The 56,057-nt window shown below is 61.0% G+C and carries 56 protein-coding genes (2 of these 56 only partly in view); 31 read left to right on the top strand and 25 right to left on the bottom strand.

The genetic code is table 11. The features are described 5' to 3' along the window. From PspCFBP13509_RS07920 to PspCFBP13509_RS07840, 17 genes are all read left to right on the top strand, one after another. On the top strand, positions 1-415 hold the 3' end of the coding sequence (locus tag PspCFBP13509_RS07920; RefSeq protein WP_027608003.1) for an NAD(P)(+) transhydrogenase (Re/Si-specific) subunit beta. Its footprint begins 1,022 nt before the window's first position; the window shows 415 of its 1,437 coding nt (coding positions 1,023-1,437); its start codon lies beyond the left edge, outside the window; the stop codon is at positions 413-415. Between the two features lie 179 nt (positions 416-594). Continuing rightward, positions 595-2,088, top strand: a complete 1,494-nt coding sequence (locus tag PspCFBP13509_RS07915) for an acetyl-CoA hydrolase/transferase family protein (RefSeq protein ID WP_065926874.1) — start codon at positions 595-597, stop codon at positions 2,086-2,088. A 318-nt stretch (positions 2,089-2,406) separates the two neighbouring features. Beyond that, the gene (locus tag PspCFBP13509_RS07910; RefSeq protein WP_003187413.1) at positions 2,407-2,622 is read left to right on the top strand and encodes a DUF1127 domain-containing protein; all 216 of its coding nucleotides are present in this window, start codon (positions 2,407-2,409) and stop codon (positions 2,620-2,622) included. A 259-nt stretch (positions 2,623-2,881) separates the two neighbouring features. Next, positions 2,882-3,067 carry a DUF1127 domain-containing protein gene (locus PspCFBP13509_RS07905; protein WP_027608005.1) on the top strand — a complete coding sequence of 62 codons (186 nt, stop codon included), beginning with the start codon at positions 2,882-2,884 and terminating at the stop codon, positions 3,065-3,067. 136 nt (positions 3,068-3,203) lie between these two features. After that, entirely contained in the window at positions 3,204-3,524 is a 321-nt protein-coding gene (locus tag PspCFBP13509_RS07900) for a DUF2388 domain-containing protein (protein WP_137211772.1), read from the top strand. A 103-nt stretch (positions 3,525-3,627) separates the two neighbouring features. Next, positions 3,628-3,936, top strand: coding sequence for a DUF2388 domain-containing protein (locus PspCFBP13509_RS07895; protein WP_065926888.1), 309 nt, complete (start codon positions 3,628-3,630; stop codon positions 3,934-3,936). A 26-nt stretch (positions 3,937-3,962) separates the two neighbouring features. After that, complete coding sequence (locus PspCFBP13509_RS07890) at positions 3,963-4,283, top strand: DUF2388 domain-containing protein (RefSeq protein ID WP_027608008.1); 321 nt, start codon at positions 3,963-3,965, stop codon at positions 4,281-4,283. Continuing rightward, positions 4,280-6,241, top strand: coding sequence for a DUF7844 domain-containing protein (locus PspCFBP13509_RS07885; protein ID WP_065926873.1), 1,962 nt, complete (start codon positions 4,280-4,282; stop codon positions 6,239-6,241). Before PspCFBP13509_RS07890 ends, PspCFBP13509_RS07885 begins: the two co-directional genes overlap by 4 nt. Positions 6,242-6,554: 313 nt before the next feature. Further along, positions 6,555-7,862: a CitMHS family transporter gene (locus tag PspCFBP13509_RS07880; protein ID WP_003170826.1), complete on the top strand. Its 1,308-nt coding sequence runs from the start codon at positions 6,555-6,557 to the stop codon at positions 7,860-7,862. Between the two features lie 68 nt (positions 7,863-7,930). Then, positions 7,931-8,698 (top strand): TerC family protein, encoded by a 768-nt coding sequence (locus PspCFBP13509_RS07875; RefSeq protein ID WP_027608010.1) that lies wholly within the window; start codon positions 7,931-7,933, stop codon positions 8,696-8,698. A gap of 212 nt (positions 8,699-8,910) precedes the next feature. Further along, complete coding sequence (locus PspCFBP13509_RS07870; protein WP_137211771.1) at positions 8,911-10,569, top strand: Na/Pi cotransporter family protein; 1,659 nt, start codon at positions 8,911-8,913, stop codon at positions 10,567-10,569. Positions 10,570-10,626: 57 nt separating this feature from the next. After that, on the top strand, positions 10,627-12,009 hold the full coding sequence (locus PspCFBP13509_RS07865; protein WP_137211770.1) for a M16 family metallopeptidase: 1,383 nt from the start codon (positions 10,627-10,629) through the stop codon (positions 12,007-12,009). A gap of 72 nt (positions 12,010-12,081) precedes the next feature. Then, the gene (locus PspCFBP13509_RS07860; protein ID WP_065946472.1) at positions 12,082-13,113 is read left to right on the top strand and encodes a DUF5924 family protein; all 1,032 of its coding nucleotides are present in this window, start codon (positions 12,082-12,084) and stop codon (positions 13,111-13,113) included. Between the two features lie 54 nt (positions 13,114-13,167). Continuing rightward, positions 13,168-14,316, top strand: coding sequence for an ABC transporter permease (locus tag PspCFBP13509_RS07855; RefSeq protein ID WP_074848111.1), 1,149 nt, complete (start codon positions 13,168-13,170; stop codon positions 14,314-14,316). Continuing rightward, complete coding sequence (locus tag PspCFBP13509_RS07850; protein WP_065937854.1) at positions 14,313-15,116, top strand: ABC transporter ATP-binding protein; 804 nt, start codon at positions 14,313-14,315, stop codon at positions 15,114-15,116. The genes PspCFBP13509_RS07855 and PspCFBP13509_RS07850 overlap by 4 nt, the downstream gene beginning before the upstream one ends. 1 nt (position 15,117) lies before the next feature. After that, entirely contained in the window at positions 15,118-16,056 is a 939-nt protein-coding gene (locus tag PspCFBP13509_RS07845; protein WP_027608016.1) for an MlaD family protein, read from the top strand. Next, a complete protein-coding gene (locus PspCFBP13509_RS07840; protein WP_065926867.1) occupies positions 16,053-16,664 on the top strand; it encodes an ABC-type transport auxiliary lipoprotein family protein in 612 nt (203 codons plus the stop codon). The genes PspCFBP13509_RS07845 and PspCFBP13509_RS07840 overlap by 4 nt, the downstream gene beginning before the upstream one ends. Before the next feature lie 88 nt (positions 16,665-16,752). Here PspCFBP13509_RS07840 and PspCFBP13509_RS07835 read toward each other — a convergent pair whose 3' ends face one another. The 5 genes from PspCFBP13509_RS07835 to PspCFBP13509_RS07815 form a co-directional block, all read right to left on the bottom strand. Further along, positions 16,753-17,982, bottom strand: a complete 1,230-nt coding sequence (locus tag PspCFBP13509_RS07835; protein ID WP_027608018.1) for a nucleoside recognition domain-containing protein — start codon at positions 17,980-17,982, stop codon at positions 16,753-16,755. Between the two features lie 97 nt (positions 17,983-18,079). Continuing rightward, complete coding sequence (gene gltP, locus PspCFBP13509_RS07830) at positions 18,080-19,411, bottom strand: glutamate/aspartate:proton symporter GltP (protein ID WP_065926866.1); 1,332 nt, start codon at positions 19,409-19,411, stop codon at positions 18,080-18,082. A 727-nt stretch (positions 19,412-20,138) separates the two neighbouring features. After that, positions 20,139-20,606, bottom strand: coding sequence for an inhibitor of vertebrate lysozyme family protein (locus PspCFBP13509_RS07825; protein WP_065946470.1), 468 nt, complete (start codon positions 20,604-20,606; stop codon positions 20,139-20,141). Between the two features lie 2 nt (positions 20,607-20,608). Continuing rightward, entirely contained in the window at positions 20,609-20,773 is a 165-nt protein-coding gene (locus PspCFBP13509_RS07820) for a DUF1328 domain-containing protein (RefSeq protein ID WP_003170804.1), read from the bottom strand. 79 nt (positions 20,774-20,852) lie between these two features. After that, complete coding sequence (locus PspCFBP13509_RS07815) at positions 20,853-21,152, bottom strand: hypothetical protein (RefSeq protein ID WP_065926887.1); 300 nt, start codon at positions 21,150-21,152, stop codon at positions 20,853-20,855. Between the two features lie 389 nt (positions 21,153-21,541). On the opposite strand from PspCFBP13509_RS07815, the gene algB reads away from it, so the two are divergent. Beyond that, positions 21,542-22,888 carry a sigma-54-dependent response regulator transcription factor AlgB gene (algB, locus tag PspCFBP13509_RS07810; RefSeq protein WP_065926864.1) on the top strand — a complete coding sequence of 449 codons (1,347 nt, stop codon included), beginning with the start codon at positions 21,542-21,544 and terminating at the stop codon, positions 22,886-22,888. A 10-nt stretch (positions 22,889-22,898) separates the two neighbouring features. Further along, complete coding sequence (locus PspCFBP13509_RS07805; protein WP_137211769.1) at positions 22,899-24,686, top strand: KinB sensor domain-containing domain; 1,788 nt, start codon at positions 22,899-22,901, stop codon at positions 24,684-24,686. 8 nt (positions 24,687-24,694) lie between these two features. Here the strand turns inward: PspCFBP13509_RS07805 and PspCFBP13509_RS07800 are convergent, their stop codons facing one another. The 6 genes from PspCFBP13509_RS07800 to PspCFBP13509_RS07775 form a co-directional block, all read right to left on the bottom strand. Beyond that, positions 24,695-25,471: an N-acetylmuramoyl-L-alanine amidase gene (locus PspCFBP13509_RS07800; RefSeq protein WP_065926862.1), complete on the bottom strand. Its 777-nt coding sequence runs from the start codon at positions 25,469-25,471 to the stop codon at positions 24,695-24,697. Positions 25,472-25,559: 88 nt separating this feature from the next. Further along, on the bottom strand, positions 25,560-27,626 hold the full coding sequence (locus PspCFBP13509_RS07795) for a diguanylate cyclase (protein WP_065946469.1): 2,067 nt from the start codon (positions 27,624-27,626) through the stop codon (positions 25,560-25,562). Next, positions 27,623-28,501: an endonuclease/exonuclease/phosphatase family protein gene (locus PspCFBP13509_RS07790; RefSeq protein WP_065946468.1), complete on the bottom strand. Its 879-nt coding sequence runs from the start codon at positions 28,499-28,501 to the stop codon at positions 27,623-27,625. Before PspCFBP13509_RS07790 ends, PspCFBP13509_RS07795 begins: the two co-directional genes overlap by 4 nt. 10 nt (positions 28,502-28,511) lie before the next feature. After that, a complete protein-coding gene (gene dsbA, locus PspCFBP13509_RS07785; protein WP_027608027.1) occupies positions 28,512-29,147 on the bottom strand; it encodes a thiol:disulfide interchange protein DsbA in 636 nt (211 codons plus the stop codon). 168 nt (positions 29,148-29,315) lie between these two features. Then, positions 29,316-29,942: a c-type cytochrome gene (locus tag PspCFBP13509_RS07780; RefSeq protein WP_065926859.1), complete on the bottom strand. Its 627-nt coding sequence runs from the start codon at positions 29,940-29,942 to the stop codon at positions 29,316-29,318. Between the two features lie 33 nt (positions 29,943-29,975). Then, positions 29,976-30,278, bottom strand: a complete 303-nt coding sequence (locus tag PspCFBP13509_RS07775) for a c-type cytochrome (RefSeq protein WP_027608029.1) — start codon at positions 30,276-30,278, stop codon at positions 29,976-29,978. A gap of 192 nt (positions 30,279-30,470) precedes the next feature. Between PspCFBP13509_RS07775 and yihA the strand changes: the two genes are divergently transcribed. Further along, positions 30,471-31,112 carry a ribosome biogenesis GTP-binding protein YihA/YsxC gene (gene yihA / locus PspCFBP13509_RS07770; RefSeq protein ID WP_027608030.1) on the top strand — a complete coding sequence of 214 codons (642 nt, stop codon included), beginning with the start codon at positions 30,471-30,473 and terminating at the stop codon, positions 31,110-31,112. A 269-nt stretch (positions 31,113-31,381) separates the two neighbouring features. Here yihA and polA read toward each other — a convergent pair whose 3' ends face one another. Then, positions 31,382-34,165, bottom strand: a complete 2,784-nt coding sequence (polA, locus tag PspCFBP13509_RS07765) for a DNA polymerase I (protein WP_065926858.1) — start codon at positions 34,163-34,165, stop codon at positions 31,382-31,384. A gap of 74 nt (positions 34,166-34,239) precedes the next feature. Here polA and PspCFBP13509_RS07760 point away from each other — a divergent pair, with 74 nt between their 5' ends. After that, the gene (locus PspCFBP13509_RS07760) at positions 34,240-34,530 is read left to right on the top strand and encodes a DUF2782 domain-containing protein (RefSeq protein ID WP_060756492.1); all 291 of its coding nucleotides are present in this window, start codon (positions 34,240-34,242) and stop codon (positions 34,528-34,530) included. A 56-nt stretch (positions 34,531-34,586) separates the two neighbouring features. Beyond that, positions 34,587-35,540, top strand: a complete 954-nt coding sequence (locus PspCFBP13509_RS07755) for a homoserine kinase (RefSeq protein WP_074848104.1) — start codon at positions 34,587-34,589, stop codon at positions 35,538-35,540. Positions 35,541-35,669: 129 nt separating this feature from the next. On the opposite strand, the gene PspCFBP13509_RS07750 is transcribed toward PspCFBP13509_RS07755, so the two are convergent. Next, entirely contained in the window at positions 35,670-36,599 is a 930-nt protein-coding gene (locus tag PspCFBP13509_RS07750; protein ID WP_065926856.1) for a zinc ABC transporter substrate-binding protein, read from the bottom strand. A gap of 58 nt (positions 36,600-36,657) precedes the next feature. Here PspCFBP13509_RS07750 and zur point away from each other — a divergent pair, with 58 nt between their 5' ends. From zur to PspCFBP13509_RS07730, 4 genes are read left to right on the top strand one after another with little or no spacing between them, the layout of a single operon-like run. Further along, on the top strand, positions 36,658-37,140 hold the full coding sequence (zur, locus tag PspCFBP13509_RS07745; protein ID WP_026136513.1) for a zinc uptake transcriptional repressor Zur: 483 nt from the start codon (positions 36,658-36,660) through the stop codon (positions 37,138-37,140). Next, positions 37,140-37,925 (top strand): zinc ABC transporter ATP-binding protein ZnuC, encoded by a 786-nt coding sequence (gene znuC / locus PspCFBP13509_RS07740; RefSeq protein WP_065926855.1) that lies wholly within the window; start codon positions 37,140-37,142, stop codon positions 37,923-37,925. Before zur ends, znuC begins: the two co-directional genes overlap by 1 nt. Then, on the top strand, positions 37,918-38,706 hold the full coding sequence (gene znuB / locus PspCFBP13509_RS07735; RefSeq protein WP_027608036.1) for a zinc ABC transporter permease subunit ZnuB: 789 nt from the start codon (positions 37,918-37,920) through the stop codon (positions 38,704-38,706). The genes znuC and znuB overlap by 8 nt, the downstream gene beginning before the upstream one ends. A 37-nt stretch (positions 38,707-38,743) precedes the next feature. Further along, complete coding sequence (locus PspCFBP13509_RS07730; RefSeq protein WP_065926854.1) at positions 38,744-39,463, top strand: PA5502 family lipoprotein; 720 nt, start codon at positions 38,744-38,746, stop codon at positions 39,461-39,463. A gap of 67 nt (positions 39,464-39,530) precedes the next feature. Here PspCFBP13509_RS07730 and katE read toward each other — a convergent pair whose 3' ends face one another. Then, a complete protein-coding gene (gene katE, locus PspCFBP13509_RS07725; RefSeq protein ID WP_137211768.1) occupies positions 39,531-41,672 on the bottom strand; it encodes a catalase HPII in 2,142 nt (713 codons plus the stop codon). Between the two features lie 265 nt (positions 41,673-41,937). On the opposite strand from katE, the gene PspCFBP13509_RS07720 reads away from it, so the two are divergent. The 3 genes from PspCFBP13509_RS07720 to PspCFBP13509_RS07710 are packed head-to-tail and all read left to right on the top strand — an operon-like array spanning position 41,938 to position 44,444. Further along, a complete protein-coding gene (locus tag PspCFBP13509_RS07720; protein ID WP_065926852.1) occupies positions 41,938-42,945 on the top strand; it encodes a methionine ABC transporter ATP-binding protein in 1,008 nt (335 codons plus the stop codon). Continuing rightward, the gene (locus PspCFBP13509_RS07715) at positions 42,945-43,619 is read left to right on the top strand and encodes a methionine ABC transporter permease (RefSeq protein WP_065926851.1); all 675 of its coding nucleotides are present in this window, start codon (positions 42,945-42,947) and stop codon (positions 43,617-43,619) included. The genes PspCFBP13509_RS07720 and PspCFBP13509_RS07715 overlap by 1 nt, the downstream gene beginning before the upstream one ends. A gap of 51 nt (positions 43,620-43,670) precedes the next feature. After that, complete coding sequence (locus PspCFBP13509_RS07710) at positions 43,671-44,444, top strand: MetQ/NlpA family ABC transporter substrate-binding protein (protein ID WP_065926850.1); 774 nt, start codon at positions 43,671-43,673, stop codon at positions 44,442-44,444. Positions 44,445-44,527: 83 nt separating this feature from the next. Here the strand turns inward: PspCFBP13509_RS07710 and PspCFBP13509_RS07705 are convergent, their stop codons facing one another. Genes PspCFBP13509_RS07705 through PspCFBP13509_RS07685 form a run of 5 tightly spaced genes read right to left on the bottom strand, consistent with a single transcriptional unit; the run spans position 44,528 to position 48,451 of the window. Then, positions 44,528-45,163, bottom strand: a complete 636-nt coding sequence (locus tag PspCFBP13509_RS07705; protein WP_065926849.1) for an SCO family protein — start codon at positions 45,161-45,163, stop codon at positions 44,528-44,530. Further along, complete coding sequence (gene cyoE, locus PspCFBP13509_RS07700) at positions 45,160-46,059, bottom strand: heme o synthase (RefSeq protein ID WP_065926848.1); 900 nt, start codon at positions 46,057-46,059, stop codon at positions 45,160-45,162. Before cyoE ends, PspCFBP13509_RS07705 begins: the two co-directional genes overlap by 4 nt. Next, positions 46,047-47,126 carry a COX15/CtaA family protein gene (locus PspCFBP13509_RS07695; RefSeq protein ID WP_098480656.1) on the bottom strand — a complete coding sequence of 360 codons (1,080 nt, stop codon included), beginning with the start codon at positions 47,124-47,126 and terminating at the stop codon, positions 46,047-46,049. Before PspCFBP13509_RS07695 ends, cyoE begins: the two co-directional genes overlap by 13 nt. A gap of 10 nt (positions 47,127-47,136) precedes the next feature. Further along, positions 47,137-47,721 (bottom strand): hypothetical protein, encoded by a 585-nt coding sequence (locus tag PspCFBP13509_RS07690; RefSeq protein ID WP_065926846.1) that lies wholly within the window; start codon positions 47,719-47,721, stop codon positions 47,137-47,139. Next, a complete protein-coding gene (locus PspCFBP13509_RS07685) occupies positions 47,687-48,451 on the bottom strand; it encodes an SURF1 family protein (protein ID WP_137211767.1) in 765 nt (254 codons plus the stop codon). Before PspCFBP13509_RS07685 ends, PspCFBP13509_RS07690 begins: the two co-directional genes overlap by 35 nt. 45 nt (positions 48,452-48,496) lie before the next feature. On the opposite strand from PspCFBP13509_RS07685, the gene PspCFBP13509_RS07680 reads away from it, so the two are divergent. Then, complete coding sequence (locus PspCFBP13509_RS07680; protein ID WP_016978774.1) at positions 48,497-48,700, top strand: twin transmembrane helix small protein; 204 nt, start codon at positions 48,497-48,499, stop codon at positions 48,698-48,700. Positions 48,701-48,706: 6 nt separating this feature from the next. Here PspCFBP13509_RS07680 and PspCFBP13509_RS07675 read toward each other — a convergent pair whose 3' ends face one another. The 4 genes from PspCFBP13509_RS07675 to coxB are packed head-to-tail and all read right to left on the bottom strand — an operon-like array spanning position 48,707 to position 52,978. After that, complete coding sequence (locus PspCFBP13509_RS07675) at positions 48,707-49,594, bottom strand: cytochrome c oxidase subunit 3 (protein WP_027608047.1); 888 nt, start codon at positions 49,592-49,594, stop codon at positions 48,707-48,709. Positions 49,595-49,629: 35 nt separating this feature from the next. After that, on the bottom strand, positions 49,630-50,181 hold the full coding sequence (locus PspCFBP13509_RS07670) for a cytochrome c oxidase assembly protein (protein ID WP_065926844.1): 552 nt from the start codon (positions 50,179-50,181) through the stop codon (positions 49,630-49,632). Between the two features lie 21 nt (positions 50,182-50,202). After that, a complete protein-coding gene (ctaD, locus tag PspCFBP13509_RS07665) occupies positions 50,203-51,792 on the bottom strand; it encodes a cytochrome c oxidase subunit I (protein ID WP_024072609.1) in 1,590 nt (529 codons plus the stop codon). A 58-nt stretch (positions 51,793-51,850) separates the two neighbouring features. After that, a complete protein-coding gene (gene coxB, locus PspCFBP13509_RS07660) occupies positions 51,851-52,978 on the bottom strand; it encodes a cytochrome c oxidase subunit II (RefSeq protein WP_065926843.1) in 1,128 nt (375 codons plus the stop codon). 367 nt (positions 52,979-53,345) lie between these two features. On the opposite strand from coxB, the gene PspCFBP13509_RS07655 reads away from it, so the two are divergent. Further along, positions 53,346-53,993 carry a hypothetical protein gene (locus PspCFBP13509_RS07655; protein WP_065926842.1) on the top strand — a complete coding sequence of 216 codons (648 nt, stop codon included), beginning with the start codon at positions 53,346-53,348 and terminating at the stop codon, positions 53,991-53,993. A 68-nt stretch (positions 53,994-54,061) separates the two neighbouring features. Here the strand turns inward: PspCFBP13509_RS07655 and PspCFBP13509_RS07650 are convergent, their stop codons facing one another. Then, positions 54,062-55,609 (bottom strand): SulP family inorganic anion transporter, encoded by a 1,548-nt coding sequence (locus PspCFBP13509_RS07650; protein ID WP_065946461.1) that lies wholly within the window; start codon positions 55,607-55,609, stop codon positions 54,062-54,064. A gap of 84 nt (positions 55,610-55,693) precedes the next feature. After that, a protein-coding gene (locus PspCFBP13509_RS07645; RefSeq protein WP_027608119.1) for a carbonic anhydrase crosses the window boundary here: on the bottom strand, positions 55,694-56,057 show its 3' portion. 368 nt of this gene lie beyond the right edge of the window; only the last 364 of its 732 coding nucleotides appear in the window; the start codon falls outside the window, past its right edge; its stop codon occupies positions 55,694-55,696.

The following is a 56,057-nucleotide window of genomic DNA, read 5'->3' as shown; positions in this document are numbered from 1 at the left end:
GAAGGAACTGACCGAAAAGCTGACGCACCGTGGCGTGACCGTGAAATACGCGATCCACCCGGTGGCCGGCCGTATGCCTGGGCATATGAACGTCCTGCTGGCCGAGGCGGAAGTGCCTTACGACCAGGTGTTCGAGATGGAGGATATCAACTCCGAATTCGGCCAGGCTGACGTGGTGCTGGTGCTGGGCGCGAACGACGTGGTCAACCCGGCCGCCAAGAACGACCCCAACTCGCCGATTGCCGGCATGCCGATCCTGGAGGCGTTCAAGGCCAAGACCATCATCGTCAACAAGCGTTCGATGGCCAGTGGTTATGCCGGGCTGGATAACGAACTGTTCTACCTGGACAAGACCATGATGGTCTTCGGTGATGCCAAGAAGGTCATCGAAGATATGGTCAAGGCCGTCGAGTAACACTGCGCCAGAGCAATACCCGAAACCCTGGCCTCCAGTAGGCTGGGGTTTTTTATTACCCCATGAAACCCGACCAAAGGCTCTAAATCGCTGCCCCGCATTCGACCATGGTAGCGGGCCGAAACTTTTTGAAATCACTACACTGCCCACCTTGCTTCCGTAGCCTGAGATAACAATTCATGTACCGTGATCGTATCCGCTTGCCTTCGTTGTTGAACAAGGTCATGAGCGCGGCAGACGCCGCCGCACTGATCGAGGACGGCATGACCGTCGGCATGAGCGGCTTCACCCGTGCCGGTGAAGCCAAGGCCGTCCCCCACGCCCTGGCCGAACGCGCCAAGACGTCCCCGCTGAAAATCACCCTGATGACCGGCGCCAGCCTGGGTAACGACTTGGACAAGCAATTGACCGAAGCCGGCGTGCTGTCCCGACGCATGCCGTTCCAGGTCGATAGCACGTTGCGCAAGGCGATCAACGCCGGCGAAGTGATGTTTATCGATCAGCACCTGTCGGAAACCGTCGAGCAACTGCGCAACAACCAGCTCAAGCTGCCGGACATTGCCGTCATCGAGGCCGTTGCGATCACCGAACAAGGCCATATCGTGCCCACCACGTCCGTGGGTAACTCCGCAAGCTTCGCGATTTTCGCCAAGCAAGTGATCGTCGAGATCAACCTGGCACACAACCCGAATCTGGAAGGGCTGCACGACATCTATATCCCGACCTACCGGCCAACCCGTACGCCGATCCCGCTGGTAAAGGTCGACGACCGCATCGGCAGCACCGCGATCCCGATCCCGCCGGAGAAGATCGTCGCCATCGTGATCACCAATCAGGCCGACTCAGCCTCCACCGTGACACCACCCGACAGCGACACCCAGGGCATCGCCAACCACCTGATCAACTTCCTCAAGCAGGAAGTGGACGCCGGGCGCATGACCAACAAGCTTGGCCCGCTGCAGGCCGGGATCGGCAACATTGCCAACGCAGTGATGTGCGGCCTGATCGATTCGCCGTTCGAAGACCTGACCATGTATTCGGAAGTGTTGCAGGACTCGACGTTCGACCTGATCGACGCCGGCAAACTGAGCTTTGCCTCGGGCAGCTCGATCACCCTGTCGGAGCGGCGCAATGCCGACGTGTTCGGCAACCTGGAGCACTACAAAGACAAGCTGGTGCTGCGCCCGCAGGAAATTTCCAATCACCCTGAAGTAGTGCGGCGCCTGGGCATTATCGGCATCAACACGGCGCTGGAGTTCGACATCTACGGCAACGTCAACTCCACCCACATCTGCGGTACGCGGATGATGAACGGCATCGGCGGTTCCGGCGACTTTGCGCGCAACGCGCACCTGGCGATCTTCGTCACCAAGTCGATTGCCAAGGGCGGCGCGATTTCCAGCGTGGTGCCGATGGTCAGCCATGTGGACCACACTGAGCATGACGTCGATATCCTGGTCACCGAAATAGGCCTCGCCGACTTGCGGGGCCTGGCGCCGCGGGAGCGGGCCCGGGTGATCATCGACAACTGTGTGCATCCGGCATACCGCGATGCGCTGAACAGTTACTTCAACACAGCCTGCGCCATCGGCGGACACACGCCACACATCCTGCGCGAAGCACTGAGTTGGCACATTAACCTGGAAGAAACCGGGCATATGCTCAAGGCTTGATTGATACAGATTCGAGCTGACGCAAACACAGTTTCGTCAGCTCGATGCCACAACCCTCGATTCTTGAAAAAACTGTACTGCTGTACCGGTCATTTCCTACCGAAAATTCCCACACCCACATCATAAAATGCCTATTTCGCACTATTTCAGTGCGGACAGGTACAGTTGCCCCATTTCCGTACAGTACAGCGCCTATAAACAGTTAACTGGCCCCTCACAATACAGGTGAACTGTATCTAGAGAGTCTTGCGCCGGAAGAGGATCATTGGCATCAGTTAAACCACTACCTAATCCCGCCACAAGCGGAAGGATGTCATCATGGAACGTACACTCAGTTCCGAACTGTTCTTCGAAGAAAAAGCTGTAAACACCCAGGCTTCCCTGCCTTTGCGCGTTCTCGCCAACCTGATGTTGTGGCAGCGCCGCATCTCCAGCCGCCATCAACTGGCTCGTCTGGATTCGCGTCTGCTGGCTGATGCCGGTATCAGCGAAGCTCAACGCTACGAAGAGCTGAGCAAGCCGTTCTGGCGTTAATTGACGCCCGCTGGCCCTGACCCACCGGGTCCACAGCCAGCACTGATTTGTCAAAACAAAGCCCGCCCCGGGAGACCGGAGGCGGGCTTTGTTGTTTCGGGGCCAGCCTTGTTCCAGGCCAAACAGTAGCCATTCATCTCAACCAGTACAGTTCAAAAAATATAACAGTTAAGCAGTACAATTAAGCATTGGTGTATCTGTAACGGTCAACGCAACTCGCCCACCATGGTGTTCCAGGACCTCACGGAAGGCGCTCACCATGGACACCCAACCCTCTCTCTATAAACGGCTGTTACACAGGACAGCTTCCACGCTGGCCAAATGGCTCCGCCACGCCTACGAACGCCGCCAACTGGCGCAACTCGATCTTCGAGAACTCTCCGATGTCGGCATCAGCCCGGGAGACCGAATGGCCGAGCTGTCCAAGCCGTTCTGGCGAGACTAGGCAGTCAAGAAGCTTTCCGAACGGATAAACAGCGGCTTAATATCCATGCACAACGTGGCGAACCGTTTAGAACAGGCGTCTGATCCCCAATGGCTGCCCTGCGCCACCTTATTCGTTCACCTACAGGAGTCACCCCATGTCCCGTATTCGCCTGCTGAGTGCTGCTGCCCTGCTGGCCCTGGCCACCAACGCCAGCGCATCCAGCTTCATCGTGACCACCGACTCCATCGTCGGCGCACTGAAGGCTACTTCCGACGCCACCTCCGATGCCACTTCGTCACTGCGGGATAACAAGGTCGTGCGCGCCGCCCGTGACGACGCAGCCAGCTTCGTCGCAAGCGAAGGCGCCATTCGTGGTGTGAAGCTGGAAAGCGCCCTGGCCCAGATCCGCCAACACGCGCCGCAACTGAACACCGCGACTGACGCACAACTGGCCCAAGCCATCCTGGCTATTTGAGTGGGCTGACAAAGGGAGCGCCCGTCGCTCCCCGATGCCGACGCACTGGCTCTCGCTCGGGCATTACGCTAGCCTTGGCGCTCGCTTTCAGTTGTCGAGTCCCATGGCTTTTTCATACCGCCTGCTAATAGTCCCTGTGTGTTTGTGTGCCAGCTGGTCGCCATTGGCTTCGGCCTTTGACCTGACCATCCAAGGTACCGTCGCGAGTGCGTACGCCACCAGCAAGGTGAGCTCCGCGCCTTTCGACCGGAAAGTAGTCGTGGCGGCCCAGGCTGATGCCGCTGCGTTTATCGCCACTGACGGCCAATGGCGGGGTGCACGGCTGGAATCCGCGCTGGATTACCTGCGCCGTACCCAACCAAAACTTAACGCCAGCGACCTTGAACTGGCGCAGGCAATTCTCGTCCAATAATCATCTTTGTATTTCGGAGTCATTCCATGCGTAGCCCGCTGATCGCCGCCACCCTTGGCCTGCTGTTGTTGGCCGACGTTGCCCAGGCACATACCCTGGTGGCCACCAGTAACATCATTGTTCGCGCCTCTGGCCGCACCATTGATTTCACTTCGGACACCACCACCTCCATCCGCGACTCCAAAGTCGTGCGCGAAGCCCACGATGACGCGGCCAGTTTCGTCGCCACCAACGGCGAGATCCGCGGCGCACAGTTGGAAGCCGCCTTCGACACCCTGCGCACCCGCCTGCCGGAAGCGCGCGATGCCAGCGACCAGACCCTCGCCGAAGCTATCCTCGCTCTGTGAGGCGCCTTGTCGCCTGGCTCCTGGCCGGGACTGTGCTGCTGTGTGCCAGCGCAGCCCAGGCCAGCCTGCAACTGCGGCTCAAGACAGATGGCTTGAGCCCGACCGAACAGCAGGCCAGCCAGGCATTGCTCGACGAGGCGATGCGCTCGCTGCCACCGCGCTTCGTCGAGCAGTTGGACCGGCGCATCGATGTCGGCTGGACCGACAAGATGCCCGAAAATGCCTACGGCCAGGCCTCCCTGGTGTCCGAGTTGGACCTCAACCGCAACCTGCTCGACAGCCTGACCGACGGCAGCGCCGCCACGCAAAAAACCAATCGCCCCCACGGCACCGTGCGCCGGGAAATGCTCGCCACCGTGCTGCATGAACTGACCCACATCTATGACCGTGCGCGCCTGTGGCCCAAGGACGAACGCGCGCTGATCCAGCGTTGCAGCCGCCAGAACAACATCACCGGCCTGATCGGCCTGCCCGATCAATGCCGTGGCCAGAATGACCGACGCTTCACCCTCAGCGATGACCCGCGCCTGCTGGACCTGGCGGGCTGGCCGCAATATGTCGGCCGTCGCGGTGAGCGCGAACAACACAACCGTCAGGTCGCGCGCAGCCCGGATATCTACGAAACCACCAGCCCGCTGGAATTCGTAGCGGTCAATATGGAGTACTTCCTTCTCGACCCAAGCTATGCCTGCCGGCGCCCCGCGCTGTTCCGCTATTACAAGGAACACTTCGGCTGGGCCCCACCGGAACAAGACACCTGCGCCAAGACCTACGCGTTCCTCAACGCCGGCAACGATTTCGCCAAGACACCCCTGGGCCACGTCGACCCGGAGCGGGTCTACGAAATCGACTACCTGCTGGCCGAAGCCAACCAGAACCTGGTCAGCCGCTGGGGCCACAGTATGTTGCGCCTGGTGATCTGCGCGCCGGGCCGCCCCCGTGGGCCGGACTGCCGGCTCGACCTGGACCAGCACCTGGTGCTGTCCTACCGCGCCTTCGTCGGCGATGTACAGCTGTCCAGCTGGGACGGCCTGGTGGGCAAGTACCCGTCACGGCTGTTCGTGTTGCCGCTGGCCCAGGTGATCGACGAATACACCAAGACCGAACTGCGCGGCCTGGCGTCCGTGCCGCTGAAACTGTCGCGCCAGGAGATCAACGACACCGTCGAGCACGCCGCTGAAATGCACTGGAGCTATGACGGCAACTATTACTTCCTGTCCAACAATTGCGCGGTCGAAAGCCTGAAACTGCTGCGCAGCGGCAGCGCCAACCCCCAGCTGACCGGCCTGGACAACATCACGCCTAATGGCCTGCTGGAAGTGCTGCAAGCCCGTGGCCTGGCGGATACCAGCGTACTCAACGACAAACGCGAGGCCATGCGCCTGGGGTATCACTTCGACTCCTTCCGAGAACGCTACCAGGCCATGTTCGACGTGCTGCGCAAACACCTGCCGATCAAACAGACCCAGGTTGAAGACTGGCTGTCCCTCAGCGCCGAAGAGCGCCGCCAGTGGTTCGACCAGGCCGACCTGCGCACCAGCGCCGCACTGCTGCTGCTGGAACAGGCGAGCTTTCGCAAACAGCTGATGCTGGCCCAGGACGAAGTCAAGCAACGCTACCTCGGTGCACGCGAGCTGAAAAACGGCGGCATGGAGAAAGCCAACGCCACACTGCAGCAGATCCTCGCCAACAGTGGCTTCCTCAGCCGTCCCGCAGAACTGCTGGGCAGCGGTGGCTATGGCCTGCCGCAACCATCGGAAGCCAAGCGCCTGGAATCGGAAAGCGCCGAGCGCCAGAAGCAGCTGCAATCGCTCACCGGCGAGCTGGATAAAGAGGTGAGGGCGCTGCTGGATCCGTCCCGCGCGGCCGAAATTGCTGCGTGTGAAGCCAACCTCAAGCAGGTGGGTGAACACCTGCGCAAACTGCACAAAGCAGCGGGCGGCCTCGAGCTGCCCTGAAGTACACGGGATAAACACATTCCAATGTGGGAGCAAGCCCCCTCCCACATTTGAAATGTGTACACCTGAAGACCGTACATCTTCCCACCACCAACTGTTTTGCCAACGAAAGCTGGCTGAAAGCTAACGCGTCTAGGATCGCCCCCAACTGCCGGCAACAGACCGGCTGTACACAACAACAATGGTGATCCCCGATGTCCGTCCGTACCCGCCTGTTCGCCCCAACTCCACCCGTACGCCTCGTGCCCTTCGTTCTGCGCTGACCCCACCCCGGTTCGCCATTCCCTAGCCGCGCTACGCCTGGAGTATTCCTATGCTGACTTTCCTTGGCTTTGCCATGGTCATCACGTTCATGTTCCTGATCATGACCAAGCGCCTGTCTGCGCTGATCGCCCTGATCATCGTGCCTATCCTGTTCGCGCTGTTCGGCGGTTTCGCACCGAAGATCGGCCCGATGATGCTCGAAGGCATTACCAAGCTCGCGCCCACCGGCGTGATGCTGATGTTCGCCATCCTCTATTTTGCCCTGATGATCGACTCCGGCCTGTTCGACCCGGCTGTGCGCAAGATCCTCAAGATGGTCAAGGGCGACCCGCTGAAGGTGTCGGTCGGCACCGCCGTGCTGGCCCTGGTGGTGTCCCTCGACGGTGACGGCGCCACCACCTACATGATTTGCGTGGCCGCCATGCTGCCGCTGTACCAGCGCATCGGCATGAGCCCGCGGATCATGGCCGGCCTGATCATCCTCGCCGGTGGCGTGATGAACATGACCCCCTGGGGCGGCCCGACCGCCCGCGCCGCCAGTGCGCTGCACGTGGACCCCTCGGATATTTTCGTACCGATGATCCCGGCGATGGCCGCCGGTGTGGTGGCGATCCTGGTGATTGCCTACATGTACGGCAAGCGCGAACGGGCGCGCCTGGGTGAACTGCACCTGCAAGGCGACGAGATCGACCACAGCGAGATCAGCGTGTCGCAATACCCGGACGCCCGTCGTCCGAAGCTGATCTGGTTCAACGGTGCCCTGACCCTGGCCCTGATGTGCACCCTGATCGCCGGCCTGTTGCCGCTGCCGGTGCTGTTCATGGTGGCATTCAGTATCGCGATGATCGTCAACTACCCGTGCCTGCAACAGCAGAAAGACCGCGTCGCCGCCCACGCCGGCAGCGTATTGGCGGTGGTCGGGTTGATCTTCGCCGCAGGGATCTTCACCGGCATCCTGTCGGGCACCGGCATGGTCGATGCCATGTCCAAGAGCCTGCTGGCCGTCATTCCGGAAGCCATGGGCCCTTACCTGGCGGTGATCACCGCACTGGTGAGCATGCCGTTCACCTTCTTCATGTCCAACGATGCGTTCTACTATGGCGTACTGCCAGTACTCGCCGAAGCCGCCAGCCATTACGGCATCACCGCAGTGGAAATGGCCCGCGCCTCGATCGTTGGCCAGCCCGTGCACTTGCTCAGCCCGCTGGTACCGTCGACCTACCTGTTGGTGGCCCTGGCCGGTATCGAATTTGGCGATCACCAGCGCTTCACCCTGAAGTGGGCAGTACTGGTATGCCTGTGCATAATGTTCGCCGCATTGCTGATGGGGATTTTTCCGCTGTTCAGCACTCTATAATCGTACCGACTCACTCACCGCGCGGCGCTGCAGCTTGCGCGGTTTAACACTTGCTCAAAGGAATACACATGGAATGGCTGACCAATCCGGAAATCTGGATTGCCTTCTTCACCCTGACGGCCCTCGAGATCGTCCTGGGCATCGATAACATCATCATGATTTCGATCCTGGTCAGCCGCATGCCCAAGCATATGCAGGCACGCACCCGGATCTTCGGCCTGGCATTGGCCATGGTCACGCGAATCCTGTTGCTGCTGTCGATCACCTGGGTCATGCGCCTGACCGACGACCTGTTCGTGGTCTTCGGCCAAGGCATTTCCGGCCGCGACCTGATCCTGTTCTTCGGTGGCCTGTTCCTGCTGTGGAAAAGCTCCCAGGAGATGTACCACGCCCTGGAAGGTGAAGACGAAACCCACGACGAACCCAAGGGCGCCGGTGGCAAGTTCATCTACACCATCATCCAGATCGCGATCATCGACATCGTCTTCTCCCTGGACTCGGTGATCACCGCCGTGGGCATGGTCTCCCATGTGCCGGTCATGGTTGCCGCGATCATTGTTGCCGTATTGGTGATGATGCTGGCCGCCGGCACCATCAGCGACTTCATCGACAAGCACCCGTCGCTGAAGATGCTGGCGCTGTCGTTCCTGCTGGTGGTGGGTACCGTACTGATCGCCGAATCCTTCGACGTGCACGTGCCAAAAGGCTACGTCTACTTCGCCATGGCATTCTCGCTGGCGGTGGAAGCGGTGAACATCAAGATGCGCACCGCCATCGCGAAAAAGAAGAAACAGCAGGACCCTGTGAAACTGCGCAAGGATATTCCGGGTCAATAAACCCGAGCCAGACAAAAAAGGGGCTTTTATAAGCCCCTTTTTTTCATGCATAAAAAGCTGATTTCATGACAGTTTTGTTTCAATCCCCACTTTAGCTATGCGATGCTGGCGCCGAGCCCATTCGCCAACTACAGCTTAACTACAAGACGTAGAACGGCACGCGGCAATTCTCATTTGCGCCAAATGGCGCACACCCACACGGGGGGCCGAGCATGCTGACCTTGCTCAATCTGCTTTCCGCCGTGACCCTGCTTATCTGGGGCACGCACATCGTCCGTACCGGCATTCTGCGGGTCTACGGTTCCAACCTGCGTCAAGTCATCGGGCAGAACATGTCCAAGCGCTGGCTGGCATTTGTCGCCGGCATCCTGGTGACTGCCATGGTGCAGAGCAGCAACGCCACGGCAATGCTGGTGACCTCCTTTGTCGGCCAGGGCCTGATGGGGCTGGTGCCCGCCCTGGCGACCATGCTCGGCGCCGACGTCGGTACCGCGCTGATGGCGCGGGTGCTGACCTTCGACCTGTCCTGGCTGTCGCCGCTGCTGATCTTTCTCGGGGTGATTTTCTTCCTGTCGCGCAAACAGACGCGGGCCGGGCAGTTGGGCCGGGTCGGGATCGGCCTCGGGCTGATCATCCTCGCGCTGCAGTTAATCGTCGAAGCCGCCGGGCCGATTACCCACGCCCAGGGCGTGAAAGTGCTGTTCGCCTCGCTGACCGGCGATATTTTGCTCGATGCCCTGGTCGGCGCCCTGTTCGCGATGATTTCCTACTCCAGCCTCGCCGCTGTCCTGCTGACCGCCACCCTGGCCGGCGCCGGGGTGATCGGCTTGCACGTGGCCATCGGCCTGGTAATCGGCGCCAACATCGGCAGTGGCGTGCTGGCCTTTCTCAGCACCAGCATGCAGAACGCCGCCGGTCGCCAGGTCGCCTTGGGCAGCCTGCTGTACAAACTGATCGGCCTGCTGCTGATTATCCCGGTGCTCGACCCGCTGGTGCTGTGGATGGACGGCCTGGACTACAGCGCCCAAGGCATGGTCATCACCTTCCACCTGCTCTACAACGTCAGCCGTTGCCTGATCCTGCTGCCCACTATCGGCCCCATGGCCAGGCTGTGCGCCTGGTTGCTGCCGGAGCGGGACGAGGTCAACGGCAAGGCCAAACCGCGCCACCTGGACCCCACGGCCCTGACCACACCGAGCCTGGCCCTGGCCAACGCCGCGCGCGAAACCCTGCGCCTGGGTGATCTGATCGACAACATGCTCACCGCCATGCAGGAAGTGCTGCGCGGCAAACAGACAGCCATTACCCAGGAAATACGCAGCCTCAGCGATGATGTCGAGGCACTCTACAGCGCGATCAAACTCTACCTGGCGCAAATGCCCCGCGAAGACCTCAGCGAGCAAGACAGTCGGCGCTGGGCCGAAATCATCGAGCTGTCGATCAACCTGAAACTGGCCGGCGACCTGATCGAACGCATGCTGCGTAAAGTCCAGCAGCAGAAAACCTCCCAACGCCGCCAGTTTTCCGAAGTGGGCCTGGAAGAACTCACCGTCCTGCACAGCCAATTGATCGCCAACCTGCGCCTGGGCTTGTCGGTGTTCCTCAGTGCCGACCCGGAAAGCGCCCGCCAACTGCTGCGCGAAAAGCGCCGCTTTCGCGCCCAGGAACGCCGCCTGGCCCACGCCCACGTCAGTCGCCTGCAACGCAAGATCGTGCAGAGCCTGGAGACCAGTTCCCTGCACCTGGAGCTGATTGCCGACATGAAACGCTTGAACTCGTTGTTTTGCAGCAGTGCTTATGTAGTCTTGGAAACGTCCGACACCGGCGCACTCTCCGCCGAAGATATTGCCGACATCACACATTCGCCCTGAACGTACGATGGCCCGTGAAGTCAGTTAAAGCTGACCTCACTCGCCAGGAAGCTTGTTATGCGTCGCCTGTTGTTCGCTTGCCTGCTCATGGGTTCTGCCCACGTCCTTGCCTTTGACCGCTTGCAGGTTGAGGGCTACACCTTGCCCAACGGCCTGCAATTGCTGCTTAAACCGGGCACCGAGCGCGGCCATGTGGCGATTCGCCTGGTGGTCGGCGTCGGCCTGGACGACTTCGGTTGCGAGGACAAGGAACTGCCGCACCTGCTCGAGCACTTGCTGTTCAGCGGTATCGACGGCGGCGGCGAAGGCGAGCTGGAAGACCGCATGCAAGCCCTGGGTGGCGAGTGGAACGCCTACACCAGCAACGCCGATACGACCTTTGTGATCGAGGCACCCGCGCAAAACCAGCGCAAGGTGCTCGACCTGCTGCTGGCGATCATCACCCGCACCCAGTTGACCGACGCCAATATCAACGCGGCCAAACAGGTCGTCGAGCGCGAAGACGGCGGTCATTACTCCCACCTGCAACGCCTGCTCGACCGCCAGGACCTGGGCCACACCGCCAGCAATCAACTGGCCATCGAGCTGGGGCTCAAATGCGCCGAGCGCGCCGAGGTCGATCACCTGACCCGCGATCAACTGGAGACGCTGCGCAAAAATTGGTACGCCCCCAACAACATGACCCTGATCATCGTCGGCGACCTCGACAAACTGCTGCCGGCCTACCTGGAACGCACCTACGGTCAACTCGACCCGATCGAACCCAGCGAGCACCCGGCGCTGCCGCAGATCCAGCACGCCGCCGCCAGCCACCGCGACCTGATCCACGGCTGGGTGGGCGACAGTGCCAAACTGCACTGGCTGTTCCCCGAGCCGGTACTGGACGACCAGCATGATGAAACCTACGACCTGCTCAAGGATTACCTGGACTGGGCGCTGTACCGCCAACTACGCCTCAAGCATGGGTTGTCCTACGGGCCCTGGAGCGAGCGCGAAGTGCTCGGCGGCGTTGGCTTCCTCAGCCTGAATGCCGACCTCGAGCGGGACCACCTCCCCGAAGCCGAGCAGGTGCTGCAAGACCTCAAGACGCAACTGCTCAAGGACGGCCTTGACCCAACGGTATTTGCCCGCCTCAAACAGGCCGCCATCGCCCGCCAGGCCTGGGCCGTGCAGGGCAACAGCGCGCTGGCCGACTATTATTGGAGCGCCTCGGGCGATTACGACAACGGCCACTTCAGCGACCCGGTCAAACGCATCAAGGCCGTGAGCCTGGAGCAGACCAGCCAGGCCATGCGCGAGTTGCTCAAGCAACCGGGTTACTGGCGCATCGAGAAACCACTGCTGAGCTACGACATGCTCAACTGGATCGGCGCCGGCGTCCTCGGGCTGATCGCCATTGCGTTGATCGGCGTGCGCCGTTATCGCAAACGGATCGCGTAATGAGGCACCGAACCCTGGCCTAAGACGTTATTCTGTCTGGGATTTTTTCCTACAAAGACTGCGAACCGCCGAATGCAAAACCTGACCCGCTTAATCACCCGCGTCCTCGAACTGATGAAGCGCTACCCAGGGGTGATTGCACTCGGCGGTTTTATCTCGGGTGTATGCAGCTTCATCCTGGTGGATCGCCAGCAGGGCATGGCCAGTTGGATCGCGGTGATCATGCTGGTGAGCTGGCTGTGGCTGATGCTGGAAAACAGCTTTACCCAGCTGTTCACCAAAGTCTTCAAGCGCGAAATACCCGAACCCCTGCTGCGCTACGCGACCCAGATGATTCACCAGGAAAGTCTGTTCTTCGTGCTGCCGTTCTTTTTCGTCACCACCGCCTGGAACAGCGGCCAATCGGTGTTCACCGGCCTGCTCGGCGCGGCCGCGCTGGTGTCGATCGTCGACCCGCTGTACTACAAATGGCTGGCGCCCAAGCGTTCGTTGTTCCTCGCGTTGCACACCCTGACCCTGTTCGCCGCGCTGCTCACTGCGCTGCCGATCATCCTGCACCTGACCACCGCCGAAAGTTACAAACTCGCCCTCGGCGTCGCCATGGCCTTGTCGATTCCAAGCCTGGCGGTGAGCCTGCCGCTGCGCAGCCTCAAGGGCTGGGCGATGCTGCTGGGGGTAACGGCCGCCATTGGTTGCGCGGGCTGGTTCCTGCGCAGTTGGGTACCGCCGGCCACCTTGTGGATGACCGAAGTGGCGATCAGCACCCAACTGCAAGACCGCACGCCGGGTGACGACCTCAAGGAAGTCAGCGCCGCCCAACTGCGCAGCGGCGGGCTCTATGCCTACACCGCAATCAACGCGCCGCGCGGGCTGGATGAGCGCATCTACCACGTGTGGAAATTCAACGGCAAAGAGGTCGACCGCATCGCCCTGGACATCCACGGCGGACGCAAGGAGGGCTACCGCGCCTGGACCCACAAGCAGAACTTCCCGCCCGAAGCGGTAGGGCGCTGGCAAGTCCAAGTGTTGACGGAGGACGGCCAGGTGATCGGCGTGCTGCGTTTTAAAGTGACGGACACAGCACAAACCGACAACCCAAAGTAGGCAGGATCGTGCTATTACGTAGGAATTGTGGATAGCCAGACAAGCTCGGAGCTTATGACCAGTAGTACTACGGCCGGCGCAGCCCACCTCGATACGTCCACCGCTCCCCCGTTACTGCGGATTACAGGGGACTGGACGCTTGCCCACTACGCAAACCTGAAGAAGCTGTCGGACAAGCTCGACGGCCAATACGACGCCGGAGCGCGCATCGATCTCAATGGCCTCGGCGCCCTGGATACCGCCGGCGCCTCGCTGCTGGTGGAGCTGCTGGGGCCCACCCGTATCGAACAATCCGCCGAGCAGACCGACTGCAGCCTGTCCGCAGCCGACCGCGCGCTGCTCAAGACCGTCTACCGCTCCCTCAACGATTTTTGCGTGCCGGACAAAGCGCCGGAAGAAGCCACTGGCATTCAGGTGCTGGCGCGTATCGGCGCGGCCGTGGACAAGGTCTGGCAAGACAGCAAGCAACTGCTGGGCTTTATCGGCCTGATCCTCGAAACCTTTGCCCGGGGCATTTTCCGGCCCAAGCGCTGGCGCCTGACGCCGATGGTCGCCCATCTTGAACAGGTCGGCCTCGACGCCGCGCCCATCGTCGCGTTGCTGACCTTTCTGGTCGGTGCCGTCGTGGCGTTCCTCGGCGCTACAGTGCTCAAGAGCTTTGGCGCAACGATCTTTACCGTGGACCTGGTGGCGTTCTCTTTCCTACGGGAATTCGGCGTATTGCTCACCGCCATCCTGATTGCCGGTCGCACCGCCAGCGCCTTTACCGCGCAAATCGGCTCGATGAAGGCCAATGAAGAAATCGACGCCATCCGCACCCTGGGCCTGGACCCGATGGAGTTGCTGGTATTGCCGCGCGTGCTGGCGTTGCTGGTGGCACTGCCGATGCTGACGTTCATGGCGATGCTGGCGGGGATCGTCGGCGGCGGCGTGGTCTGCGCCGTGGCCCTGGACATCTCGCCGGCGATGTTCCTCTCGCTGCTGCAATCGGACATTGGCGTGCAGCACTTCCTGGTGGGCATGGTAAAAGCCCCGTTCTTCGCCTTCCTGATCGCCGCCATCGGCTGCCTGGAAGGCTTCAAGGTCAGCGGCAGCGCCGAATCGGTCGGCGCCCACACCACCTCCAGCGTGGTGCAATCGATCTTTGTGGTGATCGTGCTGGATGCGGTGGCCGCGTTGTTCTTCATGGAGATGGGCTGGTGAGTCGTCTGCACCGTGCGCCCACCGAGGCGGTGATTGAAGTGCGTGGCCTGTGCAATCGCTTTGGCAGCCAACGCGTGCACGAGCATCTCGACCTGGATCTGTACAAGGGCGAAATCCTTGCGGTGGTCGGCGGATCCGGCAGCGGTAAATCAGTGCTGCTACGCAGCATCGTCGGCCTGCGCCGGCCCAGTGAAGGCGAAGTGCGGGTGTTCGGTAAGAACCTGCCGAGCCTGCCGGAACATGAACGCTCGCTGGTGGAACGGCGCTTTGGCGTACTGTTCCAGAAGGGCGCGCTGTTCTCCTCGCTGACGGTGACCGAGAACGTCGCGCTGCCGCTGATCGAACATGCCGGGCTCAGCCGCCGTGATGCCGAGCACCTGGCTGCGGTCAAGCTGGCCTTGGCCGGACTGCCGCTGTCGGCGGCCGACAAATACCCCGCTTCGCTGTCCGGCGGCATGATCAAGCGCGCGGCCCTGGCACGCGCCCTGGCACTGGACCCGGACATCCTGTTCCTCGACGAACCCACCGCCGGCCTCGACCCGATTGGTGCGGCGCAATTCGACCAACTGATCCTGACCCTGCGTGATGCGCTGGGCCTGAGCGTGTTCCTGGTCACCCATGACCTGGACACGCTCTACACCATCACCGACCGTGTGGCGGTGCTGGCGCAGAAGAAGGTGCTGGTGGCCGATGCCATCGATATCGTCTCGGAAACGGACGACGCCTGGATTCACGAATATTTCCACGGCCCCCGTGGCCGCGCGGCATTGGATGCCGCTCAACCGCTCAACGAGGTATGACATGGAAACCCGAGCCCATCATGTGATGATCGGTCTGTTCAGCGTGATCGTGGTGGTCGGCGCGATGCTGTTTGGCCTGTGGCTGGCCAAATCCAGCGTCGACAGCGCCTTCCAGGATTACGAAGTGATCTTCAACGAAGCGGTCAGCGGCCTGTCCCAGGGCAGCTCGGTGCAATACAGCGGGATCAAGGTGGGCGATGTCATCAGCCTGCGCCTGGATCCCAAGGACCCGCGCCGCGTACTCGCGCGCATTCGCCTGGCCGGCCAGACGCCGATCAAGGAAGACACCCAGGCCAAACTCGCGCTGACCGGCATCACCGGCACCTCGATCATCCAACTCAGCGGCGGCACGCCGCAAAGCCCGGAGCTCAAGGGCAAGGACGGCAACCTGCCGGAGATCATCGCCTCGCCATCGCCGATCGCGCGATTACTCAATAACAGCAACGACCTGATGACCAGCATCAACCTGCTGCTGCACAACGCCAACGACATGTTCTCCGCGCAGAATGTCGAGCGCCTCAGCAACACCCTGGACCATCTGGAACAAACCACCGGCGCGATTGCCGACCAGCGTGGGGATATCAAGGTGGTGATGCAGCAATTGATGCAGGTAAGCAAGCAGGCCGGGGCCGCCCTGGAGCAAACCACGGCGCTGATGCGCAACGCCAATGGCCTGCTCAGTGATCAAGGCAAGCAGGTCTTCGGCAGCGCCGAACAGGCGATGAAATCCCTTGAGCAAAGCACCGCCACCATCAATACCTTGCTGACCAACAACAAGGACTCGGTGAACAGCGGCATGCAGGGCCTCAACGAACTGGCGCCGGCCGTGCGCGAACTGCGCGAAACCCTCGGTTCACTGCGCGCCATCTCTCGCCGCCTGGAAGCCAACCCCAGCGGCTACCTGCTGGGCAGCGACAAGAACAAGGAGTTCACGCCATGAAGCGTGCTTACCAAATGATCGCCCCTGTGGCCTTGGCGCTGATCAGCGCGTGTTCGATCCTGCCCAAGGCGGATCCGTCGGACGTCTACCGACTGCCTACGGCCCAGGGCACGACCCAGGGCGCGCCAGTCAATTGGTCGCTGCGCCTGGCCAAGCCGCAGACCAGTGAGTTCCTCGACAGCCCACGCATCGCCGTGGTGCCCAATGGCGATTTGATCAGCAGCTATGCGAACTCACGCTGGAGCGACCCAGTGCCGGTGCTGCTGCGCAATCGCCTGATGGACGGGTTCCAGCGCGATGGACGCGTAACGCTGTTGAGCACCGACGACACCAACCTGCAGGCCGATTATGAATTGGGCGGGCAGTTGCAGGCGTTTCAGAGCGAGTACCGGGGCAGTGCGGTAGCGGTGGTGATCCGCCTCGACGCACGCCTGGTGCGTGGAAGTGATCAGCGGATTATTGCCAGCCGGCGGTTTGAAGTGCAGCAGGCGGTGACTGACACCAAAGTGCCGGCGGTGGTGACCGGGTTTGGCTTGGCGGGAGATCAGTTGAACAGGCAGGTGGTGGAGTGGGTTGTTCAGCAGGGCAATGGTGCGGTGAAACGCTGAGGGCCTCATCGGGGCCCCCTCCCACATTTGGATCTGTGAACACATTCAGAATGTGGGAGGGGGCTTGCTCCCGATAGCTATTTAAGCCTCAGCCAAAGAACCAGTAGCACACCGCGATCGCTGCGACCACACCAGCAAACTCAGCCAGCAACGCGCACCCTACGGCATGCCGCGCCCGCTGGATGCCCACCGAACCGAAGTACACCGCCAACACATAAAAGGTGGTCTCCGTACTGCCCTGAATCGTCGCCGCCACCAACGCCGGGAAGCTGTCCACCCCCTGGGTCTGCATGGTCTCGATCAACATCGCCCGGGCCGCGCTGCCGGAGAAGGGCTTGACCATTGCGGTCGGCAAGGCGTCGACAAAGCGCGTGTCCATGCCCGTCCAGGCCACCACATGGCGAATGCCTTCGAGGCCCAGGTCCAACGCGCCGGAGGCACGCAACACGCCCACCGCACACAGCATCGCCACCAGGTACGGCAGCAGGTTCTTGGCGACGTCGAAGCCTTCCTTGGCGCCTTCGACAAATGCTTCGTAGACCTTAACCTTGCGCAGCGCGCCGATCAGCAGGAACAGCATGATCAGGCCGAACAACGTGAGGTTGCCGAGGATTGACGACAACCCGGCCAATGCGGTGGCCGAGAGGGTCGCCAGCAGGGCCATGAACCCACCCAGTACCAATGCGCCTGGAACCAGGTAGGCCAGCACCACCGGGTCCCACAGCCGCAGGCGCTGCATCACCGCCACCGACAGCAGGCCCACCAATGTGGATGCGCTGGTGGCCAGCAGGATCGGCAGGAATACCAGGGTCGGATCGGGCGCACCTTGCTGGGCGCGATACATGAAGATCGTCACCGGCAACAGGGTCAGGGAGGATGCATTGAGCACCAGGAACAGGATTTGTGCGTTAGTCGCCGTGTTAGGGATGGGATTGAGCTCTTGCAGCGCCTTCATGGCCTTCAGGCCGATAGGTGTTGCTGCGTTATCCAGGCCCAAGCCGTTGGCGGCAAAGTTGAGGGTGATCAGGCCAATGGCCGGGTGACCGGCCGGCACTTCCGGCATCAGGCGCAGGAACAGCGGGCCCAGGGCCTTGGCCAGCCATTCGACAATCCCGGCTTTTTCGGCGATACGCAAGAAGCCCAGCCATAACGTCAGGGTGCCGAACAACAGCACCATCACTTCCACGGACAATTTGGCCATGGCGAAAATGCTTTCGACCATCGCCGCGAAAATCCCGGCGTTACCGCCCACCAGCCATTGCGCCAGTGCTGACACCATTGCCACGACAAAGAAGCCAAGCCACAGGCCATTGAGCATCAGTTGAATCCCCCGAAAGATGGGGCGAATGATAGCGGGGCTGACAGAAACGACAAACCCCGGATTTACCGGGGTTTGTCTTACAGCCGTCGGGCTATCAGCCGCGAGTGGCTTGGGCAGTCGGCAGGGCTTGCTTGGTGCGCCAGTGCGGCAGGGAGTTCCAGTAGCGCTCGCCCTTGGCGTCGTCGTACATGCCTTCCCAGCGCGAGATGACCAGCACGGCCAGGGCGTTGCCGATCACGTTCAGCGCGGTACGGGCCATGTCCATGATGCGGTCGACACCGGCGATGAAGGCCAGGCCTTCCAGCGGGATACCCACGCTGCCCAGGGTGGCCAGCAGCACCACGAAGGACACGCCCGGCACACCAGCGATGCCTTTGGAGGTGACCATCAGGGTCAATACCAGCATCAGTTGCTGGCCGATCGATAGGTCGATGCCATACAGCTGGGCGATAAAGATCGCCGCGATGCTCTGGTACAGGGTCGAACCGTCGAGATTGAACGAGTAGCCGGTCGGCACCACGAAGCTGCAGATGGCCTTGGGCGCGCCGTAGGCTTCCATCTTCTCGATCACACGCGGCAGCACAGTTTCGGAACTGGCGGTGGAGTAGGCCAGCACCAACTCGTCCTTGAAGATGCGCATCAGCTTGAGGATCGAGAAGCCGAACAGGCGAGCGATCAGGCCCAGCACCGCAAAGGCGAAGAACAGGATGGCGACGTAAACCAGGATCACCAGCTTGGCCAGCGGCAGCAGCGAGGCAAAGCCGAAGTTGGCCACGGTCACCGCGATCAGCGCGAATACGCCGATGGGGGCGTACTTCATGATCATGTGGGTGACTTTGAACATGCTCTCGGACACGCCCTGGAACATGGTCACCAGCGGCTCGCGCAGCTCCGGCTTGAGGCTCGACAAGCCCAGGCCGAACAGCACGGAGAAGAAGATGATCGGCAGCATCTCGCCACGGGCTACAGCGGCGAAGATGTTAGACGGGATCAGGTTGAGGATGGTCTGGATGAACGCATGCTCATGCTGCACCTCGGCGGCGGTCGCCTGGTACTTGGAAATATCGACGGTACCCAGGGTACTCATGTCGATGCCTGCGCCCGGGTGGAAAAGGTTGGCAAGCAGCAGGCCGACCACGATGGCGATGGTGGTGACCACTTCGAAGTAAAGGATGGTTTTGACGCCGATGCGCCCGAGTTTTTTCGCGTCACCGACACCGGCAATGCCGACGATCAACGAGGAAATCACAATCGGGATCACGATCATCTTGATCAGGCGGATAAAGATATCGCCCGCTGGCTGCAACACATTGCTGATCCACCAGGCCTTTTCAGCACTGAAATGGTTGAGCACTGCGCCGATTGCGATCCCCAATACCAAACCGATGAGGATCTGCCAGGCGAGGCTTAGCTTTGCCTTCTTCATGTCATTACCCTTACTTCAAGTGGACTTAAGGCAAATGCGCCAGCTGCAACGCTCGAGAGCGAAAAAGTGTGCGCATCTGCCTCCATGGAAGGTCACCGCAGCATGGCCGAAATGGCTTACTGGCAGGCGAAAAAAGGCGCAACTATTCCCATGCAAGGGGACGACGTCTAATGCCGTAAACGCCTACCCCATGCCAAATCGGCATGACTTTTTTCCATAATAACTGTCCGAACGGTCAGTTCAAATGTGACATTTTGTCCGGTGAATATGCCGTGAACCTGCCAATTCAGGCTCGCGCAGAGATTTTGCAGGTCTTGGAGAGGTTGGCAGAAATGCCGGGGAACTCTGCCGTCGAGCGTCGGAAACGTCCTATGGCACGAGCAAAACTTTCTCGATAGATGGTCGCCCCGACACACCCAGTAATGGTTGGTCGAAAGCAAAATCAGGATTTGTGGCTATGGGCGGCATAGGAGGCGGGAATAAGAGTCACAAGCCCGCCGCAAGTTCAGCAAGCCGTGGGCTTGTGAACCTGCGTCGCAGCTTTTCACCTGACCTGGCCCTTGCGCAGGCACTCCCTGTGCCCGTAGGTCACGCCGATCTCAATTGATCAGAACAACCCGGCCCCCTGGTCATGCATCCCCCTTGGCGGGGGATGCAGACAGAAAGAAGCGAGAGGCTTCTTTCTATGGACGCTGATCGCGCAGACGACAGACCCGTCAGACGCAACCTAGTACCAATTCGGATCTTTCTTCAGCTGCTCCATCAGCAGCTTCTGCATGCCTTCGTCCGGCTTACCGATAAACCGGTAATCGGCATGCCGCGTCGGAGACTTGTCCGCCGGCAAACCGGCAGGGACTTCCACCAACATGGCGTAGGCATCTTCCTTGTCGAGGCTGAAGGCGACGATCAGGCGCTTGTTAAGGCACGTATCCGCAGTTTCGCAGAGCGGCCCCACCAAGTACTTATCGCCATCTTCTTCCACGGCATTCATCTGCTCGGCCGTGCCCGACAGGTTCAAGACCCATTCCGGCAGGCGCTCTTCTTTCTTCACCACGCCTTGCCAGGTCTCGCGGTACTGCGGATCCGCGCTGAGCAGTTCGTTGGCCCGCGACTGACCGTCATTGGCGGCCATCGCGAAGCCGCTGCCGCCCAAGAGCACAGCGGCAGCAATCGCTTTGAGGGACAAAGTGGTCATTTTCAGCCTCGGCCGCGACGACCAAAGAAGAACGAAGCAATGAACATCACCAGGAAGACCACAAACAGAATCTTGGCGATACCCGTGGCGGTGCCCGCGATACCACCGAAGCCCAGGACTGCGGCCACAATGGCGATGATCAGAAATGTGATTGCCCAACTCAACATGGTGATTCTCCTTACGCTTATAAAAGGTAACAGCGGTGATGCCGTTCAGGCGCTCAACACAAGCGTCCGACGTTTTTGCCTAGAACACCCAACGCTCTTGGGTTGGCAGCTCGCCCAGGGTGGAGTCCTGATCGGCCACTCTCAATTGCTTGGCGGTCACATCGGCAGAAACGCTCCCGACGGCACGGCTCTCAATGGAACTGAAATGGGTCTGGGTCATTACCGGACGTTCGAATTGCGGGGCTTGGGGCTGACTCTGCTGCCAATGTTGCATCTGCTGGCCTGCAATCAGCGTGACCATCAGGGCCAGGCTGGCAAACAGCCCCTGTTGCATACGCAGTGGCGATACACGCAGTTGGCTGAGGTGTTGGCGAGTCATGCTGCTTTTCTCCCGCATTCTGATTATTCGTTCATGACGCTCTTGAGAGAGGTATTGCAGAGCGCATGCCAGCTTTTTTGCAAAATAAAAACCATTAAAATCAACAGCTTATAAATTAAGGCTCAACTGGCGGCGCAGCATCCTGCACGATCCACCGCTACAGGCCGTGCGAAATGCACGATGGCCAGCGGTCGGGTCAAAGGATCGAATGCGCGGGTTGAGTTGCCGAAGTGGCAAGACGGCATGAAAACGCCATCAGACGGGGCTTTGTAGGAAGACTTGCAGATAGCTGCACGACGTTGCTTTTTATCGATCAGAATAAACCATGCAACTTGCCCGATTATTCCGGGACTAAACACCATCATTCATAGTTAAGGAGCGCGGGACAGATGGAATCAGCCAAGGAACTTCAAGGCCGCATTCTTTTAGTGGATGACGAGTCCGCGATCCTCCGCACCTTCCGTTATTGCCTGGAAGATGAAGGCTACACCGTCGCCACCGCCAACAGCGCCGCCCAGGCCGATGCCCTGATGCAACGCCAGGTGTTCGATCTGTGCTTCCTGGACCTGCGCCTGGGTGAAGACAATGGCCTGGATGTGTTGGCCCAGATGCGGATCCAGGCGCCGTGGATGCGTGTGGTGATCGTCACCGCCCATTCCGCCGTCGATACCGCCGTGGACGCGATCCAGGCGGGTGCCGCCGACTACCTGGTCAAGCCTTGCAGCCCCGACCAACTTCGCCTGGCCACCGCCAAACAGCTGGAGGTGCGCCAACTTTCCGCGCGCCTGGAAGCATTGGAAGGCGCCGTACGCCAGCAGAAAGACGGCCTCGACTCCCACAGCCCGTCAATGATGGTTGTGCTTGAAACCGCACGCCAGGTGGCGGGCACCGATGCCAACATCCTGATCCTCGGCGAGTCCGGCACGGGTAAAGGCGAACTGGCCCGGGCCATTCACGGCTGGAGCAAGCGCTCGAAGAAATCCTGCGTGACCATCAACTGTCCGTCGCTGACGGCAGAACTGATGGAAAGCGAGCTGTTCGGCCATAGCCGTGGTGCCTTTACCGGTGCCAGTGAGAGCACGTTGGGCCGGGTCAACCAGGCGGACGGCGGTACACTGTTTCTCGACGAAATCGGCGACTTTCCCCTCACTCTGCAACCCAAGTTGCTGCGATTTATCCAGGACAAGGAGTATGAGCGCGTGGGCGACCCGGTCACCCGTCGCGCCGATGTGCGTATCCTGGCCGCCACCAACCTGAACCTGGAAGACATGGTGCGCGACGGTCGCTTCCGTGAAGACTTGCTGTATCGCCTCAACGTCATCACCTTGCACCTGCCCCCGCTGCGCGAGCGCAGTGAAGACATCCTCACCCTGGCAGACCGCTTCCTGGCGCGCTTCGTCAAGGAATACGCCCGCCCGGCGCGGGGCTTCAGTGATCAAGCGCGCGAAGCCCTGCTCAACTATCGCTGGCCAGGCAATATCCGCGAACTACGCAACGTGGTGGAACGCGCCAGCATCATCTGCCCACAGGAAAAGGTCGAAATCATCCACCTCGGCATGGCCGAACAACCGACCAATAACGCCCCGCGCATTGGCGCGGCGTTGAGCCTGGACGAGCTGGAGAAAGCCCATATCGGCGCCGTATTGGCCACCAGCGATACCCTGGACCAGGCCGCCCGCACCCTCGGCATCGACGCGTCGACCCTGTACCGCAAACGCAAACAGTACAACCTGTGAGCTGCACCCTATGAAGCTAGCGATGACACTGCGCACTCGATTGTTCCTGAGTATCTCAGCGCTGATCACCGTCGCCCTGCTGGGTCTGATCCTGGGTCTGGTCAGCGTCATGCAAATGGCCAAGACCCAGGAGTCCCTGATTCGCAGCAACTTCGTCACGCTGGACCTGGGGCTCAAACTGCGCCAAAGCCTGGGCGACCAATTGATCATGATGCTGGAACATCGCCCCGATCCGCAGGCATTGCAAAGCTCCAAGCAGCATTACTTCGACCTGCTGGACCAAGGCATCGCCCATGAGCAACGCGACGGCCATAACCACGGTTTCAGCCAGGCGCGAGCCCAATACCAGGACCTGCTGGACGCCTTCGAGCAATCCCAGCAGGCGTCGCCACCACCGGGCAGCAAGGAAAAACTCACCGAAACCTTCAATGTGCTGCGCAACGGGCTGATTGCCGAACATAAACAAGCCCTGGAAAACATCAGCGCCAGCGAGCATAAATCCCGCGGGCGCGCCTTGCTGATCGCCGGTTTGCTGGGGTTGGTGGGCCTTGCAGTGCTGATTATCGGATTTGTCACGGCCCATGGCATCGCCCGGCGATTTGGCGGCCCGATCGAAGCGCTGGCAAAAGCAGCCGACAAGATCGGCCAGGGCGATTTTGAAGTGACCCTACCGCTCTCTTCGGCAGCGGAAATGAACCTGTTGACCCGTCGCTTCGGCCTTATGGCCGAGGCGGTGCGCCAGCATCAGGCGACTAATGTTGACGAGTTGCTGGCCGGCCAGCAGCGCCTGCAAGCCGTGCTCGACAGCATCGACGACGGCCTGCTGATGATTGACCGCCAAGGCCGCCTGGAGCATCTCAACCCCGTTGCGCAACGCCAATTGGGCTGGGACGAGGAACGCCTGGGCCAAGGCCTTGGCGAAGCCCTGGTGCGCCCGGAGCTGGATGAACAACTGCAACTGGTGCTGCGCGGCGGCACTCTGGAGCGCGCGCCGGAGGACCTGGAAGTCGAAGTCGAAGGCGAACTGCGCCTGCTGACCTACAGCCTCACTCCCGTCAGCCATACCCAGGGACATATCCTTGGGGCGGTGATGGTGCTGCACGACGTCACCGAACAGCGCGCCTTCGAGCGGGTACGCAGCGAATTCGTCTTGCGCGCGTCCCATGAACTGCGCACGCCGGTGACCGGCATGCATATGGCGTTCGGCCTGTTCCGTGAACGCGCGAAGTTCCCGCCGGAATCCCGTGAAGCGGACCTGCTGGATACGGTCAATGAAGAAATGCAGCGCCTGATGCAGTTGATCAACGACCTGCTCAATTTCTCGCGCTACCAGAATGGCCTGCAGAAACTCACCTTGGGCCCCTGCGACGTGACCGATCTGCTCGAACACGCCCGCGAGCGCTTTGCGGAGCCCGCCAATGCGCAACACATAGAACTGCTGGTAGAAGTGCAATCCGATCTGCCACGGCTGTATGCCGACCAGGCGCAATTGGAACGGGTGCTCGACAACCTGCTGGGCAATGCCCTGCGTCATACCGCCGACGGTGGGCAAATTCGCCTGCAGGCGCGACGTCATGGCGAGCGGGTGATTATCAGCGTCGAAGACAACGGCGAAGGTATCGCTTATGGCCAGCAAGGGCGCATCTTCGAACCCTTCGTCCAGGTTGGCCGCAAGAAAGGCGGCGCCGGCCTGGGGCTGGCGCTGTGCAAGGAGATCGTGCAATTGCACGGCGGCCGCATGGGGGTGTATTCGCGGCCGGGGCAGGGCACCCAGTTCTATATGGCGCTGCCCTTGTAGGCGCCAGCTTAGCGCCGGTTCAGGGCACGCAGGATGGCAGCACTTTCGGCATCCGGCACGCCATCGAACCGGGATGGCCGGAAGCGCATCTGGAACGCCGCGATCACATGGCGCGTGGCGACATCCAACTCACCCGTCTGGGGTGTCGGGTAACCGAGGAGCGCCAATTCTTCCTGGAACCAGGTGATGCTCGGCAATTCAGCGGCGTACTGCACCTGGAAACGGGCGACGGCCTGGGCATCCGGCCACACACTCAGGCCTTCATCGGCCAGGCGCTTCCAGGGGAACAGCGGCCCCGGATCGAGCTTGCGCAGGGGTGCGATATCGCTATGGCCGATGATGTTCCTGGGATCGATGCCATTGCGCTTGCTGATATCCTTGAGCAACACCACCAGCGACTTCACTTGGGCCTCGGAGTACGGGTACCACAGGCGGCCTGTAGGGGTGTCCTTGTAGCCAGGGTTTACGATTTCGATACCGATGGAGCTGGAGTTGAGCCAGGTACGCCCCATCCACTCGCTTTCTCCCGCATGCCACGCACGTTGGCTCTCATCCACCAGCTTGTAGATAGTGGCGCCGGCGTCGTCACCGATCAGGTAATGAGCGCTGACCTGGCCGTGGGTCAACAGGGCGAGGGAACGCTCAAGATTGGTAGAGGTGTAGTGGACGACCACGAACTGCACGCGGTTGTCGTGGTTTAGCGAGGGGTGGCGGGTGTCCAGGCGCGGGCCAGTGGCGCAGCCGGCGAGCAGGAGAAATACACAGGCGAAGTACAAGGATTTCATGGCGGAAGACAGTACGCTGAAGACGATAATGCAACAGTGTAACGTACCGTTTGTGGCCCGGCGGTCAAATTACACAATGGAACATCTTTTACGCCGCCTGCACCTGGTTACGCCCAGCGGCCTTGGCCCGATACAACGCTTCGTCCGCTCGCTTGAGCGCCAGCTCACTGCGCTCACCGGGCAGGAACTGCGCCACGCCCATGGACACGGTAATCGTCACCGGCTCGCCCTTGAAGTGGAATGGGCAGGCGGCAATCGCAGCACGTAGCACCTCACCCACCGCCAACGCATCCGAGAGGGATGAGTGGGGCATCAGCAACACAAACTCCTCACCGCCAAACCGCGCGATAAAGTCGCTGGTGCGCAGGCGCTTGCGCAGGACGTTGGCGATGATTTTCAGCACCTTGTCACCCGCCAGATGGCCGTAGCCATCGTTGATGCGCTTGAAGTGATCCAGGTCCAGCATCGCGAGCGACAGGCTATTGCCACGCTGGTGCCAGGCATTGACCTCATGATCCAGGCGCTCGCTCCAGGCCGCGCGGTTAGGCAAGCCGGTGAGCGGATCGATCAAGGCCTTCTGGCGTTGCACCTCCAGGTGCTCACGGTAGCCTTGGGCTTCCTGCTCCATATTGGCGACCCGCTCGGCCAGGCCTTTCAAGCGCGCTGCCACTTCCTGCTCGCGCTGGTCACGCTGTTGCTGGTGCTCGTCCATGGTGCCGAGTAAACCTTCCAGATGGCTTTCGAGCACCTGCTTGAGGCTGTCCAGGTCCGCGGCTTCCTGGACACTGCTTTGCAGGCCGTCGACCTGTTCGCGAATCTGCGTGTCCAACTCCCTCGCAGCGGAGCGGCTGTCGGCATGGCCGTCGCTGGCCACTTGCAAATGGCCCTGAAAGGCTTCGAGGCGCTCGTTGAGCTGTTTGAGGTATGCCTCGAACTCGTGCTGCCCGCTGTCGGTGATCGCCAGCATCAGCACCGCCAAGTCATCGAGGATCGGCAGCAATTCGTACCAATTCAACCCGTGGGCCAAGCGCTCACGCATGGCTTCGGCCTGGGGCCGATGGCGCTCGGGCAAGGCCAACTCCTCCAACAGGCCGATCAGGGTGTCTTCGATGTGCTTGGCCACGGAGCTGTACGACGGCTCCGGTGAATCCGGCAAGGAGTAGAGGCCATCCGATTGAAGTTCGTCGGGGTCCGGCTCTTCGGCCTCAAGCACTGGAGGGAGCGAGAGGCTGCCGATCACCGTCTCCTGCGGTGCCTCGACCACAGCCTGTGGCGGTTCGATAAAGGCGGCGAGGGCGCTTTCGGTGCTGGTTTCTTCCACCTGTGGCTCAGGCTTGCCGGGCACGACAGGTGCTGGAGAAACGTCGACAGGCGCAGCCAAGGCGCCGCTTTGAGCAGGCGCCTCGTACACAAACTTTTCACTGCTGGCATCAACCGCCTTGGCCGGCGCTGCGGGTTCAGGCTGCGCGGCAACCGGTTCCTGAGGCTGCGGCGCAAAGGCCCGCAAGGCTTGCGCCAGTTCCTCGGACTGTTCGGGCGCCTGGGGCTCGGCGACGGGCTTGGCGGCAACCGGCGCCGGTGACGGGCTGGAGACGGGCTCACTGGCCGCTGCCTCGCTCGACACGTCCTTGGCACCAAACAGGCGCTGCAATAAACCCGGCCCAGGGCGCACGGTTTCACCGTCCGGCTCCAGGTTATCCAGCGCCTGCCCTTGCAGACTGCTCAATTCGCTGAGTAACAGGGGAATCTCACGTGCCTGGCTGACGCGGCCATCCAACTGCTTGGCAAAGGTTTTCAGCGGACGGGCGACCTCACGGGGCAGCGGCAGCTTTTGCAACTGCGTGACCAGGGAGGTCAGTGCGGTGCTCATCTGGTCGATCCGGGTTTCGCGGCGCTGCTCCGAATCCAGTACCGCCTTCTCCAGGCGCGGCAGCAAGGCGGCGAGGGCAGCGTCCATGTCGTCGGTACGCACGACGTCGCGCATTTCCTTCATGCATTGGTCAACCGCGCGGTCGGTGCCTTCCGCCGCCAGTGTGCTGCGCACCAGCCCACGACGCAGCAGGTCGAGGCGGGCAGCCCAACGGCGTTCGAGCTTTTCTTGTTGCTCGATGCTTAACAGGTATTTTTCTTTCCAGCGCTGGGCGTCGTCGCTCATGCAAGGGGTCCGCGAGGGCCGGGGCTCAACGCGGGCAATGCATCAGCCGTGAGCGAACCCGGCAGACGAATCTCTACCGCGACTGGCAGGTGATCGGAGATGGGCTGCGCCAGTACCTGCACACTCTCAAGTGTGAGGCTCGGGCTGAGCAGGATATGGTCAAGACAGCGTTGCGGGCGCCAGCTGGGGAACGTGGCTTCGACTTGCGGCGCCAGTAGCCCGAGGTCACGCAACGGGGAATTCAGCAGGAGGTCGTTCGCATGGGTGTTCATGTCACCCATCAACACCTGATGCTTGTAGTTGCCAATCAGGTCGCGCACGTAGGCCAATTGCAGGTTGCGCGTACGCCCCCCGAGCGCCAGGTGCATCATCACCACCACCAAGGCCTCAGGCCCTTCGCCAAAACGCACGAGAATCGCCCCGCGCCCCTTGGGGCCCGGCAATGGGTGATCTTCGATGGAGGTGGGCTTCAAACGGCTGAGCACACCATTACTGTGCTGCGCCAGGCGCCCGAGGTTGCGATTGAGCTGCTGGTACCAGTAGGGGAAGGCCCCGAGGTGCGCCAGGTGTTCGACCTGATTGATATAGCCGGAACGCATGCTGCCGCCGTCGGCTTCCTGCAGGGCGACCAGGTCGAAATCATTCAACAGGTCCCCGATCTTCTGCAGGTTACCGGCCCGGCCGTTGTGGGGCAGCAAATGCTGCCAGCCACGGGTGAGGTAGTGCCGGTACTTCTCGGTGCTGTTGCCCACCTGGATATTGAAGCTGAGCAGGCGCAGGCGGTTGTCTGCCGGCAAACCTGTGGACTCCAGGTGATGTGCGTTGACCTGCGGTTCACGCAGGCCAACCACACGTTCAGTACCCCAGCGGCGCATGAGGAGCCCCTTACTTGGCTGCGCGTTCTTTGGCGATCAACTGGTCGGCAACGTTGAGGGTCGCTTCAGGACCACCGGTAGTGCCCAGGTCGAAACGATACTTGCCGTTGACAATCATGGTCGGTACGCCTTGCACGCCGTACTTCTGCGCCAGCTCCTTGGCCTGTTTGATCTGGCCCTGGATGGCGAAGGAGTTGAAGGTGGCCAGGAACTTGTCCTTGTCGACGCCTTGGGTGGCAATGAAGTCAGCCATTTCGTCCGGCTTGGTCAGGCGCTTGCCTTGTTTCTGGATGGCGTCGAATACCGCGTTGTGGACCTTGTGCTCCACCCCCATGGCTTCCAGGGTCAGGAACAGTTGGCCGTGGGCATCCCATGGGCCGCCGAACATGGCGGGGATGCGCTTGAAGTTCACGTCCTTGGGCAGCTTCTCGACCCAAGGGTTGATGACCGGCTCAAAAGCGTAGCAATGCGGGCAGCCGTACCAGAACAGCTCTACCACTTCGATCTTGCCCGGTACCGAAACCGGCACTGGGTTGGCCAATTCAACGTAGGTTTTACCGGCTTCAAGCGGCACGTCGGCAGCTTGTGCGGTCATGCCGAAGAGGCTGGCAGTGACGAGAGCGGCGCTGAGGATCAGATTACGCATGCTTTACTCCTGGACAAATAAAGTCGCCTCACGCGACCTTTGTTGTGACAGGTCTACGCGGGCATGAGTTCGTTAGTGTAACGGCAGCGGCCACAAAAAAGGGCGGCCTAAGCCACCCTTTTTATGCTTGCATCGATGGATTAATCGAGCGTTAACGTTGCGTGCACCTTAGTGCAGGCCCTGGATGTAGCTGGAGACCGCCGCAATGTCTTCATCACTCAGCTTGCGAGCGATGGTGCGCATGATTGCCGCGTCGCCATCATTGGCTCGCCCGGCCTCTTCCTTACGGAAATCGGTCAGCTGCTTGGCAATGTAGGTAGCGTGCTGGCCGCTCAGGTGCGGGAAGCCGGCGGCGGCTATGCCCGCGCCATTGGGCGAGTGGCAACCGGTGCAGGCAGGCAGGCCTTTATCCAGGTCACCGCCGCGGAACAGTTTCTCACCACGGGCCACCAGTTTCGGATCAGCAGCTCCCACACTGCCTTTCTGGCTGGCAAAATAAGCCGCGAGGTCTGCCAGGTCCTGGTCACTGAGGTTGGTCAGCAGGCCGGTCATTTCCAGGACCGTGCGCTTGCCATCCTTGATGTCGTGCATCTGCTTGGTCAGGTAACGCTCACCCTGGCCGGCCAATTTGGGGAAGTTCGGCGCCGGGCTGTTACCATCCGGCCCATGGCAGGCACCACATACGGCGGCTTTCGCTTGACCGGCAGTGGCATCACCTTTAAGGGGGCCCTCTGCGGCGACGGCAACACCGGTGATGCCCAAGGTCAACAGCAGACTCACGATCAGTTTGTTCATCAGCTAATCCAACTACGGCTAAGGGTTTAAGAGTTATCTACCGGGTTTACTCACCATCAACTCAATGATGGCCTGGTAATCCTCGGTACTGCAGTCCATGCACAAACCACGCGGCGGCATTGCCTTGAAACCCTGGGTCACGTGTTGCACCAGCGTGTCCATGCCCTGCGCCAGTCTTGGCGCCCAGGCTGCCTGGTCACCCCGTTTCGGGGCGTTCGGCAGTTGGCCGGCATGGCAAGCCACGCAAACTCGGTTGTACACCGCTTCCGGATCCTGTGTAGCCTGAGCGCCATACAGCGGAACCAGGGCACCGAAAGCGAGCAACCATCGGGTCATACATCGACCTTTTCAGGGTTTGAGAGCGTTTTGCGTTCTAATGCGCAATAAAGGTCTATCGCTCCCGTGAACTTCATCCTTCGCTGGGACAAAGCACACACAAAATCTGCGGCATTATATACTGGCGCTACTGAAACGGAAACGACACCGCTTGCCGCACCCTTTTTCGGCACCGCCCACATCGGAAATCTCATGCAACTCAAGAACCCCATCCTCGGCCTGTGCCAACAGTCCACCTTCATGCTCAGCGCCGCCAAAGTTGACCAATGCCCCGATGACGAAGGCTTTGAAGTCGCCTTTGCCGGTCGCTCCAACGCCGGTAAATCCAGCGCACTGAACACCCTGACCCACGCCAGCCTCGCACGCACCTCGAAAACCCCGGGCCGCACGCAGTTACTCAACTTCTTCAAGCTAGACGATGATCGGCGTCTGGTCGACCTGCCGGGCTACGGTTATGCAAAAGTACCTATCCCGCTGAAGCTGCACTGGCAGCGTCACCTGGAGGCTTACCTGGGTGGCCGGGAGAGTTTGAAGGGGTTGATCCTGATGATGGATATCCGTCATCCAATGACCGACTTCGACCTGCTGATGCTGGATTGGGCGGTCGCCAGCGGCATGCCGATGCATATCCTGCTGACCAAGGCCGACAAGCTCACCTACGGCGCCGCCAAGAACACCCTGCTTAAAGTGCAGTCCGAAATCCGCAAGGGTTGGGGTGACACAATCACCATCCAGCTGTTCTCGGCACCCAAGCGCATGGGCCTGGAAGACGCCTATACCGTGTTGGCCGGCTGGATGGAGTTGGCTGATAAAGGTGCGGAACTCGCCGAGTAACTTTTCTGCGGGCAAAAAAAACCCCGGACTTCGTATGGGGAGGGGAAGTTCGGGGTTCAAGTACCGGACCGCTAGGGCGGGGTCCGGATATCTGCCAACACTTAACACAACATAGGAGCATTGAAGGGCTTCACCACCCATTCAGTAACTCTGAGTAGCAGTTCACAGGTTAAGTTCCGGCAGGGTCAAAAAACTATTGGAAATAACTGCAGCGGATTTCCGATCTAAAGCATTCCGCCACCACGCTCGGTGGTGGCGGCGCCGCGAAATCAGTGCGCTTCGTCCCAGTTGTCGCCTACGCCAACGTCCACCACCAACGGCACATCCAACTGCGCGGCCGCGCTCATGTGCTCGCGAATCTTCTCGCTGACCTCGGCCACCAGATCCTCCCGCACTTCGAGCACCAGTTCATCGTGTACCTGCAGGATCACCTTGGCATCCAGGCCCGACGCGGTCAGCCAGTTATCCACCAGCACCATGGCCTTCTTGATGATATCCGCCGCCGTGCCCTGCATCGGCGCGTTGATCGCCGTGCGTTCTGCGGCCGCGCGCTCCTGGGGCTTGTTGGAGTTGATATCCGGCAAATACAGCCGACGTCCGAAGAAGGTTTCCACGTAGCCTTGATCGGCAGCCTGGGCGCGGGTGCGCTCCATGTACTCGCGAACGCCTGGGTAGCGGGCGAAGTACACATCGATGTAAGCCTTTGCGGTCTTGGTATCGACACCGATGTCCTTGCCGAGCTTCTGTGCCCCCATGCCGTAGATCAGGCCAAAGTTGATCGCCTTGGCACTGCGACGCTGATTGGAGGTGACCTCAGCCAATTCGACCTTGAACACCTCGGCCGCCGTGGCGGTATGCACATCCAGGTCGTTACGGAACGCATTCATCAGCCCCTCGTCCTTGGACAGGTGCGCCATGATCCGCAGTTCGATCTGCGAATAGTCCGCCGCCAGCAGTTTGTAGCCCTTGGGCGCGACAAACGCCTGGCGGATGCGCCGCCCTTCGGCGGTGCGCACCGGGATGTTCTGCAGGTTCGGGTCGCTGGAAGACAGCCGCCCGGTCGCCGCCACCGCCTGATGGTAAGAGGTGTGAACACGCCCGGTCCGCGGGTTGATCTGCTCCGGCAAGCGGTCGGTGTAAGTGCTTTTCAGCTTGCTCATGCTGCGGTACTGCATCAGTACCTTGGGCAGCGGATAGTCATCTTCGGCCAGCTTGGCCAGCACTTCCTCTGCCGTGGATGCCTGGCCCTTGCCCGTTTTTTTCAGCACCGGCAGGCCGAGTTTCTCGTAGAGAATCGCGCCGAGCTGCTTGGGCGACCCCAGGTTGAATGCTTCGCCGGCGATCTCGAACGCCTGGCGCTCCAGTTCGACCATCTTGTTGCCCAGCTCGATGCTCTGGACACCGAGCAGCTGCGCATCCACCAGCGCGCCCTGGCGTTCGATACGCGCAAGTACCGGCACCAGGGGTATTTCGATGTCCGTCAACACACTCGCCAGGCTCGGTATGGCGGTGAGCTGTGCGTGCAGTGCCTGATGCAGGCGCAGCGTCACGTCCGCATCCTCGGCGGCATAAGGACCAGCCTGTTCGAGTGGGATCTGGTCGAACGTGAGCTGCTTGGCGCCTTTGCCGGCGATGTCCTGGAAACTGACGGTGTCGTAGTCCAGGTACTTCTTGGCCAGGCTGTCCATATCATGGCGGGTCGCAGTGGAATTCAACACGTAGGATTCAAGCATGGTGTCGAACGCGATACCGCGCACGCTGATGCCATTCGCCGGGTCGCCGCCGATGGCACAGTTGGCCAGGATATTCATATCGAACTTGGCGTGCTGGCCGACCTTGAGCTTGCTCGGGTCTTGCAATAATGGCTTCAAGGCCAGCAACACAGTGTCGCGATCCAGCTGCTGCGGCGCACCGATGTAGGAATGGGTCAGCGGGATGTAGGCGGCTTCATGGGGCTGCACGGCGAAGGAAACCCCCACCAGTTGCGCCTGCTGAGCGTCGATCCCGGTGGTTTCGGTGTCGAAAGCGAACAACTTCGCGTCGTTGAGCTTCTTCAGCCAGGCATCGAATGTGGCTTGGTCGAGGATCGTGGTGTAGGTCGTTTCTGCGGGTGCCGCGGGCGCGGCCTCAACAATGTCCTCGGCAACAGGCGCGGCCTTGAGCTCCACTCGCTTGGCATCGCGCTGAATCTCATCGAACCAGCTCTTGAACTCCAGCAGGGTGTAAAGCTCCAGCAACTTTTCGCGATCCGGTTCAATCAGGTGCAAATCGTCCAGACCCACGTCCAGCGGCACATCGATCTTGATCGTCGCCAACTGATAGGAGAGGAATGCCATCTCCTTATGCTCTTCCAGCTTCGCCGGCAGCGTCTTGGCACCGCGGATCGGCAGGGTCGGCACAATGTCCAACTGCTCATAAAGCTCTTTGAGGCCGCCGTTCACGCCCACCAGCAAGCCGGAAGCGGTCTTCGGACCAATGCCCGGAACGCCCGGGATGTTGTCGGACGAATCGCCCATCAACGCCAGATAGTCGATGATCTGCTCCGGAGCGACGCCAAATTTCTCCTTTACGCCTTCGATGTCCATCGAGCTACCGGTCATGGTGTTGACCAGAGTAATGTGCCCGTCGACCAACTGCGCCATGTCCTTATCGCCGGTGGAGATCACCACCGGACGGTCAGCGGCCGCACTGCTGCGGGCCAGGGTACCGATCACGTCATCGGCCTCGACGCCTTCGACGCACAGCAAAGGGAAGCCCAGGGCGATCACGCTCTGGTGCAGGGGCTCGATTTGCACGCGCATGTCATCGGGCATGCTTGGGCGGTTGGCCTTGTATTCGGCGTACATGTCATCGCGAAACGTCCCACCCTTGGCGTCGAACACTACCGCGAACGGGCTGTCCGGGTACTGCTTGCGCAGGCTTTTGAGCATGTTCAACACGCCCTTGACCGCACCGGTCGGCAGGCCTTTGGAAGTGGTCAGCGGTGGCAGCGCGTGGAACGCGCGGTACAGGTAAGACGAACCGTCCACCAGGACGAGGGGGGCTTGGCTCATGAGCAGGATCAACCTTTTCGGCGGGTCAGGCGCTAGAATAGCCGGACCAATGAAAACAAAGGGACAAGGTTATCATGCGTACATTCAATCGCCTGCTGTTGACCGGCCTGATTGCACTCGCTCCGATGGCTGCCATGGCGGCAGACAGCGCGCCTTCGGGTGATCCGGAAGTGACCATTCGCACGGAAGGCGACCGGACTATCCAGGAGTACCGTCAAAACGGTTTCCTGTATGCAATCAAGGTGACCGTAAAAGGCGCGCCTCCGTATTTCCTGGTACGCGCGGATGGAACCGACGCGAACTTCATCCGCTCTGACCAGCCGGATATGCTGATCCCGTCATGGAAGATCTTCGAATGGAAATGATTTCTTAACTTCAATTGGCGCCGCCCACTGCGGCGCCCGTACTGGCAGTTTTAACCATGTCTGTGTTCACCCCCCTGGCTCGGCCCGAGCTGGAAACCTTTCTCGCCCCCTACGGGCTCGGCCGCCTGCTTGACTTCCAGGGGATTGCCGCTGGTAGCGAAAACACCAATTTCTTTATCAGCCTGGAACAGGGCGAATTCGTCCTGACCCTGGTTGAGCGCGGCCCTGTCGCAGAAATGCCGTTCTTCATCGAACTGCTCGATGTGCTCCACGATGCCGACCTGCCGGTACCCTACGCCCTGCGCACCACGGACGGCGTCGCATTGCGCGAACTGAAAGGCAAACCGGCGCTGCTGCAACCGCGCCTGGCCGGCAAGCACATCAAGGACGCCAACTCACAGCATTGCGCCCAGGTCGGCGACCTGCTCGGCCATCTGCACCTGGCGACGCAAGGCGAGAAGGTGCTGGAGCGCAGGACCGATCGCGGCCTGGACTGGATGCTCAGCGAGGGTGCGCAGCTGATTTCGCACCTGGACGATGCACAGCAAAGCCTGCTGCAAGCAGTATTGACTGAAATCGAGGCCCATAAGGCCGAGATCCTCGCCCTGCCACGCGCCAACGTGCACGCCGACCTGTTCCGCGACAACGCGATGTTCGAAGGCACACACCTGACCGGCCTGATCGACTTCTACAACGCCTGCTCGGGCCCGATGCTGTACGACGTGGCAATCGCCCTGAATGACTGGTGTTCGGACGCCGATGGCGTAATTGATGGCCCGCGCGCCCGAGCGTTGCTGGGTGCCTACGCAGGCCTGCGGCCGTTCACGGCCAAGGAGGCCGAGCTATGGCCGACCATGCTGCGGGTGGCGTGCGTGCGGTTCTGGCTGTCGCGCCTGATCGCCGCTGAGTCCTTTGCCGGGCAGAATGTTCTCATTCACGATCCCGCCGAGTTCGAGCATCGGCTGGCGCAACGCCAAGACGTCACTGTCCACCTGCCGTTCGCCCTTTAACGGTTCAGGCGGGCAAAAAAATGTGGGAGGGGGCTTGCTCCCGATAGCGGTAGATCAGTCAACTTATGCACTGACTGGCACTCTGCTATCGGGAGCAAGCCCCCTCCCACATTTGATCTGCGCTGCGGCTTATAACGACTCCAGGCACCCTGCCAAGTCGTTCCCCAACTTCTCCAGCACCTGTTCGTAACCCTGGGCTGTGGCCGGGGTGTAGCCGCCCAGCGCATCCAATTCCGCCAGCTTCACCGGCAAACCTGCCACCAGGGTTTCGGCCAAACGTGGACGCAGCGGCGGTTCACTGAACACACAGGTCTTGCCCACTTCCTGCAAACGCGTACGCATCGCCGCCACATGCTGGGCGCCAGGCTGCACTTCGGCGGCAACGCTGAACACGCCGGTGTGCTTGAGCCCGTAGGCGTCTTCAAAGTAATCAAAGGCTTCGTGGAACACGAAGTAAGGTTTGTCACCGATGCTCGCCAGGCGTTTTTTCAGGCGCGCATCCAGTGCATCCAGGCGCTCGTCGAAAGCCTTGGCATTGCTCTGATAACGCGCGGCGTTCACGGGGTCCGCTGCACTGAGGTCAGCGGCCATACGCGCTGCGATCACCCGAGCGTTCACCGTGGACAGCCACAGGTGCGCATCCAGGCTCCCCGGGCGGTGATCATGGTCATGTTCGTCGGCATCGTCGGCGTGGGAATGGCTATCTTCGGCGAACCGACGCAATTTCATCCCCGGCAGGTCTTGAACTGCTACGGTCAGCGCGGTACGCCCCTTGAGCACGCGAGGCAGGAAGCCCTCCATGTCCGGCCCGATCCAATACAGCAGATCGACCGACTGCACGCGCCGTACGTCGGATGGGCGCAAGGCGAAGTTATGGGGCGATGCACCCGGCGGCAGCAATACCTCCGGAACCGCCACACCGTCCTGCACGGCAGCGGCAATCAACTGCAATGGCTTGATGCTCGTGAGCACCTTGACCTCGGCCTGAGCGGCGCCAGCGAGGAACAAACTGGTGACAAATACGACAAAAACGGGAAAAAGTCGGGACACGATGACCACTCAATGACGTAGGAACGGGTAACATAATAACGTCTCTATCAAATATCTGTCGCCGCTCATGCCTAAAACACCGCTTGCCAGCCGTCCACACGACCACTCTCACTGCGTGCATACCGCGCTGTCGGAGGCCGACACCCTGTGTGCACAGAAAGGCTTGCGCCTGACCGCCCTGCGTCGCCGGGTGCTGGAACTCGTCTGGCAGAGCCACAAGCCCCTGGGTGCCTACGACATCCTGGGTGTGCTCAGCGAGCAGGACGGCCGCCGGGCCGCGCCGCCGACCGTGTACCGCGCGCTGGATTTCCTGCTGGAAAACGGCCTGGTGCACCGCATTGCCTCGCTCAACGCCTTTGTCGGCTGCAACCACCCGGAGCACGCGCATCAGGGCCAGTTCCTGATCTGCCGCGAGTGCCACGCCGCCATCGAGCTTGAACAAAAAAGCATCAGCGATGCCATCATCAAGAGCTCCGCCGACGTAGGCTTCCGGGTCGAAGGGCAGACGGTCGAAGTGGTCGGCCTGTGCTCGGGCTGCCAGGGGGCTTGATGAGCAACGCGTTAATCCGCCTGGAGCAGGTCGGCGTCACGTTTGCCGGGCAGAACGTGCTGGATAACATCGCCTTGAGCGTCGAGCCGGGGCAGATCGTCACCCTGATCGGCCCCAATGGCGCCGGCAAGACCACCCTGGTGCGCGCCGTACTCGGCCTGCTCAAGCCCGACACCGGCAGCGTGTGGCGCAAGCCCAGGCTGCGCGTGGGCTACATGCCGCAAAAGCTGCATGTTGATCCGACCTTGCCCTTGTCTGTACTGCGGTTTTTGCGCCTGGTGCCCGGTGTGGACCGCGCCCGCGCGCAGGCCGCCCTCAAGGAAGTCGGTGCCGAGCAGGTCATCGACAGCCCGGTGCAAAGCATCTCCGGCGGCGAAATGCAGCGCGTGCTGCTGGCCCGTGCCCTGCTGCGCGAGCCCGAGTTGCTGGTGCTGGATGAACCCGTGCAGGGCGTCGACGTCGCCGGCCAGGCCGAGCTGTACAGCCTGATCACCCGCCTGCGCGACCGCCATGGCTGCGGCGTGCTGATGGTCTCCCATGATTTGCACCTGGTGATGAGCACCACCGACCAAGTGGTATGCCTCAACCGCCACGTGTGCTGCTCCGGCCACCCGGAACAAGTCAGCAGCGACCCGGCGTTCGTCGAACTGTTCGGCAAGAACGCCCAGAGCCTGGCGATCTATCACCACCATCACGATCACGCCCATGACCTGCATGGCGCTGTCGTTGACGATCCCGCGACGCCCCACACCCACGTTCATGGAGATAGCTGCAAGCATGGCTGATTTTCTGCTTTACGCCCTGCTGGCAGGCTTGGCTCTGGCGCTGGTGGCGGGCCCGCTGGGCTCGTTCGTGGTCTGGCGGCGCATGGCGTATTTTGGCGACACCTTGTCCCACGCCGCGCTGCTGGGCGTGGCCATGGGCTTCCTGCTGGATGTGAGCCCGACCATCGCCGTGACCGTGGGTTGCCTGCTGCTGGCGGTGCTGCTGGTGACCCTGCAACAGCGCCAGCCACTGGCCTCGGACACCCTGTTGGGCATCCTGGCGCCGAGCACGCTGTCCCTGGGCCTGGTGGTGCTGAGCTTTATGCATGAAGTGCGCATCGACCTGATGGCCTATCTGTTCGGCGACCTGCTGGCGATCAGCCCCACCGATCTTGCCTGGATTCTCGGCGGCAGCGCCGCAGTATTGGTGCTATTGGTCGCCCTGTGGCGCCCACTGCTGGCCATCACGGTGCATGAAGAACTGGCCAGGGTCGAAGGTTTGCCCGTACCAGCGTTGCGCATGGCCCTGATGCTGCTGATTGCCGTGGTGATCGCTGTCGCGATGAAGATTGTCGGCGTATTGTTGATCACATCGCTGTTGATCATTCCGGCCGCCGCCGCCCAGCGCCACGCCCGCTCGCCGGAGCAGATGGCAATCGGTGCCAGCCTGTTGGGGATGCTGGCAGTGTGCGGGGGCCTGGCGTTGTCATGGTTCAAGGACACACCGGCCGGACCGTCGATCGTAGTCACGGCGGCCGCCCTGTTTCTGCTGAGTTTTGTCCTGCCCCGTCGAGGGGTGTAGACTTGCTCGCTTTTTGCGCAAATAGAGAGTCGCAGGAATGAAGCTGTTCACCTCCCGTTATCTGCTCCTTGCCGCGTTTTCCCTGCTGCTGGGCGCCTGTCAAAGCACACCGCCCGCCGCCCCAGAGGCCCCGGATCCGCGTGCTGCGGCCATCGCGCAGCTGGAGCAAAACCTGGCCAGCAGTGAGCTGGCCACCGCCGAAGACCAACTGGCCGCGCTGCAGGCCCAGTCGCCCAATGACCCGACGCTGGAGCCCTACCAACGTCAATTGGCCGAGGCTTACCTGCAGCGCAGCCAGATTGTGCTGCAAAAAGGCGATGTAAACGCCGCCGCCACCGCCCTGAGCCGTGCCCGCGCGCTGATGCCCAAGGCGCCGGCGCTGACCGGTGGCGTCAACAGCGCCATCACCCACGCCCGTAAAGTCGAGCTGGATAAAGCCGAAGAGGCCCTCAAGGCCGCCGAAGCCAAGCCCGCTGCCAAGGTCATCGACCCGGCCGCGCCAAGCACCACCGTGGCGCTGAACCTTACTGATATTGAAGCGCTGCGCCATCAACTGGATGCGATTGCCACCGACGTGGTGAATTACCAGTGCGATGTGACGATCCAGGCGCCGCGCACCCAGGATTACCCGTGGCTGGCCACGTTGCTGACCAAACGGGTGAAGCGTATTGATTCAGGGTATGACCTGAAGATTCACCGGCAGATTCTGAAACATATTCCGGCGCAGGTTGTGCTGATCCCGCGCAAGGCGGAATAAAGCATCGGGGCGGTGCGACGATTCGACTTGCCCCCCCCCGATGGCGATCTAACAAACAACCAAAAAATCAGGCCGGAATCGCCTTAGCCTTCGGCTCACGATCCCAAACCCGATGCTGTGCAATCGCGGCAAAAAACGCCTTGAACGCTTTCGCATCCGAACCCACGATCAACCCCGCATCCGTCTCCAGCTTCAGCAGATCCAGCAGTGGCTTCACGTCACTGGCAACCGCAATCGCCTTCAGGTGTTTGTAGGCTTCCAGAACGTAATGCAATGCCACACCATCACCGCTCAGTGCTTTAACCGACTCTTTTCCGCCTGGAATAAATACGGCGTCAAACGCAATCGACGGCATGCCTTCCATCGACGCATCCACCGGCAGGCGCTTGCCATCCGCCGTCTTCACCGGCGCCGAGGTCGGCCCCAGCAACTTGGCATGGGCACCTTCTGTCTCCAGTGCTTGTTTCAGCGCATCGATTGCCGCGCCATCCACACCGTCAGCCGCGAGAATCGCGACTTTGCGCGTCTTGATATCGCCGGACAGCAGGTTCACCTGGCTCAATGCCGGCGACTCTTTCAGCGAAGACTCACGCGGCGCTACCGTGCCTTTGGTCGGCGCCGGCAGACCAAGGTTCTGCGCCACGCGCTTGGCCAGTTCCAAATCGATATTGGCCAGAATCTCGTTGACCTGACGCGCGCGGATAAACTCGCGCTCCACCTTGCCCAACTCGAAGCTGTAGGCCGCGATGATGTGCTCTTTCTCGTGGTGGCTCATGCTGTGGAAAAACAGCGCGGCTTGCGAGAAGTGGTCACCAAACGACTCACTGCGCTCACGTACCTTGTTGGCATCGACACGCTCGTAATAAGTTTCGAAACCGCCATCCTGGGCAGCCGGCGGCGTTTCTTTCGGCCAACCACCATCGATCGAATTCGGCTCGTACGCGGCTCGGCCCTTGTCGATCACGGTGCGGTGCTGGGCGTCGCGCTGGCCGTTGTGGAAAGGTACTACCGGCCGGTTGATCGGCAGCTCATGGAAGTTCGGACCGCCGAGGCGGCTGATCTGCGTATCCGTGTAGGAAAACAGACGGCCTTGCAGCAACGGGTCGTTGGTGAAGTCGATACCCGGCACGATGTGGCCCGGGCAAAACGCGACCTGCTCGACTTCGGCAAAGAAGTTATCCGGGTTACGGTTCAGCACCATCTTGCCCAGCGGCGTGATCGGCACCAGTTCCTCGGGGATGATCTTGGTCGGATCGAGCAGGTCAAAGTCGAACTTATGCTCGTCTTCTTCCGCAACGATCTGCACACCCAGCTCCCACTCAGGGTAGTCGCCGCTTTCAATCGCTTCCCACAGGTCACGGCGGTGGTAATCGGTATCTTTACCGGCAAGCTTTTGCGCTTCGTCCCACACCAGGGAACAGGTGCCGACCTTCGGGTGCCAGTGGAACTTCACAAAGCTGGACTTACCTTCGGTATTGATCAAGCGGAAGGTGTGAATGCCAAACCCCTGCATGGCACGCAGGCTTTTTGGAATGGCGCGGTCAGACATCGCCCAGATCACCATGTGCGCCGACTCCGGCTGCAACGAAACAAAATCCCAGAACGTATCGTGGGCCGAGCCGCCGGTAGGAATTTCGTTGTGTGGCTCAGGTTTTACCGCATGCACGAAGTCGGGAAACTTGATCGCATCCTGAATGAAAAACACCGGCATGTTGTTGCCGACCAGGTCGAAGTTGCCCTCGTCGGTGAAGAACTTCACCGCGAAACCGCGCACGTCACGCACCGTATCGCCCGAGCCACGCGGGCCCTGCACGGTGGAGAAACGCACGAACACCGGGGTTTTATGCTCGGGGTTACGCAGGAAACCTGCCTTGCTCAGCGCGGAATGGTTTTCATAGGTCTGGAAATAGCCATGGGCGCCGGTGCCCCGGGCATGCACGATGCGCTCGGGGATACGCTCATGGTCAAAGTGCGTGATTTTTTCACGCATGATGAAGTCTTCCAGCAGCGAGGGGCCGCGGGCACCGACTTTCAATGTGTTCTGGTTGTCGGAGATCTTCACGCCTTGGTTGGTACGCAGGGCCTGGCCGGTCGCATCGGAACGGAATTCCTCCAGGGCTTGCAGCTTGGCGTTGGTGTTGCCACGGTCCAGGGTGTCGGTGCCTGCAAGTTCACTCTTCGACGGGGTGGCTGGCTTCTTGGTACTCATCAGTCAAAACTCCTTATTCAAAGTGGCCAGAGCGGTCCCCGGCTCGTTTGAGCAAAACCCCAGGCACGGCACCTGGGAAATCGAGTTGCTTAAGTAGTGACTGACACGGTTTTCTGCCGTTCCTTTTTTATGACCTTTGATCGCGTTATTGCCAAATCACTGGTTGAATGCGAAATAAATGCTAAGAAACGCTATACGGACAGGCTAAAATGCGCGCCCGGCTAACCGCTGATCCCTTTTCAATGCGCCCCACAAGGTTCGCTACGTGATCGAGTTTCAAAACGTCCATAAAACCTACCGCGTCGCCGGTAAGGATATTCCCGCGCTGTACCCCACCAGCCTGCGCGTCGAAAACGGCCAGGTGTTTGGCCTGATCGGCCACTCGGGTGCAGGTAAAAGCACGCTGCTGCGCCTGATCAACCGCCTGGAAGAGCCCAGCGGCGGCCAGATCACGGTGGACGGCGAAGAAGTCACCGCCCTGGACGCCAACGGCCTGCGCCGTTTCCGCCAGCAGGTCGGGATGATCTTCCAGCACTTCAACCTGCTGGCGTCCAAGACCGTTGCCGACAATGTGGCCTTGCCACTGACCCTGGCCGGCGAATTGTCGCGCAAGGACATCGACCAACGTGTCGCCGAGCTACTTGCCCGCGTCGGCCTGTCGGACCACGCCAAGAAGTACCCGGCGCAGTTGTCCGGTGGCCAGAAGCAGCGCGTCGGCATTGCCCGCGCCCTGGCGACCAAGCCGAAAATCCTGCTATGCGACGAGGCCACCAGCGCCCTCGACCCGCAGACCACCGCCTCGGTCCTGCAATTGCTGGCCGAGATCAATCGCGAGTTGAAACTGACCATCGTGCTGATCACCCATGAAATGGATGTGATCCGCCGCGTGTGTGACCAGGTAGCCGTGATGGACGCCGGCGTGATCGTCGAGCAAGGCTCGGTGGCCGACGTGTTCCTGCACCCCAAGCACCCGACCACCAAGCGTTTTGTGCAGGAAGCCGAGCAGGTCGATGAAGGCGAGCAGCGTGATGACTTCGCCCATGTACCGGGTCGCATCGTACGGCTGACGTTCCAGGGTGAAGCGACCTACGCGCCATTGCTGGGTACCGTCGCCCGCGAAACGGGGGTGGACTACAGCATCCTCGCCGGCCGCATCGACCGCATCAAAGACATCCCCTACGGGCAACTGACCCTTGCGGTCACCGGCGGTGACATGGAAGCGGCCTTTGCCCGCTTTACCGCCGCAGACGTCCACATGGAGGTGCTGCGCTGATGGACGTTTTCTTGAGTTTCTTCGCCAATATCGACTGGTCCGAAATCTGGCTCGCCACCGGCGACACCATGATCATGCTGTTCGGTTCGCTGTTTTTCACCGTGGTATTGGGCCTGCCTTTAGGCGTGCTGCTGTTCCTGACCAGCCCACGCCAGCTGTTCGAGCAAAAAGGCCTGTACGCGCTGCTGTCGCTGGTCGTGAACATCCTGCGCTCGCTGCCGTTCATCATCCTGCTGATCGTGATGATCCCGTTCACCGTGCTGATCACCGGTACCTCCCTGGGCGTAGCGGGCGCGATCCCGCCGCTGGTCGTAGGGGCCACGCCATTCTTCGCGCGCCTGGTGGAAACCGCCTTGCGTGAAGTGGACCGCGGCATCATCGAGGCCACCCAGTCCATGGGGGCCAGCACCCGCCAGATCATCATCAACGCGCTGCTGCCCGAGGCACGCCCCGGCATCTTCGCGGCGATAACGGTGACGGCGATTACGCTGGTGTCCTACACGGCCATGGCCGGTGTCGTCGGTGCCGGAGGCCTGGGTGACCTGGCGATCCGTTTCGGTTACCAGCGCTTCCAGACCGATGTGATGGTGGTCACCGTGGTAATGCTGTTGATCCTGGTGCAAATTCTGCAAACCGTCGGCGACAAGCTGGTGGTGCACTTTTCTCGAAAATAACGGCCATTGCCGGTCAAAAGCCGGCACATGCCCGAACAAGGAGCTTGTTGGATGAAAAAACTACTGGTTGCTTTCGCCGCCGTTGCCGCGTTTTCCGCCCACGCCGCCGAGACCCTGAAAGTCGCTGCCTCGCCGGTGCCCCACGCGGAAATCCTGGAATTCGTGAAACCTGCCCTCGCCAAAGAAGGCGTGGACCTGCAAGTCAAAGTCTTCACCGATTACGTACAGCCCAACGTCCAGGTAGCGGAAAAGCGCCTGGACGCGAACTTCTTCCAGCACCAGCCATACCTGGATGAATTCAACAAAGCCAAAGGCACTCACCTGGTGAGCGTCGGCGCTGTGCACCTGGAGCCCCTGGGCGCTTACTCCAGCAAGTACAAAAAACTGGAAGACCTGCCTGACGGCGCCAACGTGGTGATCCCGAACGACGCCACCAACGGAGGCCGTGCGCTGTTGCTGCTGGCCAAGCACAACCTGATCACCCTGAAGGACCCGACCAACATCCTGTCGACCATCAAGGACATCACCGAAAACCCGAAAAACCTGAAATTCCGCGAACTCGAAGCCGCCACCCTGCCGCGCGTGCTGACCCAGGTCGACCTGGCGCTGATCAACACCAACTATGCGCTGGAAGCCAAGCTGGACCCGTCCAAGGACGCCCTGGTGATCGAAGGCAATGACTCGCCTTACGTGAACATCCTCGTGAGCCGCGAAGACAACCAGGATTCGGACGCGATGAAGAAGCTGATTGCAGCCCTGCACACCCCTGAGGTGAAGCAATTCATCCAAGAGAAGTACAAAGGCGCGATCCTGCCGGCGTTCTGATCCGACTCGGTCTCCAACACGCTGGAGATCAAAAAATGTGGGAGGGGGCTTACCCCCTCCCACATGTGTTGTGTATTGCCTTGTTACTTGCGCTGCAACAGCCCTGGCAGTTGCGCCACCAGCTTCTGGTTGTTCAACGGCGCACGGATAAAGCCGCGCTGGGTACCATCCGGACCGATCAGCGCCAGGTTGCCGCTGTGGTCGACGGTGTAGTTGGGCTTGCTGGTGTCTGCCGGGATGAACGGGATGCTCACGGCATTCGAGACCTTCTGCACATCCTCCACGTTCGCGCCGGCGAGGCCTTCGAATTGCGGGTCGAAGTAGCCCAGGTACTGCTTGAGCTGGGTCGGGGTGTCGCGGTTCGGGTCGACGCTGACCAGGATTACCTGCAACTTATCCACAGCCTCCTTAGGCAACTCGCTCTTGATCTGGCGCAGTTGGGCGAGGGTGGTCGGGCAGATGTCGGGGCAGAAGGTGTAGCCGAAGAACAGCAGGCTCCACTTGCCTTTCAACTCGTTGACCCGCACCGGCTGGCCGTCCTGGTTGGTCATGCTGACCGGCGGCAGCTGGCGGCTTTGCGGCAGCAGGATGATGCCGGCGTCGATCAACGCGGTAGGGTCGCCCTGGCCCTTGCCCGAGAGCACTTTGTTAACGGTCAGGCCCATGATCAACGCGACGATGGCCACCAGGATAAAGACGGTTTTTTGAGTTCGAGTCATAGGTTCAACAGTAAGTAGTGGTCTACGAGCAGGGCGATAAACAGCAGGAACAGGTACCAGATAGAGTACTTGAAGGTGTTGATCGCCGCGTGCGGCTGAGCGCCACGGTACAGCACCCAGGCCCATTGCAGAAAGCGTCCGCCCAAAACCAGCGCACAGGCCAGGTAGAGCGGGCCGCTCATGTGGATCACATAGGGCATCAGGCTCACCGCCAACAGGGCGAAGGTATAGAGCAGGATATGCACCTTGGTGTAGTGCTCGCCGTGAGTGACGGGCAGCATCGGGATATCGGCCTTGGCGTATTCCTCCTTGCGGTGAATGGCCAGGGCCCAGAAGTGCGGCGGGGTCCAGGCGAAGATGATCAGCACCAGCAACAAGGGTTCGGCGCTGACATGGCCGGTGACGGCAACCCAGCCCAACAGCGGTGGCGCGGCACCGGCCAGGCCTCCGATGACAATATTTTGCGGCGTCGCACGCTTGAGAAAACCGGTGTAGACCACCGCGTAACCGAGCAGCGAAGCCAGCGTCAGCCATGCCGCCAGGGGATTGGTGAACGCCAGCAACAAGGCCAATCCTGCAACGGCTAGAAACAAAGCAAAGGCCAGCGCCGCCACCGGCGACACACGCCCCTCCGCCAACGGTCGCTTATGGGTGCGGGCCATCACCGCATCAATCCGCCGGTCCACCACATGGTTCACCGCCGCCGCGCCACCGGCACACAGGGCTATCCCCAGGTTGCCGAAAACCAGCACCGCCCACGGCACACCGGCGCGGGTGGCGAGGAACATGCCGACCAGGGAGGTGATGAGCATCAGCACCACCACTTTCGGCTTGGTCAGCTCCAGGTAGTCGCGCCAGATCGCCTGGCTGTGGCGCGCGCCGATCAAGGTCGCCATGGCATCTCTCCTTTAAGGGTGATGAGGCCCGATACGTGTTTGCGCGGGCTGAAGCGCCAGCCGAAGGGCAACTGGTGACGCACCCGGACCAGACTGGTGCGGGCGTGGTAATTGACCAGCACCAGGGTCAATAACAACGCTGCACCGCCGGCGTTATGTCCGACCGCAACCGGCAGCGGCAGGTGGAAATACACGTTGCTCAGGCCCAGGCTGATTTGTGCCGCCAGGGCAATCAACAGCAGGCCCGCGAGCCGCGTCATACCCACCGCACGCAGCTGCCAGGCCAGCCCCGCAAGCACCAGGGTGACCAGCACCGCACCGATGCGGTGGGTCAGGTGGATGGCGGTACGCGCGTCGCTGTCGAGTTGGCCGCCAAGGTAATTGGGGCCGATGTGCTGGGTCAGGTGAAAGCCGTTGGCGAAGTCCGCCGCAGGCCACCACTGGCCATGGCAGGTGGGCAAATCGATGCAGGCCACCGCTGCATAGTTGGAACTGACCCAGCCGCCCAAGGCGATCTGGCCGATCACCAGCACCAGACCCGCCGTGGCCCAATATTGCAGGCGCCTGGGCACGATCAACGCGGGCAACACCCCAGACAAGCGCAGGGTCAGCAGGAACAACAGGCTCAAGGTCGCAAAGCCGCCCAACAAGTGCCCCGTCACCACCTGGGGCCACAGCTTCAAGGTCACCGTCCACATGCCAAACGCCGCCTGGGCGAACACCACCATCAACAGAAACAACGGCAGTTTCACTGGCTGGCCCGGATCACGCCGATGGCTCCACGAACGCGCCGCCAACAGCACAATCAACAGGCCCAGGGTGCCGGCGAAGTAGCGATGGGTCATCTCCGCCCAGCCCTTGTCAGCCTCCACGGGCGTATCGGGAAAATGCAATTCGGCATGGGCCAGCTGGGCCTCGCTTTGCGGCACGCTGATAAAGCCGTAGCAGCCCGGCCAGTCCGGGCAACCGAGGCCGGCGTGGGTCAGGCGGGTGTAGGCGCCAAGCAGCACGACGATCAACGCCAGCAAAGTGGCAAACAACGCGAGGCGAAATCCAGGTTTGGCCATGACGATGCCCTTATCCGATGTTCGACAATTTCAACAGGTGGCGCAGGTCATTGAGCAAGTCCTTGCCCTTGACCTTGGCGTCGTAGCGCAGCACCAGGTTGCCGTGAGGGTCAACGATCCACAGTTGCGCAGCGCCCGGCGCGGCGGCGTTTTTGGTGAACGTCGAGAGATCCAGTGAGTAGCGCTGCAATTGCGGGTATTCGGCCTTCAGCTTGGTGTCATAGTCGGCAGCGACCGGTTGCGCACTGGCCAAGGCATGGCTGGCGCGTGAAGCGTCGCGCCCCAGGCCGATCTGCAACTGGCGCGCGAGGTACACCAGTTGCCGGCAATCGGCGGCGCAGGCGCCAGGCGCGGTGACCAGCAACTGCCAGCGCTGTTCATCGGCCTGCACGCCAATATCGGCGCGGGTCTGACCGTTACCGATCATTTCTCCGTGGTAGCTGCGACTGTCCGGCACCCAGAACTGCAGTTTGTACATGAAGGTGGCCAGCACCATCGGACCGATCACCATCAGCAGGATCAGCATCAGCTGCCAGCGGCCTTTGCGCCGATCAGGTACCTCAGACATGTTGAGTGGATTCGTGGCCGTTCCCATGGGGCTTCTCCTTTGTGGTGTGCCATCCGAGGTAGAGGTAAAGAGCCAGTAGCGCCAGGGACATAGCGAACCACTGCACCGCGTAGGCCAAGTGTTTTTCCGGCCCCATCGCAACGATGGGCCAGGTGGTTTCGTACGTGCCGGGGCCGGCTTCGGTGCGCAGCTCATAGGCAAAACCGTTGCGGCCCAGCTCAGCCCACAGCGCGGCGGGGTGCAACGCGGTCAACAGGCGCGGCCATTGCGCGGTCGTGGGGTCCGCATGCAGCTGGAAGGTTTCGCCGGGCGCGACATACACCCAGGCGTCGAGATTTAAAGGCTGATCCGGGGTGGTGAAGACGGGCGGGGTGCGCCGATCCGGCCACGGCAACCAGCCCCGATTGAGCAATAACCACAGGCCGCTGGCCTGGTCATGAAAGGGTTGCAGCAACTCGACACCTGCCTTGCCGTCGCGCATGCGGTTATCCAGCAATACGCTGTGCTCGGCATCGAATTGCCCGCGCAGATGCACGCGGCGAAAGGCCGGGTCCGCCATACCCCCGAGTTGCACACTGCTGATCGGCTCAGCGGCGCGGCGTTCGGCATAGCTGTCCACCAGCAACTGCTTCTCATGGCCGCGCGACAGCTGCCAGACGCCCAAGCCCACCATCAAAGGCAGCAGAATCATCACCACCACGGTCGGTGCGATACCTGGACGAAAGCGTTTCATGGCGCTGGCTATACTTGTTTTCATTGCCCGCCCATCCCCTTAATGCCCACCAACGCCAGGAACCAGACCATGCTCAAAGCAGCCATTGCCCTGATGCTGATCGCGACCGTCGTGAGCCTGTTCAGTGGCCTGTTCTTCCTGGTCAAGGACGAGGGCAACTCCAACCGCCTCGTGACGGCCTTGACCGTGCGTGTGGTACTGGCCGTGATCACCGTGGCATTGATCGCCTGGGGATTTTTCAGCGGCCAGCTGGTATCTCATGCGCCCTGGTAAGTCGCCTCAGAGCACATAGACGAAGAAAAACAGCCCGATCCACACCACATCCACGAAGTGCCAATACCAACTGGCCGCCTCGAAACCGAACTGATGCTCGGCATTGAAATGCCCGCGCAGGATGCGCATCAGCATCACAAACAAAATGATGGTGCCGATGGTCACGTGAGCACCGTGAAAGCCCGTGAGCATAAAGAACGTCGCGCCGTACACCCCCGAACCCAAGGTCAGGCCCAGTTCTTTATAGGCATGGATGTATTCCTCGGCCTGGAACCCGAGGAATGCCAGGCCCAGCAAGACGGTGATCGCCAGCCAGATTTTCAGCGCGCCGCGATGCCCCTTGCGCAAGGCGTGGTGGGCAATGGTGATGGTCACGCTGGAACTCACCAGCAGGATGGTGTTCACCAACGGCAAGCCCCACGGGCTGATGGTGCCCTCCGGCGCGGGATAGAGCTTCGGGTCCGGGTTGTTGAGCAACGGCCAGGCAAACTCGAAGTTCGGCCACAGCATGTGCGCAATGCCTTTGGGGCCTTCGCCGGCCAATGCGGGACCGGACAAATGGCGCACGTAGAACAGCGCACCGAAAAACGCGATGAAGAACATCACCTCGGAAAAAATGAACCAGGTCATGCCCCAGCGAAACGAGCGGTCCATCTGGGCGCTGTACAAACCGGCGCGGCTTTCCTTGATCACTGCACCGAACCAGCCAAACAGCATGTAGGCCAGCAACAGCCCTCCGACGAAAAAGATCCACGGCCCGTGGGATTCAGGGCGTGCCGCCTTCAGGTCGTTGAACCACACGGCCAGGCCATACACGGTGACCAGCATGCCAATCGTGGCAATTATCGGCCATTTGCTTTGCGCTGGTACGTAGTACGTATCATGAGTCGACATGTATTCGCTCTCCTGATTGAGCGGGCAAACAGTAGCTAGCCGCCGGTACGGACAGCCACGGGCGGTTGGCGCGCAGTGATATCAAACAGCGTGTACGCCAGGGTCAAATGCTTCACATCCTTGGGCATGTCACGGTCGACAATAAAACGCACTGGCATCTCGATGCGTTGGCCTGGCTGCAGCACTTGCTGGGTGAAGCAAAAGCATTCGGTCTTGTGGAAATACATCGCCGCTTCGGCGGGGGAAATGCTCGGCACCGCCTGGGCGGTCATCGGCTTGTCAGTGGGGTTGTAGGCCACGAACAGCATCTCGGTGACGGCACCGGGGTTGACCACCACCTCGTCAGCCTTGGAATGAAACTCCCAGACCATGTCGATGGCATTGGTGGACAGGAACTGCACCCGTACCTGGCGCGTGAGGTCGACGACCTGCTCGCCTTCGTACTGCCCGGCCGTCTTGCCGTTGATGCCGAACGCCTTGCACATCACGTCGTAGATCGGCACCAGGGCAAAGCCGAAGGCGAACATCGCTACCACCAGGATCAGCAGGCGGGTAACCAGGCGCTTGAGGGGCACGGAGTCAGCCATGACCACCTCCGCTTACCCTGTTCACTTGACCTCCGGTGGCGTGGTGAAGGTGTGGTACGGCGCGGGCGAGGGCACGCTCCACTCCAGGCCTTCGGCGCCATCCCACGGCTTGGCCGGCGCGGGCGGGCCGCCACGGATGCACTTGATCACGATAAACAGGAAGAAGATCTGCGTGGCGCCAAACATGAACGCGCCAATCGACGAGACCATATTGAAGTCGGCGAACTGCAGGTTGTAGTCCGGCACCCGACGCGGCATACCGGCCAGTCCCACGAAGTGCATCGGGAAGAACGCCATGTTCATGCCCACGAAAGACAACCAGAAATGCAGCTTGCCCAGGGTTTCGTCGTACATGTGGCCGGTCCATTTCGGCAGCCAGTAGTAGGCCGAGGCGAAGATGCCGAAGATCGCACCAGGCACCAGTACGTAATGGAAGTGCGCCACCACGAAGTAGGTGTCGTGATACTGGAAGTCCGCCGGGGCAATCGCCAGCATCAATCCGGAGAAGCCGCCGATGGTGAACAGGATCACGAAGGCCACGGCAAACAGCATCGGCGTCTCGAAGGTCAGGGAGCCTTGCCACATGGTGCTGACCCAGTTGAACACCTTCACGCCGGTGGGCACCGCAATCAGCAACGTGGCGTACATGAAGAACAACTCGCCGACCAACGGAATGCCCACCACGAACATATGGTGCGCCCACACGATAAACGAGAGGAACGCGATGCTCGCCGTGGCGTAGACCATCGACGTATAGCCGAACAACGGCTTGCGCGAGAAGGTCGGGATAATCGAACTGACGGCGCCAAACGCCGGCAGGATCATGATGTACACCTCGGGGTGGCCGAAGAACCAGAACACATGCTGGAACAGCACCGGATCACCGCCACCGGCCGCGCTGAAGAAGCTGGTGCCGAAGTGGATGTCCATCAACATCATGGTCACGCAGCCGGCCAGCACCGGCATCACCGCGATCAGCAGGAATGCGGTGATCAGCCAGGTCCAGACGAACAGCGGCATTTTCATCAAGGTCATGCCGGGCGCACGCAGGTTGAGGATGGTGGCAACCACGTTGATCGCACCCATGATCGAGCTGATGCCCATCAAGTGGATGGCGAAGATGAAGAACGTCACGCTTTCCGGTGCGTAGGTGGTGGAGAGCGGGGCGTAGAACGTCCAGCCGAAATTCGGCCCGCCACCGGGCGTGAACAGGGTCGAGACCAGCAGCAGGAACGCCGCCGGCAGCAGCCAGAAGCTGAAGTTGTTCATGCGCGGCAAGGCCATGTCCGGCGCGCCGATCATCAGCGGAATCATCCAGTTGGCCAGGCCGACAAACGCCGGCATTACCGCCCCGAACACCATGATCAGGCCGTGCATGGTGGTCATCTGGTTGAAAAACGCCGGCTCGACGATCTGCAGGCCAGGCTGGAACAGCTCGGCACGGATCACCATGGCGAACGAGCCGCCGAGCAGGAACATGGTGAACGCGAACCACAGGTACATCGTGCCGATGTCCTTATGGTTGGTGGTCAGCACCCAGCGCATCAAGCCTTTGGCGGGGCCGTGGGCATGGTCACCGGCGTGGCCATGGTCATCGATCACAGCGCTCATGGCCGTTCTCCTGCAAGCGAGTGGGCGGGGCGGTTCGGGGCATACGCAATGAATGAAGTCATTTGCTTTCCGCCTGCTTGATGGCCAGCACGTCTTTAGGCGTGACCATGTCGCCTTTGTTGTTACCCCAGGCGTTGCGCTCGTAGGTCACCACGGCGGCGATATCCACTTCCGAGAGCTGCTTGCCGAATGCGGCCATCGCCGTACCGGGCTTGCCGTGGTAGACGAGGCTCAGGTGACCTTCCTTGGGCCCGGTGGCGATTTTCGAACCCTTGAGGGCCGGGAACATCGGTGGCAGGCCCTGGCCCTCGGCCTGGTGACAGGCCACGCAGGTGGTGTGGTAGACCTTGTCGCCGCGGGCCACCAGCTCTTCCAGCGTCCACTCCTTGGAGGTCAGCTCCTTGAGCTTGGCGGCCTCTGCCTTGCGCTCGCCGAGCCAGGTGTCGTAGTCGGCCTTGGACTTGACCTCTACCACGATGGGCATGAAACCGTGGTCCTTGCCACACAGTTCGGCGCATTGGCCACGGTAGATGCCAGGCTTCTCGACGCGGGTCCAGGCTTCGTTGACGAACCCCGGGATGGCGTCACGCTTGACCGCAAAGGCCGGCACCCACCAGGAGTGGATCACGTCGGCGGCGGTCACCAGGAAGCGCACCTTGGCGCCCACCGGCAGCACCAGCGGCTGGTCGACTTCCAGCAGGTAATGTTCGCCCTTGGTGGCCTGGTTATGGATCTGCTCGGCGGGCGTGGCCAGGTTGCTGAAGAACTCCACGTCCTGGCCCAGGTATTTGTAATGCCACTTCCACTGATAGCCGGTGACCTGGATATCGATATCCGACTCGGTGCTGTCGTAGATATTGATCAGGGTCTTGGTCGCCGGAATGGCCATCGCGACCAGGATCAGCAAGGGCACCACGGTCCAGAGGATTTCCACGGTGGTGCTTTCGTGGAATTTGGCCGCAACCTGGCCCGTAGAGCGGCGATGAAGGATCATCGACCAGAACATCGCGCCAAAAACGACAATGCCGATCACTACACAGATCCAGAAAATGGTCATGTGCAGGTCGAACACAGCGTGACTGACTTCAGTTGCCCCTGGCGCCATATTCGTTGTCCAGGCGGCGTGCGCCTGGCCGAATACCGACCACAACAGGAGGCCCATCCAAACATGTGGATGTCGCGTCATTGCGGGTTCCCCTTATCGTTCTTGTTATCCCGCCGGTTTGCACCTGCGTCGAAGGGAGCGGCTTCCATACTGCTTACAACCGCTTAGCCTTACCTGCTTATGCAGTCTGGCGTCATCAGCTAATCGCGTACAAACCCGAGTATAGACACGCTCTGCAACCCCGCAATGTGTAGGGGCAAATGAGCAAAAATGAGTGGCCAGGCCTAATAAAACCGGGTGCGGAATCGTTTATCCGACCAACGATGGCAATTCGATATAACGCCTGTGCATAACCATGAAATAATTATGACAAATGCGTCTTAGGCGCTCGTATAAACGAGCTACCTTATGCTGTCCCTATTCCTACGCCTGCTTCACTGGAGCCTTCATGAACACCGCCGCATTGCGCGAGCAGATTTCCCGTGCCCATCAACACGAATCCAGCACTGGCCAGTTGGCCAAGCAGCTGGAAGAGCAATTGCCGCACCTGCATTCGGCCATTTCCCTGGCTGATGGCGATCGCAACATTGTCATGACCCGTTTCGTCACGGCCTACATCGATCTCGTGCCGGACCTGCTGGACGCCGCCAACGACGTGGCCCGCGAGGCCGGCATCGAAAGCCAGATCAAGCCAGTGCTGAAAATCGCCGAGCATTTCTTCCTGCAGCCCCCCGCGATCCTGGCCGGCCATGAAGGGCTCGACGGTCTGCTGGACGAGGCTTACCTGGCCCATCGCCTGGTGGAAGAGGTCAACGATTTGTATATCAAACACTTTGGCCGGCCACTGATTCCAGCAGATACCACCGTGGCCAACGTGATTGCCCATCAGTTGATCGGCGAAGCATTCGCCAACCAGCTGGATGAAGCCGTTCATCATGCGGTGGATGAAATGCTCAACGAAGACAGCTTTGCACTGGAGTCTGTCGAAGCGTATCGCGAACAGCTGAAAAGCCCGGCAACGGAAGCCGCGTGGAAGCGCTGGCCATGCCTGTCCCGCCAGCTGGGGGTTGAGTTGGCGTTGGACCAGCCGGCTTAAATCCTGAATTCGACACAGAACGAATGTGGGAGGGGACTACACCCCTCCCACATGTTGATCCGGTTCCGTCAGCCGACTGAGGGCGCCGAGCCGATCCCTGTCGTCATCCTGACCCGGCCTTCGAGCCTGCGCTTCAACCCACGCGCCTCGATCACCAGCCTCGAGCCCTTGGCCGCATTCGCCCGGTCCCATTCCTCCAGCAACTCCAGGCAGGAATGGTCGATATAACTCAGGTTACTCAGCGGTACGTGCACAGTCGTGCCCGGAGGCACCGTCGCCAGCACCCGGGTCAACGCCGGCACTTTCAGAAAAGTCGCCGCACCGGTCAAACGCAGCTCCATTTCCCCCTCCGGGGGCAGGTCGATCAGACTGACTTTCAGGCGCGAGGCCTTGAGCGCCAGCTTGACCAGTGTGAGCCCGAAGCCCACCAGCACACCGGTCAGCAGGTCGGTGAAAATGATCGCCAACGCCGTGGCCGCGTAGGTAAACATCGGCATACGCCCATAACGACCGAGGGCCTTGAAGGCCTTGATGTCCACCAGCTTGATCCCGGTGTACACCAACACACCCGCCAGGCTTGCCACAGGAATGCTTTGCAGCACGCTCGACAGCAACAGTACGAACCCCAACAGCCATACGCCATGGAACATGGCTGACAACCGCGTGGTGGCACCGGCCTGCACGTTGGCCGAGCTGCGCACGATCACACCGGTCATCGGCAGAGCACCCACCAGGCCGCACAACATGTTGCCCACGCCTTGGGCGGACAATTCCTTATCGAAATCGGAACGCTGGCCGCTGTGCATGCGGTCGACCGCTGCCGCAGAGAGCAAGGTTTCGGCACTGGCGATAAACGCCACCGCAAACGCAGCGATCAACAACTGAGGGTCAGCCAGGTTCAACAGGTCGCTGGGACGCAGCCAATCGATGGCGTCGGCGAGGTTCTCCGGGACTTCCACACGCTTGACCTGCAGCGCCAGCACCAGGCTGGTCACCGTTGCCAGGCCCACGCCCAACAGGGCTCCGGGCACGAAACGCAGGGTTTGCGGACGGAATTTATCCCACAGGTACATCACCAGCATCGTCGACAAACCGAGCAATCCGGCCTGCCAACCCAGTCCGCCGCCCAAGGTAGGAATCGCCTGCACCAGCGCGGCGGGGAAGCCCGCCAGGTTATCCAGCCCGGAGGGCTTGGGCGCACCGTCGAGCATCACATGGATCTGCGATAGCACAATCAATACGCCGATCCCCGCCAGCATCCCGTACACCACCGCCGGCGCCGTGACGCGGAACCAGCAGCCCAGGCGCAGGCGCCCGGCCACCAGTTGCAGGAAGCCGGCCAGCAGCAGGATCGGCCCGAGCATCAGCATCCCATGCTGGCGCACCAGCTCGAACACCAATACCGCCAGCCCCGCCGCCGGGCCGCTGACCTGCAGCGGCGAGCCCGCCAACCAGCCCACCACCAGGCCACCGATAATCCCGGTGATCAGGCCCTTGGCCGGCGGCATGCCGGACGCGATGGCGATCCCCATGCACAGGGGCAGGGCGACCAGAAACACAACCACGGAGGCGAGCAGCTCCCGTGGCAATACAGCTTTCAATTGAGCAGCACGCATGATGGCTCTCCCGAGGTATTCGCCGGGCGCGGCAAAGCCTGGCTGCATCCATGGCAGCCACCGCTTTACCCGGCAGGGAAGTGTTTAGAAGCGCGCTTTAGGCGTCGCGGAAGGAATCGGCCCTTCGCCGCTTAACGGTCGGAATGCCGACTGATCAGCATCGTAGGCTCGAATTTCACTGGTCTCGATGTTGTAGATCCAGCCGTGAATAAACAGCTGACCGTTGGCCATGCGCGACGCCACCGAAGGATGGGTGCGCAAATGCTGCAGTTGGGCGATGACGTTTTCTTCGGTGAGCACTTTCATGCTCTCGCCTTCGTTGGCACAGTCGCAATTGTCCTCGACCATGGACTTGGCGACTTCGGCGTGCCGCAGCCAGGCCCTTACCGTTGGCATCTTCTCCAGGCTGGCGGGGTTGAGGACCGCGCGCATGGCGCCACAATCGGAG

Origin of the sequence: Pseudomonas sp. CFBP13509 (assembly GCF_005233485.1) — a bacterium.
Classification (GTDB): Bacteria; Pseudomonadota; Gammaproteobacteria; order Pseudomonadales; family Pseudomonadaceae; genus Aquipseudomonas; species Aquipseudomonas marginalis.
The sequence above is the reverse complement of the archived record's forward strand: the minus strand, read 5'-3'. Positions and strand labels throughout refer to the sequence as shown.

Coding starts and splice junctions, on each gene's coding strand:
- PspCFBP13509_RS07755 (WP_074848104.1), top strand. CDS start 34,587: ATGTCTGTGTTCACCCCCCTGGCTCGGCCCGAGCTGGAAACCTTTCTC.
- PspCFBP13509_RS07860 (WP_065946472.1), top strand. CDS start 12,082: ATGCAAAACCTGACCCGCTTAATCACCCGCGTCCTCGAACTGATGAAG.
- gltP (WP_065926866.1), bottom strand. CDS start 19,411: ATGAAGAAGGCAAAGCTAAGCCTCGCCTGGCAGATCCTCATCGGTTTG.
- PspCFBP13509_RS07900 (WP_137211772.1), top strand. CDS start 3,204: ATGTCCCGTATTCGCCTGCTGAGTGCTGCTGCCCTGCTGGCCCTGGCC.
- PspCFBP13509_RS07650 (WP_065946461.1), bottom strand. CDS start 55,609: ATGCGTGCTGCTCAATTGAAAGCTGTATTGCCACGGGAGCTGCTCGCC.
- PspCFBP13509_RS07730 (WP_065926854.1), top strand. CDS start 38,744: ATGAAGCTGTTCACCTCCCGTTATCTGCTCCTTGCCGCGTTTTCCCTG.
- PspCFBP13509_RS07835 (WP_027608018.1), bottom strand. CDS start 17,982: ATGCTCAATGGCCTGTGGCTTGGCTTCTTTGTCGTGGCAATGGTGTCA.
- zur (WP_026136513.1), top strand. CDS start 36,658: ATGCCTAAAACACCGCTTGCCAGCCGTCCACACGACCACTCTCACTGC.
- PspCFBP13509_RS07915 (WP_065926874.1), top strand. CDS start 595: ATGTACCGTGATCGTATCCGCTTGCCTTCGTTGTTGAACAAGGTCATG.
- PspCFBP13509_RS07690 (WP_065926846.1), bottom strand. CDS start 47,721: ATGGGAACGGCCACGAATCCACTCAACATGTCTGAGGTACCTGATCGG.
- coxB (WP_065926843.1), bottom strand. CDS start 52,978: ATGACGCGACATCCACATGTTTGGATGGGCCTCCTGTTGTGGTCGGTA.
- PspCFBP13509_RS07670 (WP_065926844.1), bottom strand. CDS start 50,181: ATGGCTGACTCCGTGCCCCTCAAGCGCCTGGTTACCCGCCTGCTGATC.
- PspCFBP13509_RS07820 (WP_003170804.1), bottom strand. CDS start 20,773: ATGTTGAGTTGGGCAATCACATTTCTGATCATCGCCATTGTGGCCGCA.
- PspCFBP13509_RS07675 (WP_027608047.1), bottom strand. CDS start 49,594: ATGTCGACTCATGATACGTACTACGTACCAGCGCAAAGCAAATGGCCG.
- polA (WP_065926858.1), bottom strand. CDS start 34,165: ATGAGCCAAGCCCCCCTCGTCCTGGTGGACGGTTCGTCTTACCTGTAC.
- PspCFBP13509_RS07655 (WP_065926842.1), top strand. CDS start 53,346: ATGAACACCGCCGCATTGCGCGAGCAGATTTCCCGTGCCCATCAACAC.
- PspCFBP13509_RS07845 (WP_027608016.1), top strand. CDS start 15,118: ATGGAAACCCGAGCCCATCATGTGATGATCGGTCTGTTCAGCGTGATC.
- cyoE (WP_065926848.1), bottom strand. CDS start 46,059: ATGGCGACCTTGATCGGCGCGCGCCACAGCCAGGCGATCTGGCGCGAC.
- PspCFBP13509_RS07710 (WP_065926850.1), top strand. CDS start 43,671: ATGAAAAAACTACTGGTTGCTTTCGCCGCCGTTGCCGCGTTTTCCGCC.
- PspCFBP13509_RS07760 (WP_060756492.1), top strand. CDS start 34,240: ATGCGTACATTCAATCGCCTGCTGTTGACCGGCCTGATTGCACTCGCT.
- PspCFBP13509_RS07825 (WP_065946470.1), bottom strand. CDS start 20,606: ATGACCACTTTGTCCCTCAAAGCGATTGCTGCCGCTGTGCTCTTGGGC.
- dsbA (WP_027608027.1), bottom strand. CDS start 29,147: ATGCGTAATCTGATCCTCAGCGCCGCTCTCGTCACTGCCAGCCTCTTC.
- PspCFBP13509_RS07875 (WP_027608010.1), top strand. CDS start 7,931: ATGGAATGGCTGACCAATCCGGAAATCTGGATTGCCTTCTTCACCCTG.
- katE (WP_137211768.1), bottom strand. CDS start 41,672: ATGAGTACCAAGAAGCCAGCCACCCCGTCGAAGAGTGAACTTGCAGGC.
- znuC (WP_065926855.1), top strand. CDS start 37,140: ATGAGCAACGCGTTAATCCGCCTGGAGCAGGTCGGCGTCACGTTTGCC.
- PspCFBP13509_RS07840 (WP_065926867.1), top strand. CDS start 16,053: ATGAAGCGTGCTTACCAAATGATCGCCCCTGTGGCCTTGGCGCTGATC.
- PspCFBP13509_RS07890 (WP_027608008.1), top strand. CDS start 3,963: ATGCGTAGCCCGCTGATCGCCGCCACCCTTGGCCTGCTGTTGTTGGCC.
- yihA (WP_027608030.1), top strand. CDS start 30,471: ATGCAACTCAAGAACCCCATCCTCGGCCTGTGCCAACAGTCCACCTTC.
- PspCFBP13509_RS07775 (WP_027608029.1), bottom strand. CDS start 30,278: ATGACCCGATGGTTGCTCGCTTTCGGTGCCCTGGTTCCGCTGTATGGC.
- PspCFBP13509_RS07795 (WP_065946469.1), bottom strand. CDS start 27,626: ATGAGCGACGACGCCCAGCGCTGGAAAGAAAAATACCTGTTAAGCATC.
- PspCFBP13509_RS07685 (WP_137211767.1), bottom strand. CDS start 48,451: ATGAAAACAAGTATAGCCAGCGCCATGAAACGCTTTCGTCCAGGTATC.
- PspCFBP13509_RS07695 (WP_098480656.1), bottom strand. CDS start 47,126: ATGGCCAAACCTGGATTTCGCCTCGCGTTGTTTGCCACTTTGCTGGCG.
- PspCFBP13509_RS07780 (WP_065926859.1), bottom strand. CDS start 29,942: ATGAACAAACTGATCGTGAGTCTGCTGTTGACCTTGGGCATCACCGGT.
- ctaD (WP_024072609.1), bottom strand. CDS start 51,792: ATGAGCGCTGTGATCGATGACCATGGCCACGCCGGTGACCATGCCCAC.
- PspCFBP13509_RS07910 (WP_003187413.1), top strand. CDS start 2,407: ATGGAACGTACACTCAGTTCCGAACTGTTCTTCGAAGAAAAAGCTGTA.
- PspCFBP13509_RS07790 (WP_065946468.1), bottom strand. CDS start 28,501: ATGCGCCGCTGGGGTACTGAACGTGTGGTTGGCCTGCGTGAACCGCAG.
- PspCFBP13509_RS07895 (WP_065926888.1), top strand. CDS start 3,628: ATGGCTTTTTCATACCGCCTGCTAATAGTCCCTGTGTGTTTGTGTGCC.
- PspCFBP13509_RS07855 (WP_074848111.1), top strand. CDS start 13,168: ATGACCAGTAGTACTACGGCCGGCGCAGCCCACCTCGATACGTCCACC.
- PspCFBP13509_RS07880 (WP_003170826.1), top strand. CDS start 6,555: ATGCTGACTTTCCTTGGCTTTGCCATGGTCATCACGTTCATGTTCCTG.
- PspCFBP13509_RS07870 (WP_137211771.1), top strand. CDS start 8,911: ATGCTGACCTTGCTCAATCTGCTTTCCGCCGTGACCCTGCTTATCTGG.
- PspCFBP13509_RS07680 (WP_016978774.1), top strand. CDS start 48,497: ATGCTCAAAGCAGCCATTGCCCTGATGCTGATCGCGACCGTCGTGAGC.
- PspCFBP13509_RS07815 (WP_065926887.1), bottom strand. CDS start 21,152: ATGACTCGCCAACACCTCAGCCAACTGCGTGTATCGCCACTGCGTATG.
- algB (WP_065926864.1), top strand. CDS start 21,542: ATGGAATCAGCCAAGGAACTTCAAGGCCGCATTCTTTTAGTGGATGAC.
- PspCFBP13509_RS07705 (WP_065926849.1), bottom strand. CDS start 45,163: ATGACTCGAACTCAAAAAACCGTCTTTATCCTGGTGGCCATCGTCGCG.
- PspCFBP13509_RS07865 (WP_137211770.1), top strand. CDS start 10,627: ATGCGTCGCCTGTTGTTCGCTTGCCTGCTCATGGGTTCTGCCCACGTC.
- PspCFBP13509_RS07800 (WP_065926862.1), bottom strand. CDS start 25,471: ATGAAATCCTTGTACTTCGCCTGTGTATTTCTCCTGCTCGCCGGCTGC.
- PspCFBP13509_RS07805 (WP_137211769.1), top strand. CDS start 22,899: ATGAAGCTAGCGATGACACTGCGCACTCGATTGTTCCTGAGTATCTCA.
- PspCFBP13509_RS07905 (WP_027608005.1), top strand. CDS start 2,882: ATGGACACCCAACCCTCTCTCTATAAACGGCTGTTACACAGGACAGCT.
- PspCFBP13509_RS07715 (WP_065926851.1), top strand. CDS start 42,945: ATGGACGTTTTCTTGAGTTTCTTCGCCAATATCGACTGGTCCGAAATC.
- znuB (WP_027608036.1), top strand. CDS start 37,918: ATGGCTGATTTTCTGCTTTACGCCCTGCTGGCAGGCTTGGCTCTGGCG.